Annotated in this window: 54 protein-coding genes (1 of these 54 running past the window's edge); 35 read left to right on the top strand and 19 right to left on the bottom strand. The window is 55.2% G+C overall.

Annotation, left to right across the window (positions count from 1 at the left end; translation table 11 throughout):
- Positions 1-255: 255 nt before the first annotated feature.
- Both ACOTY5_RS17595 and mdtD read left to right on the top strand, forming a co-directional pair.
- Positions 256-963 (top strand): FadR/GntR family transcriptional regulator, encoded by a 708-nt coding sequence (locus tag ACOTY5_RS17595; protein ID WP_003862405.1) that lies wholly within the window; start codon positions 256-258, stop codon positions 961-963.
- Entirely contained in the window at positions 960-2,393 is a 1,434-nt protein-coding gene (mdtD, locus tag ACOTY5_RS17600; RefSeq protein ID WP_045141786.1) for a multidrug transporter subunit MdtD, read from the top strand. Before ACOTY5_RS17595 ends, mdtD begins: the two co-directional genes overlap by 4 nt.
- Here the strand turns inward: mdtD and rbsR are convergent.
- The 7 genes from rbsR to kup all read right to left on the bottom strand — a co-directional run bounded on the left by rbsR (position 2,359) and on the right by kup (position 10,296).
- Complete coding sequence (gene rbsR, locus ACOTY5_RS17605; protein WP_003862402.1) at positions 2,359-3,351, bottom strand: ribose operon transcriptional repressor RbsR; 993 nt, start codon at positions 3,349-3,351, stop codon at positions 2,359-2,361. The two genes, mdtD and rbsR, sit on opposite strands and share 35 nt — an antisense overlap.
- A gap of 3 nt (positions 3,352-3,354) precedes the next feature.
- Complete coding sequence (rbsK, locus tag ACOTY5_RS17610) at positions 3,355-4,284, bottom strand: ribokinase (protein ID WP_033487053.1); 930 nt, start codon at positions 4,282-4,284, stop codon at positions 3,355-3,357.
- Positions 4,285-4,392: 108 nt separating this feature from the next.
- Positions 4,393-5,283: a ribose ABC transporter substrate-binding protein RbsB gene (rbsB, locus tag ACOTY5_RS17615; protein WP_003862397.1), complete on the bottom strand. Its 891-nt coding sequence runs from the start codon at positions 5,281-5,283 to the stop codon at positions 4,393-4,395.
- A gap of 27 nt (positions 5,284-5,310) precedes the next feature.
- Complete coding sequence (rbsC, locus tag ACOTY5_RS17620) at positions 5,311-6,276, bottom strand: ribose ABC transporter permease (protein WP_003862395.1); 966 nt, start codon at positions 6,274-6,276, stop codon at positions 5,311-5,313.
- Between the two features lie 4 nt (positions 6,277-6,280).
- Positions 6,281-7,786 (bottom strand): ribose ABC transporter ATP-binding protein RbsA, encoded by a 1,506-nt coding sequence (gene rbsA, locus ACOTY5_RS17625; RefSeq protein WP_017383711.1) that lies wholly within the window; start codon positions 7,784-7,786, stop codon positions 6,281-6,283.
- A 7-nt stretch (positions 7,787-7,793) separates the two neighbouring features.
- Positions 7,794-8,213 carry a D-ribose pyranase gene (rbsD, locus tag ACOTY5_RS17630; RefSeq protein WP_003862392.1) on the bottom strand — a complete coding sequence of 140 codons (420 nt, stop codon included), beginning with the start codon at positions 8,211-8,213 and terminating at the stop codon, positions 7,794-7,796.
- A 214-nt stretch (positions 8,214-8,427) separates the two neighbouring features.
- On the bottom strand, positions 8,428-10,296 hold the full coding sequence (kup, locus tag ACOTY5_RS17635; RefSeq protein ID WP_006808744.1) for a low affinity potassium transporter Kup: 1,869 nt from the start codon (positions 10,294-10,296) through the stop codon (positions 8,428-8,430).
- 222 nt (positions 10,297-10,518) lie between these two features.
- Between kup and ravA the strand changes: the two genes are divergently transcribed.
- Together ravA and viaA are read left to right on the top strand one after the other, a co-directional pair.
- Complete coding sequence (gene ravA / locus ACOTY5_RS17640; RefSeq protein WP_003862389.1) at positions 10,519-12,015, top strand: ATPase RavA; 1,497 nt, start codon at positions 10,519-10,521, stop codon at positions 12,013-12,015.
- Positions 12,009-13,460 carry an ATPase RavA stimulator ViaA gene (gene viaA, locus ACOTY5_RS17645; RefSeq protein ID WP_015570153.1) on the top strand — a complete coding sequence of 484 codons (1,452 nt, stop codon included), beginning with the start codon at positions 12,009-12,011 and terminating at the stop codon, positions 13,458-13,460. Before ravA ends, viaA begins: the two co-directional genes overlap by 7 nt.
- Here viaA and asnA read toward each other — a convergent pair whose 3' ends face one another.
- Positions 13,461-14,453, bottom strand: a complete 993-nt coding sequence (asnA, locus tag ACOTY5_RS17650) for an aspartate--ammonia ligase (protein ID WP_003862385.1) — start codon at positions 14,451-14,453, stop codon at positions 13,461-13,463. It abuts the gene before it with no gap.
- A 151-nt stretch (positions 14,454-14,604) separates the two neighbouring features.
- Here asnA and asnC point away from each other — a divergent pair, with 151 nt between their 5' ends.
- The 20 genes from asnC (at position 14,605) to phoU (ending at position 34,530) form a co-directional block, all read left to right on the top strand.
- The gene (asnC, locus tag ACOTY5_RS17655) at positions 14,605-15,063 is read left to right on the top strand and encodes a transcriptional regulator AsnC (RefSeq protein ID WP_003862383.1); all 459 of its coding nucleotides are present in this window, start codon (positions 14,605-14,607) and stop codon (positions 15,061-15,063) included.
- A 90-nt stretch (positions 15,064-15,153) separates the two neighbouring features.
- Positions 15,154-15,603, top strand: coding sequence for an FMN-binding protein MioC (gene mioC / locus ACOTY5_RS17660; RefSeq protein ID WP_045141784.1), 450 nt, complete (start codon positions 15,154-15,156; stop codon positions 15,601-15,603).
- A gap of 374 nt (positions 15,604-15,977) precedes the next feature.
- Positions 15,978-17,867, top strand: coding sequence for a tRNA uridine-5-carboxymethylaminomethyl(34) synthesis enzyme MnmG (gene mnmG, locus ACOTY5_RS17665; RefSeq protein ID WP_032668933.1), 1,890 nt, complete (start codon positions 15,978-15,980; stop codon positions 17,865-17,867).
- Positions 17,868-17,974: 107 nt separating this feature from the next.
- Positions 17,975-18,598: a 16S rRNA (guanine(527)-N(7))-methyltransferase RsmG gene (rsmG, locus tag ACOTY5_RS17670; RefSeq protein ID WP_017383708.1), complete on the top strand. Its 624-nt coding sequence runs from the start codon at positions 17,975-17,977 to the stop codon at positions 18,596-18,598.
- A gap of 615 nt (positions 18,599-19,213) precedes the next feature.
- Positions 19,214-19,594, top strand: a complete 381-nt coding sequence (atpI, locus tag ACOTY5_RS17675) for a F0F1 ATP synthase subunit I (protein WP_003862375.1) — start codon at positions 19,214-19,216, stop codon at positions 19,592-19,594.
- An 8-nt stretch (positions 19,595-19,602) separates the two neighbouring features.
- Entirely contained in the window at positions 19,603-20,418 is an 816-nt protein-coding gene (gene atpB / locus ACOTY5_RS17680) for a F0F1 ATP synthase subunit A (protein ID WP_003862373.1), read from the top strand.
- Positions 20,419-20,467: 49 nt separating this feature from the next.
- Positions 20,468-20,707 carry a F0F1 ATP synthase subunit C gene (gene atpE / locus ACOTY5_RS17685; RefSeq protein WP_000429386.1) on the top strand — a complete coding sequence of 80 codons (240 nt, stop codon included), beginning with the start codon at positions 20,468-20,470 and terminating at the stop codon, positions 20,705-20,707.
- Positions 20,708-20,755: 48 nt separating this feature from the next.
- Positions 20,756-21,226, top strand: coding sequence for a F0F1 ATP synthase subunit B (gene atpF, locus ACOTY5_RS17690; protein WP_003862370.1), 471 nt, complete (start codon positions 20,756-20,758; stop codon positions 21,224-21,226).
- 14 nt (positions 21,227-21,240) lie between these two features.
- Positions 21,241-21,774 (top strand): F0F1 ATP synthase subunit delta, encoded by a 534-nt coding sequence (gene atpH / locus ACOTY5_RS17695; RefSeq protein WP_421631984.1) that lies wholly within the window; start codon positions 21,241-21,243, stop codon positions 21,772-21,774.
- A 12-nt stretch (positions 21,775-21,786) separates the two neighbouring features.
- Complete coding sequence (gene atpA / locus ACOTY5_RS17700; RefSeq protein WP_003862367.1) at positions 21,787-23,328, top strand: F0F1 ATP synthase subunit alpha; 1,542 nt, start codon at positions 21,787-21,789, stop codon at positions 23,326-23,328.
- Positions 23,329-23,379: 51 nt separating this feature from the next.
- Positions 23,380-24,243: a F0F1 ATP synthase subunit gamma gene (gene atpG, locus ACOTY5_RS17705; protein ID WP_003862364.1), complete on the top strand. Its 864-nt coding sequence runs from the start codon at positions 23,380-23,382 to the stop codon at positions 24,241-24,243.
- A 31-nt stretch (positions 24,244-24,274) separates the two neighbouring features.
- Positions 24,275-25,657, top strand: coding sequence for a F0F1 ATP synthase subunit beta (gene atpD, locus ACOTY5_RS17710; protein WP_015570150.1), 1,383 nt, complete (start codon positions 24,275-24,277; stop codon positions 25,655-25,657).
- Between the two features lie 20 nt (positions 25,658-25,677).
- Positions 25,678-26,097: a F0F1 ATP synthase subunit epsilon gene (locus ACOTY5_RS17715; protein ID WP_006177560.1), complete on the top strand. Its 420-nt coding sequence runs from the start codon at positions 25,678-25,680 to the stop codon at positions 26,095-26,097.
- 138 nt (positions 26,098-26,235) lie between these two features.
- Positions 26,236-27,606 carry a bifunctional UDP-N-acetylglucosamine diphosphorylase/glucosamine-1-phosphate N-acetyltransferase GlmU gene (gene glmU, locus ACOTY5_RS17720; RefSeq protein WP_017383707.1) on the top strand — a complete coding sequence of 457 codons (1,371 nt, stop codon included), beginning with the start codon at positions 26,236-26,238 and terminating at the stop codon, positions 27,604-27,606.
- Between the two features lie 225 nt (positions 27,607-27,831).
- Positions 27,832-29,661, top strand: a complete 1,830-nt coding sequence (glmS, locus tag ACOTY5_RS17725) for a glutamine--fructose-6-phosphate transaminase (isomerizing) (RefSeq protein ID WP_015570148.1) — start codon at positions 27,832-27,834, stop codon at positions 29,659-29,661.
- 277 nt (positions 29,662-29,938) lie between these two features.
- On the top strand, positions 29,939-30,979 hold the full coding sequence (pstS, locus tag ACOTY5_RS17730; RefSeq protein WP_017383706.1) for a phosphate ABC transporter substrate-binding protein PstS: 1,041 nt from the start codon (positions 29,939-29,941) through the stop codon (positions 30,977-30,979).
- A 128-nt stretch (positions 30,980-31,107) separates the two neighbouring features.
- On the top strand, positions 31,108-32,067 hold the full coding sequence (gene pstC / locus ACOTY5_RS17735; RefSeq protein WP_015570141.1) for a phosphate ABC transporter permease PstC: 960 nt from the start codon (positions 31,108-31,110) through the stop codon (positions 32,065-32,067).
- Complete coding sequence (pstA, locus tag ACOTY5_RS17740; RefSeq protein WP_003861156.1) at positions 32,067-32,957, top strand: phosphate ABC transporter permease PstA; 891 nt, start codon at positions 32,067-32,069, stop codon at positions 32,955-32,957. The genes pstC and pstA overlap by 1 nt, the downstream gene beginning before the upstream one ends.
- Positions 32,958-33,004: 47 nt before the next feature.
- The gene (gene pstB, locus ACOTY5_RS17745) at positions 33,005-33,778 is read left to right on the top strand and encodes a phosphate ABC transporter ATP-binding protein PstB (protein ID WP_003861154.1); all 774 of its coding nucleotides are present in this window, start codon (positions 33,005-33,007) and stop codon (positions 33,776-33,778) included.
- Positions 33,779-33,804: 26 nt separating this feature from the next.
- On the top strand, positions 33,805-34,530 hold the full coding sequence (gene phoU / locus ACOTY5_RS17750; protein WP_003861153.1) for a phosphate signaling complex protein PhoU: 726 nt from the start codon (positions 33,805-33,807) through the stop codon (positions 34,528-34,530).
- A 44-nt stretch (positions 34,531-34,574) separates the two neighbouring features.
- Here phoU and yieH read toward each other — a convergent pair whose 3' ends face one another.
- Positions 34,575-35,240 (bottom strand): 6-phosphogluconate phosphatase, encoded by a 666-nt coding sequence (yieH, locus tag ACOTY5_RS17755; RefSeq protein WP_017383705.1) that lies wholly within the window; start codon positions 35,238-35,240, stop codon positions 34,575-34,577.
- A gap of 165 nt (positions 35,241-35,405) precedes the next feature.
- On the opposite strand from yieH, the gene adeP reads away from it, so the two are divergent.
- Entirely contained in the window at positions 35,406-36,743 is a 1,338-nt protein-coding gene (gene adeP / locus ACOTY5_RS17760; RefSeq protein WP_017383704.1) for an adenine permease AdeP, read from the top strand.
- A gap of 88 nt (positions 36,744-36,831) precedes the next feature.
- On the opposite strand, the gene ACOTY5_RS17765 is transcribed toward adeP, so the two are convergent.
- From ACOTY5_RS17765 to rpmH, 9 genes are all read right to left on the bottom strand, one after another.
- Positions 36,832-37,398 (bottom strand): NADPH-dependent FMN reductase, encoded by a 567-nt coding sequence (locus tag ACOTY5_RS17765; RefSeq protein WP_003861147.1) that lies wholly within the window; start codon positions 37,396-37,398, stop codon positions 36,832-36,834.
- Positions 37,399-37,434: 36 nt separating this feature from the next.
- Entirely contained in the window at positions 37,435-38,181 is a 747-nt protein-coding gene (locus ACOTY5_RS17770) for a 4'-phosphopantetheinyl transferase family protein (RefSeq protein ID WP_017694032.1), read from the bottom strand.
- Between the two features lie 122 nt (positions 38,182-38,303).
- Positions 38,304-39,275 carry an HTH-type transcriptional regulator YidZ gene (yidZ, locus tag ACOTY5_RS17775; protein ID WP_421631986.1) on the bottom strand — a complete coding sequence of 324 codons (972 nt, stop codon included), beginning with the start codon at positions 39,273-39,275 and terminating at the stop codon, positions 38,304-38,306.
- Positions 39,244-40,419: an MFS transporter gene (locus ACOTY5_RS17780; protein ID WP_023302811.1), complete on the bottom strand. Its 1,176-nt coding sequence runs from the start codon at positions 40,417-40,419 to the stop codon at positions 39,244-39,246. The genes yidZ and ACOTY5_RS17780 overlap by 32 nt, the downstream gene beginning before the upstream one ends.
- Before the next feature lie 111 nt (positions 40,420-40,530).
- On the bottom strand, positions 40,531-41,895 hold the full coding sequence (gene mnmE / locus ACOTY5_RS17785; RefSeq protein ID WP_015570136.1) for a tRNA uridine-5-carboxymethylaminomethyl(34) synthesis GTPase MnmE: 1,365 nt from the start codon (positions 41,893-41,895) through the stop codon (positions 40,531-40,533).
- A 72-nt stretch (positions 41,896-41,967) separates the two neighbouring features.
- Complete coding sequence (gene yidC / locus ACOTY5_RS17790; RefSeq protein WP_003861138.1) at positions 41,968-43,611, bottom strand: membrane protein insertase YidC; 1,644 nt, start codon at positions 43,609-43,611, stop codon at positions 41,968-41,970.
- 2 nt (positions 43,612-43,613) lie between these two features.
- The gene (yidD, locus tag ACOTY5_RS17795) at positions 43,614-43,871 is read right to left on the bottom strand and encodes a membrane protein insertion efficiency factor YidD (RefSeq protein WP_001307474.1); all 258 of its coding nucleotides are present in this window, start codon (positions 43,869-43,871) and stop codon (positions 43,614-43,616) included.
- Positions 43,835-44,194 (bottom strand): ribonuclease P protein component, encoded by a 360-nt coding sequence (gene rnpA / locus ACOTY5_RS17800; protein WP_006808764.1) that lies wholly within the window; start codon positions 44,192-44,194, stop codon positions 43,835-43,837. Before rnpA ends, yidD begins: the two co-directional genes overlap by 37 nt.
- Before the next feature lie 16 nt (positions 44,195-44,210).
- The gene (gene rpmH, locus ACOTY5_RS17805) at positions 44,211-44,351 is read right to left on the bottom strand and encodes a 50S ribosomal protein L34 (RefSeq protein WP_000831330.1); all 141 of its coding nucleotides are present in this window, start codon (positions 44,349-44,351) and stop codon (positions 44,211-44,213) included.
- A gap of 601 nt (positions 44,352-44,952) precedes the next feature.
- Here rpmH and dnaA point away from each other — a divergent pair.
- The 4 genes from dnaA to gyrB are packed head-to-tail and all read left to right on the top strand — an operon-like array spanning position 44,953 to position 50,965.
- Entirely contained in the window at positions 44,953-46,347 is a 1,395-nt protein-coding gene (dnaA, locus tag ACOTY5_RS17810; RefSeq protein ID WP_003861124.1) for a chromosomal replication initiator protein DnaA, read from the top strand.
- Positions 46,348-46,351: 4 nt separating this feature from the next.
- Positions 46,352-47,452 carry a DNA polymerase III subunit beta gene (gene dnaN, locus ACOTY5_RS17815; RefSeq protein ID WP_003861122.1) on the top strand — a complete coding sequence of 367 codons (1,101 nt, stop codon included), beginning with the start codon at positions 46,352-46,354 and terminating at the stop codon, positions 47,450-47,452.
- Positions 47,452-48,525: a DNA replication/repair protein RecF gene (gene recF, locus ACOTY5_RS17820; RefSeq protein WP_045141783.1), complete on the top strand. Its 1,074-nt coding sequence runs from the start codon at positions 47,452-47,454 to the stop codon at positions 48,523-48,525. The genes dnaN and recF overlap by 1 nt, the downstream gene beginning before the upstream one ends.
- A 28-nt stretch (positions 48,526-48,553) precedes the next feature.
- Positions 48,554-50,965: a DNA topoisomerase (ATP-hydrolyzing) subunit B gene (gene gyrB / locus ACOTY5_RS17825; protein WP_003861119.1), complete on the top strand. Its 2,412-nt coding sequence runs from the start codon at positions 48,554-48,556 to the stop codon at positions 50,963-50,965.
- A 33-nt stretch (positions 50,966-50,998) separates the two neighbouring features.
- Here the strand turns inward: gyrB and ACOTY5_RS17830 are convergent, their stop codons facing one another.
- A complete protein-coding gene (locus ACOTY5_RS17830; RefSeq protein WP_032668922.1) occupies positions 50,999-51,934 on the bottom strand; it encodes a LysR family transcriptional regulator in 936 nt (311 codons plus the stop codon).
- A 113-nt stretch (positions 51,935-52,047) separates the two neighbouring features.
- Here ACOTY5_RS17830 and ACOTY5_RS17835 point away from each other — a divergent pair, with 113 nt between their 5' ends.
- The 6 genes from ACOTY5_RS17835 to dgoD form a co-directional block, all read left to right on the top strand.
- Complete coding sequence (locus ACOTY5_RS17835) at positions 52,048-53,073, top strand: zinc-dependent alcohol dehydrogenase family protein (protein WP_062934160.1); 1,026 nt, start codon at positions 52,048-52,050, stop codon at positions 53,071-53,073.
- Between the two features lie 113 nt (positions 53,074-53,186).
- Positions 53,187-53,999 carry a sugar-phosphatase gene (yidA, locus tag ACOTY5_RS17840; protein ID WP_023295661.1) on the top strand — a complete coding sequence of 271 codons (813 nt, stop codon included), beginning with the start codon at positions 53,187-53,189 and terminating at the stop codon, positions 53,997-53,999.
- 226 nt (positions 54,000-54,225) lie between these two features.
- Positions 54,226-54,915 (top strand): D-galactonate utilization transcriptional regulator DgoR, encoded by a 690-nt coding sequence (gene dgoR / locus ACOTY5_RS17845; RefSeq protein ID WP_003861109.1) that lies wholly within the window; start codon positions 54,226-54,228, stop codon positions 54,913-54,915.
- Complete coding sequence (locus ACOTY5_RS17850; protein ID WP_003861107.1) at positions 54,912-55,790, top strand: 2-dehydro-3-deoxygalactonokinase; 879 nt, start codon at positions 54,912-54,914, stop codon at positions 55,788-55,790. The genes dgoR and ACOTY5_RS17850 overlap by 4 nt, the downstream gene beginning before the upstream one ends.
- Positions 55,774-56,391, top strand: coding sequence for a 2-dehydro-3-deoxy-6-phosphogalactonate aldolase (locus ACOTY5_RS17855; RefSeq protein WP_017694025.1), 618 nt, complete (start codon positions 55,774-55,776; stop codon positions 56,389-56,391). The genes ACOTY5_RS17850 and ACOTY5_RS17855 overlap by 17 nt, the downstream gene beginning before the upstream one ends.
- On the top strand, positions 56,388-57,377 hold the 5' portion of the coding sequence (dgoD, locus tag ACOTY5_RS17860) for a galactonate dehydratase (protein ID WP_003861103.1). Its footprint extends 159 nt past the window's final position; the window shows 990 of its 1,149 coding nt (coding positions 1-990); it begins with the start codon at positions 56,388-56,390; its stop codon lies beyond the right edge, outside the window. The genes ACOTY5_RS17855 and dgoD overlap by 4 nt, the downstream gene beginning before the upstream one ends.

Raw genomic sequence — 57,377 nt, forward strand, 5'->3', positions numbered from 1 at the left:
TCAGAGTCAAGCGTTTGTTTTGCTTTTCTCTGCTGACCCGGCGGCTTGCGTGCCGTTGTTCCGTGTCAGTGGAGGCGCATTATAGGGAGTTCTTCTGAAGTGACAAGAGGAAATTTAAAAAAAGTTTCTGACCGTGTTTTTTTTCACCAAAAGCGATGAGTTCAAGCTACAAATTGTTCTATTTGATGTATCTGCAACCACAATCACACCTGAGATGGCATAATTAACCGCATCAATATTTAAGGAATAAAAGCGATGCCATTAAGCGCACAACAGCTGGCAGCTCAAAAAAACCTGTCCTATGTGCTGGCAGAGAAACTGGCGCAGCTGATCTTAGCGGGTAAATATGCTCCAGGTAGCATCCTGCCCAGCGAGATGGAGCTGGGAGATCAGTTTGGCGTTAGCCGTACCGCCGTTCGCGAAGCGGTAAAAACATTAACGGCGAAAGGGATGGTGCTTCCACGCCCGCGCATTGGCACCCGCGTTATGCCTCAGGGAAACTGGAACTTTCTCGATCAGGAGTTACTCACCTGGTGGATGACCGAAGATAACTTTAATCAGGTCGTCGATCACTTTCTGGTCATGCGCAGCAGTCTTGAGCCTCAGGCCTGCCTGCTTGCCGCCACGCTCGGCACAGCCGAGCAAAAAGCGCAGCTCAATACTTTGATGGAAGAGATGGTGGATCTGAAAAAGCACTTTAACCGCGAGCGCTGGATAGCGGTCGATATGGCCTGGCATGAACATATCTATAATATGAGCGGAAATCCTTTCCTGACCTCCTTTGCTTCTTTATTCCATTCTGTGTACCACACTTACTTTACCTCTATCACGCAGGATGAGGTGGTGAAGCTGGATCTGCATCAGGCGATAGTCGATGCCATTCAGGAGAGCGACGGGCAGCGAGCCCTGAGTGCGTGCCAGGCGTTGCTGGCCGCGCCAACCCACCAGCAGGTAAATAAATGACAGAGAAAAAAGCACGCAGTATGGCCGGACTGCCGTGGATTGCAGCCATGGCGTTCTTTATGCAGGCACTGGATGCCACTATCCTCAATACCGCCCTTCCCGCCATAGCCCAAAGCCTTAACCGCTCCCCGCTGGCGATGCAATCCGCCATCATCAGCTACACCCTGACAGTGGCGATGCTTATTCCGGTCAGCGGCTGGCTGGCCGATCGTTTCGGCACACGCAAAGTGTTCATGCTGGCGGTGACGCTGTTCACGCTCGGTTCTCTGGCTTGCGCCCTCTCCACCTCTCTGACGGAACTGGTTATCTTCCGCGTTCTACAGGGGCTAGGCGGCGCGATGATGATGCCCGTCGCGCGTCTGGCGTTATTACGCGCCTATCCGCGCAGCGAACTGCTCCCGGTGCTCAACTTTGTGACTATGCCGGGGCTGGTCGGCCCGATACTTGGCCCGGTTCTCGGCGGCGTACTGGTGACCTGGGCTAGCTGGCACTGGATCTTCCTGATTAATATTCCGATTGGTGTGGCAGGGCTGATTTATGCCCGCAAATATATGCCGAACTTCACCACGCCAAGACGCAGCTTCGATATGGGTGGTTTCTTCCTGTTTGGCCTGAGCCTGGTCCTGTTCTCCAGCGGGATGGAGCTGTTTGGCGAGAAAATCGTAGCGACGTGGCTGGCGCTGGCCGTCATCCTCAGCGGTATTCTGCTGTTCCTTCTATATATACGTCATGCGCGTCGCCATCCGACACCGCTTATCTCTTTATCTCTGTTTAACACCCGAACGTTCTCCGTCGGGATCGCGGGCAATATTGCCTCGCGTCTGGGCACGGGCTGCGTACCGTTCCTGATGCCGCTGATGCTCCAGGTCGGTTTCGGCTATCCGGCCCTGATTGCTGGCTGCATGATGGCACCCACGGCGATGGGCTCGATTCTGGCAAAATCGACGGTCACGCAGGTGCTGCGCTGGTTTGGCTATCGTAAGACGCTGGTTGGCGTGACGATCTTTATCGGATTGATGATTGCGCAGTTCTCCCTGCAATCTGCGGCGTTACCAATCTGGATGCTGATCCTGCCGCTGTTTGTGCTGGGTATGGCCATGTCGACGCAGTTTACGTCGATGAACACCATCACCCTTGCGGACCTCACCGACGAGAATGCCAGCAGCGGCAACAGCGTACTGGCGGTCACTCAACAGCTGTCGATCAGCCTCGGGGTTGCCGTGAGCGCGGCGGTACTGCGGTTTTATGAAGGGTTCGAGGGAACTAATACCGTTGAGCAGTTCCACTATACCTTTATCACTATGGGCGCGCTTACCGTGGTATCGGCGGTGGTCTTTATGTTGTTAAAACCAAAAGACGGCCGGAACCTGATTAAAGAGCGTCACAAAGAGAAGGCTAAACCGAACCGCGTTCCATCAGAACAGGAGTAAGCTGCAAACGTTGCTGTTGCAGCGTGGGCTGGGCCATGCGGTGGATCAACACATCGATGGCCAGCTCGCCCAGTTCATCTTTCGGCTGATGGATGGTGGTCAGTGGGGGCGTCATGTAGCGCGCCAGTTCGATATCATCGTAACCGACGATCGCCATGTCGTCCGGAACACGTAATCCCGCCTGATACAGCGCCTGATATGCTCCGAATGCCATCGCATCGTTACCGATAAACACCGCCTGCGGACGCGGCTCTTGCGCCAGCAGTTTCTGCATTGCTTCAAATCCACCGTTAAATTCGAAATCGCCGGTGATGCGATAGCCATCAGGAATGGCAAGCCCCGCCCGTTCCATGGCCGAAAGATAGCCTTCCAGACGCAAGCGCGCCGGGGTTTTATCCAGCGGGCCGGTAATACAGGCAATGCGGGTATGACCTTTATCGATCAGATGCTGAGTCGCCATATCGCCGCCCAGCAGCGAGTTATCCTGAATCAGATCGCTGGTGCCGTCGAACGGCGCCCAGTCCATCATCACCGTGGGAATAGAAGGGTAGCGCTGGATGATCTCTTTCGAGGGTTGATGCGTTTCGGTACAGAGCAGCAGCAGCCCGTCGACGCGTTTTTGCATCAGCGTTTCCAGGTTACGGTTCATGCGCTGCTCATCGCCTTCGGTATTGCACAGCACCAGGCTGTAGCCGCGCTCGAAGCAGCTGCGCTCCACGCCGCGCACCAGTTCAGAATAAAAAGGGTTGGTACTGGCCGTGATCAGCATGCCGATGGTGCGCGTCTGGTTGAGCTTCAGGCTGCGGGCCAGCGCAGACGGCGCATAGTTGAGTTCTTTAATTGCAGCGTCAACTTTCTCCCGAATCGCCTCGCTGACGAAGCGATCGTTATTGATAACGTGGGAAACAGTCGAGGTAGAAACGCCCGCCATACGGGCGACATCTTTCATTGTGGCCAAGCGTTACCCCTGCTGACTTAAGAATTCATCAATCTCTTTACGCCATGGAACAGAAGGCTGAGCGCCTTTACGCGTCACCGCAATCGCAGCGGCGGCATGCGCGAAGCGGATCGCGTCATCCATTGCTTTTCCTTCCAGCAGCGCCGTTACCAGTGCACCGTTGAAGGTGTCTCCTGCGGCGATGGTATCAATGGCTTTGACCTTAAAGCCCGGTACGCGACGGCCTTCGCCATTGACGCTAGCCCACACCCCACGGCTGCCGAGGGTGATGATTACGGTGCCGATGCCTTTTTCATGCAGTGCAAGCGCGGCACGCGCTGCATCGTCATCATTTTCGACACGGATACCCGTCAGCTTTTCCGCTTCGGTTTCGTTCGGGGTGATGATATCCACCAGCGCCAGCAGCTCATCTGATAATACACGGGCAGGCGCAGGGTTAAGTACGACAGACGTATGATTTTCATGCGCAATTTTCGCGGCGGCCAGCACGCTTTCAACCGGTGACTCCAGCTGCATCAGCAGGGCTTCCGCTCCGGCGATGATTCCACGCTGCGCTTCGACGCGTTCAGTCGTTAACGCGGCATTAGCCCCTGCATGAATACCGATGACATTCTCACCTTCCGCATTGACGAAAATCAGCGCCACGCCGGTAGATTCCCCTGCAACCACGCTGACGGGTGCAATGTCGATGTTGTCGCTTGCCAGCTGTTTGCGTACGCGCTCGCCGGTATCGTCATCACCCGTACAGGCGATAAACGCGATATTCGCCCCGCTGCGTCCGGCGGCAACCGCCTGGTTTGCGCCCTTACCGCCGAACGCCACCTGATACTGATTGCCAGTGACGGTTTCGCCCGGAGTGGGGAACATTTCAAGGTTAAGAATGTGATCGGCATTGATACTGCCAAGGACGACGAGGTTGCCTGCGGTTTTCATGTATTGAGGTGTCCATCTGAGAGCGCCACCGGTATTACCCGGTGGCGTATGCCACACTTTTCTTTTATTTGGTGTCCCTCAGGCAGCCAGCGACTGCCTGAATCGCCTTTACTGCTTAATGACCAGTTTCAGGTCAACAGGATATTTGGCCTGAACTTTTTCGCCCTTCAGCACTTTATCGGCAGTTTGCACGCCAGTCGCGCCAATCTGCTCAGGCAGCTGAGCGATGGTCGCAGCCAGTTTGCCATCATTTACTGCTTTTTCACCATCCGGCGTGCCGTCAAATCCGACAACCATCACATCTGATTTACCCGCAGTCTGGAGCGCACGCAGCGCACCGAGCGCCATTTCGTCGTTCTGTGCGAATACCGCCTGCACATCAGGATGCGCGGTCAGCAGGTTCTGCATGACGTTCAGGCCCTTTGTACGGTCGAAGTCTGCCGGCTGGCTCGCCAGCACGTTGAATTTGTGCGCCGCTACAGCCTGCTGGAAGCCTTCACCACGTTCACGGGCTGCGGAAGTCCCGGCGATACCCTGCAACTCGATCACTTTCGCGCCTTCACCTGCTTTCTTCGCGATGTAGTCACCGGCGATTTTACCGCCCAGTACGTTATCAGACGCAATGTGGCTGACCACATCCCCTTTCGTTGCCTGACGGTCAAGGGTGATGACCGGGATCTTCGCCTGGTTTGCCATCTTCACGGCGTTACCGACCGCGTCGGAATCGGTTGGGTTGATCAGCAGGATTTTGGTACCACGAACGGTTAAGTCCTGAACGTTAGCCAGCTCTTTCGCCGGGTTGTTCTGAGAATCCAGCACCACCAGGTTGTAGCCCAGTTTATCTGCTTCTTTCTGCGCGCCATCCTTCAGGGAGACGAAGAACGGGTTGTTCAGGGTAGAGACAACCAGCGCGATGGTGTCCTTCGCCATGGCGTTAGCACTTACGGTTGCGCTCAGCGCGACAGCAGAAACCAGGGTAGCCAGTTTTTTCATGTTCATATCTAAGATGTCCTGTAGTGTCGTCAGTTACTGTTTTTTGTTGTCTACCAGTACCGCCAGCAAAATCACCACTGCCTTAACGATCATCTGGTAATAGGAGGAAACACCTAACAAATTCAAACCATTATTCAGGAAACCGAGGATCAGTGCGCCGATCAATGTCCCAACAATGCGACCTTTACCACCCGCAAGGCTCGTACCGCCCAGAACCACTGCCGCGATGGCATCCAGCTCATAGCCCGTACCCGCCGTTGGCTGCGCGGAAGAGAGGCGCGCCACTTCGATGATGCCCGCCAGAGACGCCAGCAGGCCGCACAGGGAGTAAACGATAATTTTGACTTTATTAACGCTAATACCGGACAGGCGCGTTGCCGCTTCGTTACCGCCCAGCGCATAGATATAACGACCCAGACGGGTATGGTGCAGCATGTACCATGCCGCCAGGAAGACGATAGCCATGATCCAGACCGGGGTCGGGACACCCAGCGGGCGACCGATACCGAACCAGCCAAACAGATCGGCGTTATCGGTAAAACCGGTATTAATCGGGCTGCCGTTGGTGTACACCATGGTCACACCGCGCAGCAGCAGCATCATCACCAGCGTGGCGATGAACGCCTGAACGCGACCTTTCGCCACAATCACGCCGGTTACGGCGCCAATTGCCGCACCTGCCGCCAGCGCAGCGGCAACGGCCACCAGCGCGTTGACCTCAATACCAACAATCGACGCGGCGATCGCGCCGGTGAGGGCCAGCAGGGAACCGACGGACAGATCGATACCCGAGGTCAAAATCACCAGCGTCATCCCCACCGCCATAATGGCGTTGACGGAGGTCTGCTGAAGAATGTTGAACAGGTTATTGACGGTAAAAAAGTTCGGGCTCATGGTCGAGACAATCGCGATCAGCACCAGCAGGGCAATCAGCGATTTTTGTTCCATCAGCCATGCCTTTGTGAAATAGCGGCGACCAGAAACAGCCTGGGTAGTCATCTTCTTACTCCTGATTCACGCGATTAAGCTTGCCCACAGCGGCAGCCATCAGAACTTCCTGGGTGGCCTGCTCGCGAGTGAATTCACCGCCGAGATGCCCTTCATGCATGACGATAATGCGATCGCTCATGCCTAATACCTCTGGCATCTCGGAAGAGACCAGAATGATGCTCAGACCGTCGGCCTTGAACTGGTTAATCAGCTGATATATCTCTTTCTTCGCGCCCACGTCCACGCCGCGGGTAGGTTCATCCAGGATCAACACTTTTGGGCGCGTCATCAGCCCGCGGGCAATCGCCACTTTCTGCTGATTCCCGCCGGACAACAGGCCAATCGCCTGCTCCATCGATGGGGTTTTAACGTTAAAGAGACGGATAAAATCGCTGACCGCCTGCTGCTCATCTTTGTGTTTCAGGCTGCCGCCGCTGCGGCTGAAATAGCCTAGCGCCGTCAGGGACATGTTCTCTTTCACCGACATGCCCAGCACTAAGCCGTCGCGCTTACGGTCTTCGGAAATATAGACAATGCCGTTCGCCAGGCCATCCTGCGGCGAGCGGGTGACCACCTCATGGCCGTCAAGGGTAACGTAGCCGCTGGTGCGCGGCAGTGCGCCATAGAGCACTTTCATCAGTTCGGTGCGCCCCGCGCCCATCAGGCCCGCGACGCCAAGGATCTCGCCCTTGCGCAGGGTAAAGGAGACGTCATTCACGCCCGGCCCGCAGAGATTATCCACCTTCAGGCGGATTTCTCCCGGCGCTTTCTCCAGATGCGGATACTGATCTTCGAGCTTACGTCCCACCATCATTTCAATCAGGGTATCTTCGGTCAGGGTTGCCACTTCGCGCTCGGCAATAAACTGCCCGTCGCGAAAGACGGTGACGTCGTCGCAGATCTCGAAGATCTCTTTCATGCGGTGTGAGATATAGACAATGCCGCGGCCCTGGGATTTCAGCTCACGGATCACGCGGAACAGGGATTCGGTTTCGGTATCGGTCAGGGCGTCGGTCGGTTCATCCATAATGATGACCTTCGACTCGAAGCTCAGCACCTTCGCGATTTCCACCATCTGCTGATCGCCGATGGAAAGGTCGCCCACCAGTCGGTCGCTCTTAAAGCGCAGATTCAGCTTCGCCAGCAGTTTGTCCGCTTCGGCATACATGGTTTTCCAGTCGATTTTGCCAAACCGGTTCACGAATTCACGGCCGAGGAAGATGTTCTCCGCAATGGTGAGCTGCGGGATCAGGTTCAACTCCTGGTGGATGATGCCGATGCCCGCTTCCTGAGAGGATTTCGGGCCGTTAAAGGTGGTCTCTTTACCCAGCCACAGCAGCGAACCGGCATCGCGTTGGTAGATACCGGTCAGCACTTTCATCATGGTGGATTTGCCGGCGCCGTTTTCGCCCACCAGCGCCATGACGCGCCCGGAATAGACGTTCAGCGCCGCGCCGGAGAGGGCTTTTACGCCCGGGAACGACTTATCGATCCCTTTGAGTTGCAGTAATACGTCCATGATGGCCTCAGAAGGTGACGCCAGCACAGAGAATGATATTCGCATACGGGGAGCACTCCCCGCTGCGAATCACCGCCTGACTGTCTGCGGTTTGTTGTTTGAACTGCTCGTGCGTTGTGTAACGAATTTCTATGGTGTTTCCCTGGTGCTGTTGCAGTTGCTCAATGTGGCTGAGCAACGTTTCGTGGAGTTGCGGATTATGTTGTTTGATTTCCGCCGCGAGAATGGCCGCCTCAACCTGCATCTCCGCGGTGACCACTTCCAGTACCTGCATGAACGAGGGTACACCCTGCGTTAACGCCATATCGATACGGGTTGTGCTGCGCGGAACCGGTAAGCCTGCATCGCAAACCACCAGCGTATCGGTATGCCCAAGACGGGAAATCACCGATGAGATTTCTGAGTTGAGTACTGTGCCTTTCTTCATTTTTTGCTCCACTAGCGAAACGTTTCGCTAAAAACAGTGTAGCCGCAGAAGTGTTCAGAAAACCATCATGACGTAACGGATTTGTGATCAACGTCGAAACGTTTCGCTAAGTGAAATGCAATAGAGGAAAATTGCCCGGCGGCGCTACGCTTGCACGGGCCTACGGGTCTGGTAGGCCGGGTAAGCGCAGCGCCACCCGGCATATTCAGAAGGGTTAAATCTCGACCTGCGTCCCCAGCTCAATCACGCGGTTAGGCGGGATCTCAAACTGGTCAGGCGCACGCAGGGCGTTACGTTGCAGAATGAGATACAGCTTGCCGCGCAGGCGCAGATACCATGGTCGCTTGCCGATGATCAGCGACTCATGGGACATAAAGAACGACGTCTCCATCATGCGGCAACTCAGGCCTTCCAGACCGCAGCGGTGGAACACCTCTTCCACGTTCGGCGTTTCGCGCCAGCCGTAGCTTGCCACCACGCGCCAGAAGGTTGGCGATAGCTGTTCAATCTGTACGCGACGCACGTTGTGAACGTACGGCGCATCTTCGGTACGCAGCGTCAGCAGGATCACGCGCTCGTGCAGCACTTTGTTGTGCTTGAGGTTATGCATCAGCGCAAACGGGATCACGTTCAGCGCGCGAGACATATACACCGCTGTGCCCGGCACGCGCACCGGTGGGGATTTCTCCAGCGAGGCGATCATCGCCTCCAGAGAGTTACCGTGCTCGTGCATACGACGCAGCAGGCGGAAACGTTCGCTCTTCCACGTCGTCATCACAATAAACATCACCAGACCCAGCGTCAGCGGCAGCCAGCCGCCGGAGACAATCTTGTCGAGGTTCGCAGAAAACAGCGGCACGTCGATGCAGAGGAAGCCAACCAGGATCAGCCCCACGAGGAACTTATTCCAGTGCCAGTTACGGTACGCCACGGTAGTGGAGAGAATAGAGGTCAACACCATCGTTCCGGTTACCGCGATACCGTACGCCGCCGCCAGATTACTGGAGTGCTCAAAGCTGACGATAACAATCACCACCGCGAAATAGAGCAGCCAGTTGACGAACGGAATGTAGATCTGGCCAGACTCCATCTCCGAGGTATGGATAATGCGCATTGGGGAGAGATATCCCAGACGCACGGCCTGACGCGTCAGGGAGAATACGCCGGAAATGACAGCCTGAGAGGCAATGACCGTCGCCAGCGTCGCCAGGATCAGCATCGGAACCAGCGCCCAGTCCGGTGCCAGCAGGAAGAACGGGTTTTTAATCGCTTCAGGGTGTGCAAGCAGCAGCGCGCCCTGACCGAAGTAATTCAGCACCAGTGAAGGCAAGACCACGCTAAACCAGGCGACGCGAATAGGGAGTTTCCCGAAGTGGCCCATATCCGCATACAGCGCTTCAACACCGGTAATGGACAGCACCACCGCGCCCAGCGCCACAAACGACACCACTTTATATTCAAGGAAGAAATGCACCGCCCACATTGGGTTCAGCGCGTGCAGGACATCCGGGTTGGCGATAATACTGCGTAAGCCCAGCGCCGCCAGGATCAGGAACCAGGCCAGCATAATAGGCGCGAACAGCTTACCCACCAGCCCGGTACCGTGTTTTTGTATGGCAAACAGCAACGTCAGCACGATAATAGCGAGTGGCACCACCCACGTATCAAGCTGTGGCGCGACAATCTCCAGCCCCTCTATGGCCGACATTACAGAAATCGCCGGCGTAATCACGACTTCTCCATAGAAGAAGCTGCCGCCAATCAGGCCGATGATGACCAGCACGGAGGTCATTCTTGCGGACGTATTGCGCCCGGCAAGGGACATCAGGGTCAGAATACCGCCCTCGCCCGCGTTATCAGCCCGCATTACGAAAGAGAGATACTTAAGGGAGACCACCAGGATCAGCAGCCAGAAGATGAGCGAGAGGAAACCAAATACGGCGTCACGCTCTACACCAAAACCAAACTGACCGGACAGACATTCACGAAGCGTATAAAGCGGGCTGGTGCCGATATCACCGTAGACAACCCCGATCGCCGCAAGCGTTACTGCGGGTAATGATTGCTTATTATCAGTGCTCATAGACTAGTCTTTTCGTTTGAATAACAAATGTGTGCTTAGTCCCTTGGCCCACAAAAAGCGCACAGTATGCACGATTCAATGCAAAATCGTACCCCTAAATGCAGCCGCATTAATGTAGCGCAAAGAAAATAGCGCCGCACTTCAGCCTATTACCAGGCCAGACCGAAACGTCTATACTCGCTTCAATTAGCCGCCACGACGGCGAAAGGATGCAAAACTATTATGGCTCACTCACATTTATTAGCAGAAAGAATTTCCCGCCTCAGCAGTGCGCTGGAGAAAGGCCTTTACGAGCGTAGCCACGCCATTCGCCTCTGTTTACTGGCGGCGCTGAGTGGGGAAAGCGTATTTCTGCTGGGCCCGCCGGGCATTGCCAAAAGTCTGATCGCACGCCGCCTCAAATTCGCTTTCCAGAACGCGCGCGCATTCGAGTATTTGATGACGCGCTTCTCCACGCCGGAAGAAGTTTTCGGCCCACTCTCCATTCAGGCGTTAAAAGATGAGGGACGCTATGAACGTCTGACGGCGGGCTATCTTCCGGAAGCGGAAATCGTCTTTCTTGATGAGATCTGGAAAGCCGGCCCGGCCATACTGAATACCCTGTTGACGGCAATTAACGAACGCCGCTTCCGCAACGGCGCCAGCGAAGAGAAGATCCCCATGCGCCTGCTGGTGGCCGCGTCTAACGAATTGCCCGAAGCCGACAGCAGCCTGGAAGCGCTGTATGACCGTATGCTGATCCGCCTGTGGCTGGATAAAGTCCAGGATAAATCAAACTTCCGTTCCATGCTGGTAAGCCAGCAGGATGAAAACGAAAACCCGGTGGCAGCGTCATTGCAGGTCACGGACGAGGAATACCACCAGTGGCAGGAGGAGATCGGCAAGATAAAACTGCCCGATCCCGTTTTTGAGCTGATCTTTATGCTGCGCCAGCAGCTTGATTTGCTGCCTTCCGCGCCGTACGTCTCCGATCGTCGCTGGAAAAAAGCCATTCGCCTGCTCCAGGCAAGCGCGCTGTTTAGCGGCCGCGATGCTGTCGCCCCAATCGATCTGATCCTGCTGAAAGACTGCCTGTGGCACGACGCAGAAGGGATGAATCTGATGCAACAGCAGCTGGACGTTTTGATGACCGGACACGCGTGGGGTCAACAGTCGATGCTTAATCAACTGGGCGCGATTGCCCAACGTCGCCTTCAGCTCCAGCAGCAGCAAAGTGACAAAACCGCGCTGAAGGTGAACCGTCTTGGCGGGATGTTTGCCCGTAAACCGCACTATGAACTGCCCGCCGGGCTGACTGACGCCTCGCTCACGCTTCTTCTTCAGCAACCGCTGAAGCTTCATGATATGCAGGTTGTGCACGTGACGATCGAACGCGTTGCGCTGGTTCAGTGGCTGGATAAAGGCGGTGAGATCCGCGGTAAACTCAACGGTATCGGCTTTGCACAGCCGCTGTCGATGGAAGTCGACAGCAGCCAGCACCTTGTGATCCGCGACGTCAGCCTTCAGGGATCGCGCCTGGCGCTGCCGGGCACGGCCTCCGATACTGTTCCGGAGGAGATCAAACAGCAGCTCGACGCGCTGGATAACGAATGGCATCAGCAGCACACGCGCTTCAGCGAGCAGCAGAAATGCCTCTTTATCCATAGCGACTGGTTAGGTCGCATTGAAGCCAGCTTGCAGGATGTCAGCGCGCAGATCAAACAGGCGCGTCAATGCTAACGCTGGACACGCTTAACGTCATGCTGGCGGTTAGCGAAGAAGGGTTGATCGAAGAGGTCGTCATTACCCTGCTCGCTTCACCGCAGCTGGCGGCCTTCTTTGAAAAATTCCCGAAGCTCCGAAAAGCAATGACGGACGATCTGCCCCGCTGGCGCGATAACCTGCGACAGCGGTTTAAGGAGACGGAAGTCCCGCCGGAACTGACAGAGGAAGTGGCTGGTTACCAGCAGTGCCAGCGGCTTTCAACGCCGCAGTTTATTGCCCAGCTACAGCAAACCCTGACGCTGCTTGATAACGTTCACTCCCCGTTTGCCAGCCAGGCCAGAGCGCTGGTCACGGACAACCCCAGCTTTACTCCCGCCCTGCATACGCTGTTTTTACAGCGCTGGCGTCTGAGCCTTGTGGTCCAGGCCACGGCCCTTAATCAGCAGTTGCTGGACGAAGAGCGCGAACAGTTGCTCAGTGAAGTCCAGGAGCGAATGACCCTGAGCGGCCAGTTAGAACAGGTGCTGGTGGAGAATGAAAACGCCGCCGGTCGACTCTGGGATATGAGTGCCGGCCAGTTAAAACGGGGCGATTATCAGCTGATCGTAAAGTACGGCGACTTTCTGGCACAACAGCCGGAGCTGATGAAGCTCGCAGAACAGCTCGGCCGTTCCCGGGAGGCCCGGTCGGTCCCAAAGAAAGATGCGCCGATGGAAACCTTCCGTACGCTGGTACGTGAACCCTCCACCGTACCGGAGCAGGTGGACGGGCTACAGCAAAGCGATGACATCCTGCGCCTGCTGCCTACGGAACTCAGCACGCTGGGCATGACCGAACTGGAGTATGAGTTTTATCGTCGGCTGGTGGAAAAACAGCTCATTACCTATCGACTGCATGGCGAAGCCTGGCGCGAGAAGATCAGCCAGCGTCCGGTGGTACACCAGGATTTTGATGAGCAACCGCGCGGCCCATTCATTGTTTGCGTCGATACGTCTGGATCGATGGGGGGCTTTAATGAACAGTGTGCAAAAGCGTTCTGCCTGGCTCTGATGCGCGTGGCGCTTGCCGATCGTCGTCGCTGCTACATCATGCTCTTTTCCAGCGAAGTTGTTGGGTATGAACTGACCAGCCCACAGGGGCTGGAGCAGGCGATCCGCTTTTTAAGCCAGCGCTTTCGCGGCGGCACCGATCTGGCCAGCTGTTTTCGCAGCATCATTGAGCGCATGCAGGGCGGTGACTGGTACGACGCGGATGCGGTGGTGATTTCCGATTTTATCGCCCAGCGGCTGCCGGACGACGTCGTGAATAAAGTGAAGGAGATGCAGCGCGTGCACCAGCACCGTTTCCATGCCGTGGCGATGTCTGCACATGGAAAACCCGGCATCATGCGCATCTTCGATCACATCTGGCGCTTTGATACCGGGTTGCGTAGCCGCCTGCTCAGACGCTGGCGACGTTAATTAAAGAAGAGAACCGACGCTCTCACGTACCTGCTGCGGCCAGACCCCACACTGTACCTGACCAATGTGAGAGAGTTGCAGCAGCAGCATGGTCAGACGAGACTGGCCAATCCCACCGCCGATGGTCTGCGGCATTTCACCGCGCAGCAGTGCCTGGTGCCACTCCAGTTGCAGACGATCTTCATCACCGGTCACGGCCAGCTGACGCTTCAGTGCTTCAGCATCCACGCGGATCCCCATCGAAGAGAGTTCAAACGCATCTTCCAGAACCGGGTTCCAGACCAGAATATCGCCGTTCAGACCGGCATATTCGCTTTCGCCCACGGTGCTCCAGTCATCGTAATCCGGCGCACGGACGTCGTGACGTTTACCATCAGACAATTTCCCGCCAATGCCGATTAGGAATACCGCGCCCAGCTCTTTGGCGATCGCGCGTTCACGGCCTTTGGCATCCAGATCCGGGAAACGGCTCAGCAATTCCTGACTGTGAACAAAGTGGATCGTTTCCGGCAGGAACGGTGCCAGACCAAACTCTTTGCTCACGGCCGCTTCGGTTGCTTTGATCCCGGCGTAGATCGCCTCAACAGTGGATTTCAGCGTACCGACGTGACGCTCGCCATCTCCCATTACGCGCTCCCAGTCCCACTGGTCAACGTAGACAGAGTGAATCGGGGAAAGGCGGTCTTCATCGGGGCGAAGGGCTTTCATGTGCGTGTAAAGCCCTTCGCCCGCGCTGAAGTCGTGTTGTCCCAGGGTTTGACGCTTCCACTTCGCCAGGGAATGAACCACTTCGAACTGGGCGTCTGGCAGTGTTTTCACTTTTACCTGTACCGCTTTTTCGCAACCAGACAAGTTATCCTGCGTCCCGTCACCCACGCGGCTCAGAATCGGCGCCTGAACTTCAATAAGGCCAAGCTTCTCTTCCAGCTGGCGGGAAAAATGGGATTTTACGAAACTGATCTGGCGTTGTTTTGCGATGTAAGCGGTTTTCATTATTTATACTCCTGCGTCCTGTTGATACTGATTAAGCAACAGAACAGGCGCTTAATTCAATAACCCATCAACAAAAAGCCGCCTTCACTTTTGATTCGTTAAAATAAGACGCTAGAATAGAGGGAATCATTAATCTTCATAAGAAAAACCTATGGAAAATTATCAGATCGACAATCTGGACCGCGGCATTCTGGAAGCGCTAATGGCCAACGCACGCACCGCGTATGCCGAACTGGCGAAACAATTTGGCGTCAGCCCGGGGACCATTCACGTTCGCGTCGAGAAAATGAAGCAGGCCGGGATCATCACCGGCGCACGCATTGATGTCAGCCCGAAGCAACTTGGCTACGACGTCTGCTGCTTCATTGGCATTATTCTGAAAAGCGCCAAAGATTACCCCTCCGCGCTGGAGAAACTGAACGCGCTGGATGAAGTCACCGAGGCGTACTACACCACCGGGCACTACAGCATCTTTATAAAGGTGATGTGCCGATCCATTGACGCCCTCCAGCAGGTACTTATCAACAAGATCCAAACAATCGATGAAATTCAGTCCACCGAAACCCTGATCTCCCTGCAAAACCCGATCATGCGTACTATCCGCCCGTGATCGGGCAATTTCATTCCCACATTTTCCACAGGTAGATCCCAGCTCGTTCACAGCGTACAATGGCCGCCTCTTTATCTGAGCGAGCGATCAATGGCGGACATTACTCTTATCAGCGGCAGCACCCTGGGCGGTGCGGAATATGTAGCGGAACATCTGGCTGAGAAGCTGGAAGATGCGGGCTTTTCTACACAAACGCTGCACGGACCGCTGCTGGAAGATCTCCCGACTGACGGGGTCTGGCTGCTGATCACCTCCACGCACGGCGCGGGCGATCTGCCGGATAACCTGCAACCTTTATATGACGAACTGCTGGAACAACAGCCCGATCTGTCAAACGTCCGGTTTGGCGCTGTGGGGATCGGCAGCCGTGAATATGACACTTTCTGTGGCGCCATAGAGAAAGTAGAAGCTGCGGTGACCGCCTGCGGAGCAAAACAGCTGGGTGAAACGCTGAAGATCAACATCCTCGCTCATGACATTCCCGAAGATCCAGCCGAGATCTGGCTCGCGGAATGGAAAAATTTACTCAAAAACGATTAAAGATCGTGCGATCAGATGTGGATAACTCTGGTTAAAAGCTCGTATTAAGCCGTAGTTATCCAAAGAACAACGTTGGTTTAGTTTTTGACCTGTGTATAAAGTGGCGATCTGATCCCAGCTTATACGGTCCAGGATCACCGATCATTCACAGCAAACGATCCTTCCTAACTGCATGATCTTATTTATGGGATCGGACTTATCCACAAAGGTCTGCGATCCTAATAAGAGATCACAATAGAACAGATCTCTAAATAAAAAGATCTTCTTTTTAATAGCCCAGGATCCCAATGCTTTCTCGAAAGACTAAAGTTGAGTAGAATCCACGGCCCGGGCTTCAATCCATTTTCATACCGCTTTACGCGAGGCAGACCACCATGTTTTATCAGGATCCTTTTGACGTCATCATCATTGGCGGGGGTCACGCAGGCACTGAGGCCGCAATGGCCGCAGCGCGAATGGGTCAGCAGACCCTGCTTTTGACACACAATATCGACACGCTGGGACAAATGTCCTGTAATCCGGCGATTGGCGGCATTGGGAAAGGACACCTGGTAAAAGAAGTGGATGCACTTGGCGGCCTGATGGCGAAAGCGATCGATCATGCGGGCATCCAGTTTAGGATACTAAACGCGAGTAAAGGTCCGGCTGTTCGCGCCACCCGTGCACAGGCAGACCGCGTGCTTTACCGTCAGGCTGTGCGCACCGCGCTGGAAAACCAACCGAACCTGATGATCTTCCAGCAGGCGGTAGAAGATCTTATCGTGGAGAACGATCGTGTTGTTGGCGCTGTGACCCAGATGGGTCTCAAGTTCCGCGCAAAAGCGGTGGTGCTGACGGTCGGGACATTCCTGGACGGTAAAATCCATATTGGTCTGGACAACTACAGCGGTGGCCGTGCTGGCGATCCACCGTCGATTCCGTTATCTCGTCGTCTGCGTGAGCTGCCGCTGCGCGTAAGCCGCCTGAAAACCGGTACGCCGCCGCGTATTGATGCGCGCACCATTGATTTCAGCGTGCTGGCACAGCAGCACGGCGATAACCCGATGCCGGTGTTCTCGTTCATGGGCAATGCGGCGCAACATCCGCAGCAGGTGCCGTGCTACATCACGCACACCAATGAAAAAACCCATGACGTGATCCGCAATAACCTCGATCGCAGCCCAATGTATGCTGGCGTGATCGAAGGGATCGGCCCGCGCTACTGCCCGTCGATCGAAGACAAGGTGATGCGCTTTGCCGATCGTAACCAGCACCAGATCTTCCTGGAGCCGGAAGGGCTGACCTCAAATGAAATTTACCCGAACGGCATCTCCACCAGCCTGCCGTTCGATGTACAGATGCAAATTGTTCGCTCAATGCAGGGCATGGAGAACGCAAGAATCGTTCGCCCTGGCTACGCTATTGAGTACGATTTCTTCGATCCGCGTGACCTGAAGCCAACCCTGGAAAGCAAATTCATCCAGGGTCTGTTCTTCGCGGGCCAGATTAACGGTACTACCGGCTACGAAGAAGCCGCAGCGCAAGGTCTGCTGGCCGGTCTGAACGCCGCTCGCTTCTCTGCCGAGAAAGAGGGCTGGGCACCGGCGCGTTCTCAGGCTTACCTGGGCGTTCTGGTCGACGATCTCTGCACGCTGGGGACCAAAGAACCGTACCGCATGTTTACTTCTCGTGCGGAATATCGCCTGATGCTGCGCGAAGACAATGCCGATCTGCGTCTGACTGAGGTGGGCCGTGAATTGGGTCTGGTGGATGACGAACGCTGGGCGCGCTTCAACGAGAAGCTGGAGCGTATCGAACAGGAACGTCAGCGCCTGAAAACCACCTGGGTGAATCCGCAGGCGGAAACCGCTGCCGAAGTAAACGCTCACTTAACAGCACCGCTGTCGCGCGAAGCCAGCGGGGAAGATCTGCTGCGTCGTCCTGAAGTCACTTACGAGAATCTGGTCAAACTGACCGCGTTCGCGCCGGGCCTTGAAGACGCGGAAGCGGCTGAACAGGTCGAGATCCAGGTGAAATACGAAGGCTACATCGCGCGTCAGCAGGATGAGATCGAAAAACAGCAGCGCAACGAAAACACGCTGCTGCCGGAAATGCTGGACTATCGTCAGGTGACGGGCCTTTCCAACGAAGTGATCGCTAAGCTGAACGATCACAAACCTGTGTCGATTGGCCAGGCCTCACGTATCTCCGGCGTCACACCTGCCGCGATTTCGATTCTGCTGGTGTGGCTGAAAAAGCAGGGTATGCTGCGCCGCAGCGCGTAATGCTCTGAAAATTGCCCGGTGGCGCTGCGCTTACCGGGCCTACTGAACCCGTAGGGCGGGTTAGCGAAGCGCCACCCGCCACTTAAGTTTCTCAACAGGTATCCACCGTGCTCAATAAACTCTCTCGTCTGCTGGAACAGGCAGGTATTTCGCTCACCGATCACCAGAAAAATCAGCTGGTGGCCTATGTCGATATGCTGAACAAATGGAATAAAGCGTACAACCTCACCTCCGTACGCGATCCCAACGAGATGCTGATTCGCCATATTCTCGATAGCATCGTCGTGGCGCCGTATCTGAACGGGGAACGTTTTATCGACGTGGGCACCGGCCCGGGCTTGCCGGGCGTTCCGTTGTCTATTGTTCGACCGGAGAGTCAATTCACGCTGCTGGACAGCCTGGGTAAGCGCGTACGCTTTTTACGCCAGGTCCAGCATGAGCTGAAGCTGGAAAACATCACGCCCGTGCAGAGCAGGGTAGAGGAGTTCCCGGCTGAGCCACCGTTTGACGGCGTTATCAGCCGCGCATTTGCGTCACTCAATGACATGGTGAGCTGGTGCAAACACCTGCCGGCGGAGAAGGGGCGTTTTTATGCGCTGAAAGGGCAACTTCCGGGGGACGAAATCGAGCTGCTTCCGGACGGTTTTGCTGTCGAATCCATTGAGAAACTTCAGATCCCTCAGCTCGAAGGTGAGCGTCATCTGGTGATAATTAAGCCAAACACTTTTTAAAAATTAATAAAAAATGTGGAATTTGTGCTGTTCTGATCGTGTTAAAAAGCAGCACATCCCGTCTGTTTTGGCCGTTGTTAATTTAACCTTGTTGTTACCATGGGTTTTCTTATGGTTAACCTGAAGTGAGTTGTTCACTCTGAGGATAATCAACCATGAAAATATCAGCCTGCTAAAAGTGGGTAAAGGCAACAAGAATGGAATGTTAAATATTTATTAAGAATGTCAATAAAAGGTGTTTGTTGTATACGGCTCTGTTTTAAAAATAGTTGCGATTTTTTTGCTTTAATTTCATACAGATGAAATAAATCGTTTTACGTCTTTGATAAATACCACTTTATCGCAAATGTGTATTTTGTGATCTCGTGCACGCTTTATCACCAACGTTTCCGCGCTGTTTGCAGTTTTGCCTGAAGGTCGGCACTTAGGTTAAAAGTTGAAAAATAGGACTGGGGAAAAATATTTAAACATTTATTCACCTTTTCGCTACTTAATGTTTGAAATCACGGGTACGCACCGTATAATTTGACCGCTTTTTGATGCTTGACTCTGAGCCTTAAAGGACGTTTTATACGACACGCGGCATACCTCGAAGGGAGCAGGAGTAAAAACGTGATGTCTGTGTCGCTCTTGAGTAGAAACGTTGCTCGTAAGCTTCTGTTCATTCAGTTTCTGGCTGTGATAGCAAGTGGACTGCTGTTTAGCCTCAAAGACCCCTTCTGGGGCATCTCCGCCGCGTGCGGAGGTTTGGCGGTGGTTCTGCCAAACGTGTTGTTTATGATTTTTGCCTGGCGTCATCAGGCGCATACACCCGCCAAAGGCCGCGTGGCCTGGTCCTTCGCTCTCGGCGAAGTGTGTAAGGTGTTGCTGACCTTTGCTCTACTGGTGATGGCGCTGGCGGTTTTGAAAGTGGTATTCATGCCGCTGATAGCAACGTGGGTTTTGGTGCTGGTGGTACAAGTTCTGGCTCCAGCTGTAATCAATAACAAAGGGTAAAAGGCATCATGGCTTCAGAAAATATGACGCCGCAGGATTACATAGGTCACCATCTGAATAACCTTCAGCTGGACCTGCGTACATTCTCGCTGGTGGATCCACATAACCCCCCGGCCACCTTCTGGACGATCAACATCGACTCCATGTTCTTCTCGGTGGTTTTGGGTCTTCTGTTCCTGGCCATGTTCCGCAGCGTTGCTAAAAAGGCGACCAGCGGTGTTCCAGGGAAATTCCAGACGTTCATCGAGATGATCATCGGCTTCGTCCATGGCAGCGTGAAAGACATGTACCATGGTAAGAGCAAACTGATTGCTCCGCTGGCCCTGACCGTGTTCGTTTGGGTCTTCCTGATGAACCTGATGGACCTCCTGCCTATCGATTTCTTACCTTGGATCGGTGAGCACGTACTCGGCCTGCCTGCACTGCGCGTGGTTCCGTCTGCCGACGTGAACATCACCCTGTCGATGGCGCTGGGCGTATTTATCCTCATTCTGTTCTACAGCATCAAAATGAAAGGCGTAAGCGGCTTTGTGAAAGAGCTTACCTTGCAGCCGTTCAACCACTGGGCGTTTATTCCGGTCAACCTGATCCTGGAAGGCGTTAGCCTGCTGTCCAAACCTGTTTCACTGGGTCTGCGACTGTTCGGCAACATGTATGCGGGTGAGCTGATTTTCATTCTGATCGCGGGTCTTCTGCCGTGGTGGTCACAGTGGATTCTTAATGTGCCATGGGCCATTTTCCACATCCTGATCATTACGCTGCAAGCCTTTATCTTCATGGTTCTGACGATCGTCTATCTGTCGATGGCGTCTGAAGAGCACTGATTTTTTACCAACACTACTACGTTTTAATTGAAACAAACTGGAGACTGTCATGGAAAACCTGAATATGGATCTGCTGTACATGGCTGCCGCTGTGATGATGGGTCTGGCGGCTATCGGTGCTGCGATCGGTATCGGCATCCTCGGGGGCAAATTCCTGGAAGGCGCAGCGCGTCAACCTGATCTGATTCCTCTGCTGCGTACTCAGTTCTTTATCGTTATGGGTCTGGTGGATGCAATCCCAATGATCGCTGTAGGTCTGGGTCTGTACGTGATGTTTGCTGTCGCGTAGTAGTTGTTTTAAAACCCCAAGCCACAGAAATTTAAGAGGTATTGTGCTGTGAACATGAACGCAACAATCCTCGGCCAGGCCATCGCGTTTATTCTCTTTGTCTGGTTCTGCATGAAGTATGTATGGCCGCCTTTAATGGCTGCCATCGAAAAACGTCAGAAAGAAATTGCTGACGGTCTGGCTTCCGCAGAACGCGCTAAGAAAGATTTGGACCTTGCACAGGCCAACGCGACAGACCAGCTGAAAAAAGCGAAAGCTGAAGCTCAGGTAATCATTGAACAGGCTAACAAACGCCGTTCTCAGATCCTGGACGAAGCCAAAGCTGAAGCAGAACAGGAACGTACTAAGATCGTGACACAGGCTCAGGCTGAAATTGAAGCTGAGCGTAAACGTGCTCGTGAAGAACTGCGTAAGCAGGTTGCGATTCTGGCTGTTGCTGGCGCCGAGAAGATCATCGAACGTTCCGTGGATGAAGCTGCTAACAGCGACATCGTGGACAAACTTGTCGCTGAACTGTAAGGAGGGAGGGGCTGATGTCTGAATTTGTTACGGTAGCTCGCCCCTACGCCAAAGCAGCTTTTGACTTTGCTGTCGAACACCAAAATGTCGATCGCTGGCAGAATATGCTGGCGTTTGCCGCTGAGGTGACGAAAAACGAACAAATGGCCGAGTTGCTTTCTGGTGCGTTAGCGCCTGAAACCCTCGCCGCGTCGTTTATCGCCGTGTGCGGAGAGCAACTGGATGCCAACGGCCAGAACCTGATTAAGGTGATGGCGGAAAGTGGTCGTCTCCGTGTGCTCCCGGATGTTCTCGAGCAGTTTGAGCACTTACGTGCCCTTAGTGAAGCTACCGCTGAAGTTGAAGTAACTTCTGCGACTGAACTGAGTAACGAACAGCTTGCGAAAATCACCGCCGCGATGGAAAAACGTCTGTCACGCAAAGTTAAGCTGAATTGCAAAATCGATAAGTCTGTAATGGCAGGCGTAATCATCCGCTCGGGTGATATGGTCATTGATGGCAGCGTACGCGGCCGTCTTGAGCGCCTTGCAGACGTCTTGCAGTCTTAAGGGGACTGGAGCATGCAACTGAATTCCACCGAAATCAGCGAACTGATCAAGCAGCGCATTGCTCAGTTCAATGTTGTGAGTGAAGCTCACAACGAAGGTACTATTGTTTCTGTAAGTGACGGTGTTATCCGCATCCACGGCCTGGCCGATTGTATGCAGGGTGAGATGATTTCCCTGCCGGGTAACCGTTACGCTATCGCACTGAACCTGGAGCGCGACTCCGTAGGTGCCGTTGTGATGGGTCCATACGCTGACCTTGCCGAAGGCATGAAGGTTAAGTGTACTGGCCGTATTCTGGAAGTACCGGTTGGCCGTGGCCTGCTGGGTCGCGTTGTTAACACCCTGGGTGCGCCAATCGACGGTAAAGGTCCGGTTGAGCACGATGGCTTCTCCCCAATCGAAGTTATCGCACCAGGCGTTATCGACCGTCAGTCCGTTGATCAGCCAGTGCAGACGGGTTATAAGTCCGTTGACGCCATGATCCCAATCGGTCGTGGTCAGCGTGAACTGATCATCGGTGACCGTCAGACCGGTAAAACCGCGATGGCAATCGACGCCATCATCAACCAGCGTGATTCCGGCATCAAATGTGTGTACGTGGCTATCGGCCAGAAAGCGTCCACCATTTCCAACGTGGTTCGTAAACTGGAAGAGCACGGCGCACTGTCTAACACCATCGTTGTGGTAGCAACCGCGTCTGAATCTGCTGCACTGCAATACCTGGCGCCATACGCCGGTTGCGCAATGGGCGAATACTTCCGTGACCGCGGTGAAGATGCGCTGATCGTATACGATGACCTGTCTAAACAGGCCGTTGCTTATCGTCAGGTTTCCCTGCTGCTCCGTCGTCCACCAGGACGTGAAGCATTCCCGGGCGACGTATTCTACCTCCACTCTCGTCTGCTGGAGCGTGCTTCCCGCGTTAACGCGGAATACGTCGAGAACTTCACCAAAGGTGAAGTGAAGGGTAAAACAGGTTCTCTGACCGCTCTGCCGATCATTGAAACCCAGGCGGGTGACGTTTCTGCGTTCGTTCCGACCAACGTAATCTCCATTACCGATGGTCAGATCTTCCTGGAAACCAACCTGTTTAACTCCGGTATTCGTCCGGCGGTTAACCCGGGTATCTCCGTATCCCGTGTGGGTGGTGCTGCTCAGACCAAGATCATCAAGAAACTGTCCGGTGGTATCCGTACCGCGCTGGCACAGTATCGTGAACTGGCTGCGTTCTCTCAGTTCGCATCCGATCTGGACGAAGCAACCCGTAAACAGCTGAGCCACGGTCAGAAAGTGACCGAGCTGCTGAAGCAGAAACAGTACGCGCCAATGTCTGTTGCTCAGCAGGGCCTGGTACTGTTCGCGGCTGAACGCGGTTACCTCGAAGATGTGGAACTGGCGAAAATCGGTAGCTTCGAAGCCGCTCTGCTGGCTTACGTCGACCGTGATCACGCTCCGCTGATGCAAGAGATCAACCAGACCGGTGGCTATAACGACGAAATCGAAGGCAAGCTGAAAGCTATCCTCGATTCCTTCAAAGCAACCCAATCCTGGTAATCGTCCGGCGGCTTGTCTCAGGACAAGCCGTCTGGCATTGAGGAGAAGCTCATGGCCGGCGCAAAAGAGATACGTAGTAAGATCGCAAGCGTCCAGAACACGCAAAAGATCACTAAAGCGATGGAGATGGTCGCCGCTTCCAAAATGCGTAAATCGCAGGATCGCATGGCGGCCAGCCGTCCTTATGCAGAGACCATGCGCAAAGTGATTGGTCACCTTGCGAACGGTAATCTGGAATATAAGCACCCTTACCTGGAAGAACGCGACGTTAAGCGCGTGGGCTACCTGGTGGTGTCGACTGACCGTGGTCTGTGTGGCGGCTTGAACATTAACCTGTTCAAAAAACTGCTGGCGGATATGAAAGGCTGGTCCGATAAAGGCGTTCAGTGCGATCTGGCACTGATTGGCTCTAAAGGCGTCTCTTTCTTTAACTCCGTTGGCGGCAACATTGTCGCTCAGGTGACCGGTATGGGTGATAACCCGTCCCTGTCCGAACTGATCGGCCCGGTTAAAGTGATGTTGCAGGCCTACGATGAAGGCCGTCTGGACAGACTGTACGTTGTCAGCAACAAATTTATTAACACCATGTCTCAGGTGCCTACGCTCACTCAGATGCTGCCGTTACCGGCATCAGAAGATGACGAGCTGAAACAGAAAGCCTGGGATTACCTGTATGAACCCGATCCGAAACCGCTGCTGGATACCCTGCTGCGTCGTTACGTTGAATCTCAGGTTTATCAGGGCGTTGTAGAAAACCTGGCCAGCGAGCAGGCCGCACGAATGGTGGCGATGAAAGCCGCGACCGATAATGGCGGCAGCCTGATTAAAGAGCTGCAGTTGGTTTACAACAAAGCTCGTCAGGCCAGCATTACTCAGGAACTCACCGAGATCGTCTCGGGGGCCGCCGCGGTTTAACCAGGTTTACGAATTACGTAGAGGATTCAAGATGGCTACTGGAAAGATTGTCCAGGTAATCGGCGCCGTGGTGGACGTCGAGTTCCCTCAGGACGCCGTACCACGCGTGTACGACGCGCTTGAGGTACAGAATGGTAACGAGAGCCTGGTGCTGGAAGTTCAGCAGCAGCTCGGCGGCGGTATCGTGCGTACCATCGCCATGGGTTCTTCCGACGGTCTGCGTCGTGGTCTGGAAGTAAAAGACCTTGAGCACCCGATCGAAGTCCCGGTAGGTAAAGCAACACTGGGTCGTATCATGAACGTATTGGGTCAGCCAATCGACATGAAAGGCGACATCGGTGAAGAAGAGCGTTGGGCTATCCACCGCGCGGCGCCTTCCTACGAAGAGCTGTCCAGCTCTCAGGAACTGCTGGAAACCGGCATCAAAGTTATCGACCTGATGTGTCCGTTCGCGAAGGGCGGTAAAGTCGGTCTGTTCGGTGGTGCGGGTGTAGGTAAAACCGTAAACATGATGGAGCTGATCCGTAACATCGCGATCGAGCACTCCGGTTACTCCGTGTTTGCGGGCGTGGGTGAACGTACTCGTGAGGGTAACGACTTCTACCACGAAATGACCGACTCCAACGTTCTGGATAAAGTATCCCTGGTTTACGGCCAGATGAACGAGCCACCAGGAAACCGTCTGCGCGTTGCGCTGACCGGCCTGACGATGGCTGAGAAGTTCCGTGACGAAGGTCGTGACGTTCTGCTGTTCGTTGATAACATCTACCGTTACACCCTGGCCGGTACTGAAGTATCTGCACTGCTGGGTCGTATGCCTTCAGCGGTAGGTTATCAGCCTACGCTTGCGGAAGAGATGGGTGTTCTTCAGGAACGTATCACCTCTACCAAAACCGGTTCTATCACCTCCGTTCAGGCGGTATACGTACCTGCGGATGACTTGACTGACCCATCCCCAGCCACCACCTTTGCTCACTTAGATGCAACCGTGGTACTGAGCCGTCAGATCGCGTCTCTGGGTATCTACCCGGCCGTTGACCCGCTGGACTCCACCAGCCGTCAGCTGGATCCACTGGTTGTTGGCCAGGAGCACTACGACACCGCGCGTGGCGTACAGTCCCTGCTGCAACGTTATCAGGAACTGAAAGACATCATCGCCATCCTGGGTATGGATGAACTGTCTGAAGAAGACAAACTGGTGGTAGCACGTGCGCGTAAGATCCAGCGCTTCCTCTCCCAGCCGTTCTTCGTTGCGGAAGTATTCACCGGTGCACCTGGTAAATACGTTTCCCTGAAAGACACCATCCGTGGCTTTAAAGGCATCATGGAAGGCGAATACGATCACCTGCCAGAGCAGGCGTTCTACATGGTTGGTTCCATCGAAGAAGCCGTGGAAAAAGCCAAAAAACTTTAACGCCTTAATCGGAGGGTGATATGGCAATGACTTACCACCTGGACGTCGTCAGCGCAGAGCAACAAATGTTCTCTGGTCTGGTCGAGAAAATCCAGGTAACGGGTAGTGAAGGTGAACTGGGTATTTTCCCGGGTCACGCACCGCTGCTCACCGCCATTAAGCCTGGTATGATCCGCATCGTTAAACAGTTCGGTCATGAAGAGTTTATCTATCTGTCCGGCGGCATTCTTGAAGTGCAGCCAGGCAGTGTGACCGTTCTGGCCGATACCGCTATTCGTGGCCAGGATCTCGACGAAGCGCGAGCCCTGGAATCGAAGCGTAAGGCTGAAGAGCACATTAGCAGCTCTCATGGTGACGTGGATTACGCTCAGGCGTCTGCGGAGCTGGCCAAAGCGATCGCGAAACTGCGCGTTATCGAGTTGACCAAAAAAGCGATGTAACACCGGCTTGAAAAGCACAAAAGCCAGTCTGGATCCCAGGCTGGCTTTTTTTTTCGGCCTTAATTCATGATGAAAAAGATGTAGAATTTTAAGCATCAAACGTTTTTACTTCTCACACAAACTACCGTCAGGATGCGTATGTTAAACAGTGCGATGAGCGTGGTGATCCTTGCCGCAGGCAAAGGTACCCGCATGTATTCCGATCTGCCTAAGGTGCTCCACACGCTGGCAGGAAAGCCAATGGTTCAGCATGTTATTGATGCAGCGAATGAATTAGGCGCCAGCCAGGTGCATCTGGTTTATGGACATGGCGGCGACCTGCTGAAAAAAACGCTGCGTGATGACAATCTCAACTGGGTGCTACAGGCAGAACAGTTGGGTACAGGCCATGCGATGCAGCAGGCTGCACCCTTCTTCTCTGATGATGAAGATATCCTGATGCTCTACGGCGACGTCCCGCTGATCTCCGTTGAAACCCTCACTCGCCTACGTGAAGCCAAACCGCAGGGCGGCATCGGTTTGTTGACCGTCGTGCTGGACGATCCAACCGGCTATGGCCGCATTACGCGTGAAAACGGCAAGGTAACCGGGATTGTTGAGCATAAAGATGCCACTGACGAACAGCGCCAGATTCAGGAGATCAACACCGGCATCCTGATTGCGAACGGTGCGGATATGAAGCGCTGGCTGTCCAGACTCAACAATAACAACGCGCAGGGTGAATACTACATCACCGACATCATTGCGATGGCTTACCAGGAAGGGCGTGAGATTGCCGCCGTTCACCCGGCTCGCATCAGCGAAACGGACGGGGTAAACAACCGTCTCCAGCTTTCTCGCCTGGAGCGTATTTACCAGTCCGAGCAGGCAGAAAAGCTGTTGCTCGCGGGCGTTATGCTGCGCGATCCGGCGCGTTTCGATCTGCGTGGCACGCTGACCCACGGGCGCGACGTTGAAATAGATACTAACGTTATCCTGGAAGGTAACGTCACGCTGGGCAACCGCGTCAAAATCGGCACTGGCTGCGTGATTAAAAACAGCGTGATCGGTGACGACTGCGAAATCAGCCCGTACAGCGTGGTGGAAGATGCCCATCTTGAGGCGGCATGTACCATCGGCCCGTTTGCGCGTCTGCGCCCGGGCGCTGAGCTGCTGGAAGGCGCTCACGTAGGTAACTTTGTGGAAATGAAAAAAGCGCGTCTGGGTAAGGGCTCGAAAGCCGGTCATCTGACCTATCTGGGCGATGCGGAAATTGGCGACAACGTAAACATCGGTGCTGGAACCATCACCTGTAACTATGACGGTGCCAATAAGTTTAAAACCATCATCGGTGATGATGTGTTTGTAGGCTCCGATACCCAGCTGGTGGCGCCTGTCACCGTGGGCAAAGGCGTGACCATTGCCGCCGGGACAACCGTTACGCGCGATGTGGCCGAGAACGAGCTGGTGTTAAGCCGTGTGCCGCAGGTCAGCAAGCAGGGCTGGAAACGCCCGGTGAAGAAGAAGTAACAACAAGGCGGGTGGCGCTATGCTAACCCGCCCTACGATTGAGTAGGCCTGATAAGGCGTAGCCGACATCAGGCAAACCCGGGAGAGGAGATAAATATATATCTCCCCCCACAAGCAGTACCCATAAAAATAACCCCACTCTCTACAAGGCTCGGGGCGCCCGGAAAGGGCAAATACAGGTCAGCGACAACGCATGGCATAACGCCATAATCAGGAAATCTAACTATGTGTGGAATTGTTGGCGCAGTTGCGCAGCGTGATATTGCTGAAATCCTTCTCGAAGGTTTACGTCGTCTGGAATACCGTGGTTACGACTCAGCCGGTCTGGCTGTGGTCGATGCAGAAGGTCATATGACCCGTCTGCGTCGTCTCGGTAAAGTGCAGATGCTGGCCCAGGCTGCGGAAGAACATCCGCTGCACGGTGGCACCGGTATTGCACATACCCGCTGGGCGACCCACGGTGAGCCATCTGAAGGCAACGCACACCCGCATGTGTCTGAACACATTGTGGTGGTGCATAACGGCATTATCGAAAACCACGAACCGCTGCGTGAAGAACTGAAAGCGCGCGGCTATACCTTCGTCTCTGAAACCGACACCGAAGTGATTGCTCACCTGGTGCACTGGGAGCTGGCAAAGGGCGGTACACTGCGTGATGCGGTGCTGCGCGCTATCCCTCAGCTGCGTGGTGCTTACGGTACGGTGATCATGGATTCCCGCGACCCGTCCACGCTGCTGGCCGCGCGTTCCGGTAGTCCGATGGTGATTGGTCTGGGCATGGGTGAAAACTTTATCGCTTCCGACCAGCTGGCGCTGCTGCCGGTTACCCGTCGCTTTATCTTCCTGGAAGAGGGAGACATTGCCGAGGTGACACGTCGCAGCGTGACCGTATTCGACACGAAAGGCGAGCAGGTTAAGCGTCAGGAGATCGAATCAAACCTGCAATACGACGCGGGCGACAAAGGTGCTTACCGTCACTACATGCAGAAAGAGATCTACGAACAGCCAAACGCCATTAAAAACACCCTGACCGGGCGCATCAGCCACGGCGAAGTGGATCTGAGCGAGCTGGGCGCCAATGCCAACGAACTGCTGGGCAAAGTCGAGCACATTCAGATCGTGGCCTGCGGTACCTCTTATAACTCCGGTATGGTCTCGCGCTACTGGTTTGAATCCCTGGCGGGCGTGCCGTGTGATGTGGAAATCGCGTCTGAGTTCCGCTACCGCAAATCTGCGGTGCGTCGTAACAGCCTGATGATCACCCTTTCTCAGTCTGGCGAAACGGCTGATACCCTGGCGGCGCTGCGTCTGTCTAAAGAGTTGGGTTACCTGGGCTCGCTGGCCATCTGTAACGTGCCGGGCTCTTCGCTGGTACGTGAATCCGATCTGGCGCTGATGACCAAAGCCGGTACTGAAATTGGCGTGGCTTCCACCAAGGCGTTTACCACTCAGTTAACCGTTCTGCTGATGCTGGTGGCGAAACTGGCGCGTCTGAAAGGTCTGGATGCCTCCGTTGAACACGACATTGTGCATGGCCTTCAGGCGCTGCCGAGCCGTATCGAGCAGATGCTGTCTCAGGACAAACGCATTGAGGCGCTGGCGGAAGATTTCTCTGACAAACATCACTCCCTGTTCCTGGGGCGTGGCGATCAGTATCCGATTGCGCTGGAAGGCGCACTGAAGCTGAAAGAGATCTCTTACATTCACGCTGAAGCTTACGCGGCAGGTGAACTGAAACATGGCCCGCTGGCGCTGATCGACGCGGATATGCCGGTTATCGTGGTGGCACCGAACAACGAACTGCTGGAAAAACTGAAATCAAACATCGAAGAAGTGCGCGCCCGTGGTGGTGTTCTGTACGTCTTTGCGGATAAAGACGCCGGTTTCGCCAGCAGCGACAACATGCACATCATCGAGATGCCGCATGTGGAAGAGGTGATTGCGCCGATCTTCTATACCGTTCCGCTGCAACTGCTGGCTTATCACGTCGCGCTGATCAAAGGCACCGACGTTGACCAGCCGCGAAATCTGGCGAAGTCTGTTACCGTAGAATAACTCCTTCAGACTCCACCTTCGGGTGGAGTTTTTTTTATGACAACCTGTCATTTTCAGCTATTTTTTCAGTGTCACATAAAGAAAATATTACTGAAATCCTGCCGTCACGTTCCCATTTAAGTGGATGATAATTAAAGATCTTTTTGGTTTTCTTTAAGTGAAACTTTCTTTGTCATAAAACTGTCATATTTCGTACATTTATCTGTCACCTGTTTGTCCTATTTTGCTCATCGTAGCCACTTAAACAATGATTTACGAAATCCTTGCAGGAGACATTATGAAAGTTATGCGTACCACTGTCGCAACTGTTGTCGCCGCGACCTTATCAATGAGCGCTTTCTCTGCCTTTGCAGCAGCAAGCCTGACTGGCGCTGGTGCAACCTTCCCTGCGCCGGTGTATGCCAAATGGGCGGATACCTACCAGAAAGAGACCGGTAACAAGGTCAACTATCAGGGTATCGGCTCCTCCGGTGGCGTAAAACAAATTACCGCGAATACCGTTGATTTCGGCGCATCCGACGCTCCGCTGTCTGATGAGAAACTGAATCAGGAAGGCCTGTTCCAGTTCCCGACCGTGATCGGCGGCGTTGTGCTGGCTGTTAACATCCCTGGCCTGAAATCAGGCGAGCTGGTGCTGGACGGCAAAACCCTGGGTGACATCTACCTGGGCAAAATCAAAAAATGGGATGACGAAGCCATCACTAAGCTGAACCCGGGCGTTAAGCTGCCTTCGCAGAATATCGCGGTGGTTCGTCGTGCTGACGGCTCTGGTACCTCTTTCGTGTTCACCAGCTACCTGGCGAAAGTGAACGAAGAGTGGAAATCTAAAGTCGGTTCCGGCTCTACCGTTAACTGGCCAACCGGTCTGGGCGGTAAAGGCAACGACGGTATCGCAGCCTTCGTACAGCGTCTGCCAGGCTCCATCGGTTACGTAGAATACGCTTACGCTAAGCAGAACAACCTGGCTTACACCAAACTGGTTTCTGCCGACGGCAAACCGGTTAGCCCGACCGAAGAGAACTTCGCCAACGCCGCGAAAGGCGCTGACTGGAGCAAATCCTTCGCGCAGGACCTGACCAACCAGAAAGGCGACGATGCATGGCCTATCACGTCTACCACCTTCATTCTGGTCCACAAAGAGCAGAAGAAGCCTGAGCAGGGTGCTGAAGTGCTGAAGTTCTTCGACTGGGCATATAAAAATGGCGGCAAACAGGCTAACGATCTGGATTACGCCAGCCTGCCAGACAGCGTGGTTGAGCAGATCCGTGCTGCATGGAAAACCAACGTGAAAGACAGCAGCGGTAAAGCGCTGTACTAACAGGATATATTTAACGAAGATGGCGGGTGGCGCTGCGCTTACCCGCCCTACGGTTTACTCTGTAGGCCCGGTAAGCGTCAGCGCCGCCGGGCATATTCGTAAAAACGTCTCAAACAGAAGAGTAATTTATGGCTGCAACCAAGCCTGCATTTAACCCTCCGGGTAAAAAAGGTGACATGATTTTCAGCGCGCTGGTGAAACTGGCTGCGCTGATTGTGCTATTGCTGCTGGGCGGCATTATCGTGTCCCTGATTTTCTCCTCCTGGCCGAGCATTCAAAAATTTGGTTTCGCCTTCCTGTGGACCAAAGAGTGGGATGCGCCGAACGATATTTACGGTGCGCTGGTGCCGATTTACGGCACGCTGGTGACCTCTTTTATCGCCCTGCTGATTGCGGTTCCGGTGAGCTTTGGTATTGCCCTGTTCCTGACGGAACTGGCGCCAGGCTGGCTGCGACGTCCGCTGGGTATCGCCATTGAACTGCTGGCGGCCATCCCAAGTATCGTTTACGGCATGTGGGGCCTGTTTATCTTCGCGCCGCTGTTTGCGACGTACTTCCAGGAGCCGGTCGGTAACGTTCTCTCTGCCATTCCGTTTGTGGGGGCGCTGTTCTCCGGCCCGGCATTCGGTATCGGCATTCTGGCGGCAGGTGTGATCCTCGCCATCATGATTATTCCGTACATTGCGGCGGTCATGCGCGATGTCTTCGAACAAACCCCGGTGATGATGAAAGAGTCCGCCTACGGTATCGGCTGCACCACCTGGGAAGTTATCTGGCGCATCGTCCTTCCGTTCACCAAAAACGGGGTGATTGGCGGCATTATGCTGGGCTTAGGCCGCGCGCTGGGTGAAACCATGGCGGTCACCTTTATCATCGGCAACACCTACCAGCTCGACAGCGCCTCGCTTTATATGCCGGGGAACAGTATTACCTCTGCGCTGGCGAACGAATTTGCCGAAGCAGAATCCGGGCTGCACGTCGCCGCGCTGATGGAACTGGGTCTGATCCTGTTTGTTATCACCTTTATTGTGCTGGCTATCTCCAAGCTGATGATTATGCGTCTGGCTAAAAACGAGGGGGCACGCTAATGGCGACTCTCGACATGCAAAACACCGCTCAGCTTGCGGAATCCCGTCGCAAAATGCAGTCAAAGCGCCGGATTAAAAACCGCATTGCGTTGACGCTTTCCATGGCGACGATGGCGTTCGGCCTGTTCTGGCTGATCTGGATCCTGATGTCCACCATCACCCGGGGTATTGATGGAATGTCCCTGGCGCTGTTCACCGAGATGACGCCGCCGCCGAACACGGCGGGTGGTGGTCTGGCAAACGCCCTGGCGGGCAGCGGCCTGTTGATCCTGTGGGCGACCGTTTTCGGTACGCCGTTGGGCATCATGGCGGGTATCTATCTGGCGGAATATGGCCGCAAGTCCTGGATCGCTGAAGTCATCCGCTTCATTAACGACATTCTGCTTTCTGCCCCGTCGATTGTCGTGGGTCTGTTTGTTTACACCATCGTGGTGGCGCAAATGGAACACTTCTCCGGCTGGGCGGGTGTGATTGCGCTGGCGCTGTTGCAGGTGCCTATCGTTATTCGTACCACTGAAAACATGCTGAAACTGGTGCCGGACAGCCTGCGTGAAGCGGCTTACGCGCTGGGTACGCCTAAATGGAAGATGATTTCGGCTATCACCCTGAAAGCGTCCGTCTCGGGGATCATGACCGGTATCCTGCTGGCTATCGCCCGTATCGCCGGTGAAACCGCACCGCTGCTGTTTACCGCCCTCTCCAATCAGTTCTGGAGCACGGACATGATGCAGCCGATCGCCAACCTGCCGGTGACGATCTTTAAATTTGCGATGAGCCCATTCGCGGAATGGCAGCAGCTGGCCTGGGCCGGGGTGCTGATCATCACCCTTTGCGTACTGTTGCTGAACATTCTGGCGCGCGTCATTTTCGCGAAGAAGAAACACGGTTAAATTTTTACGGCGCGGCACATCGCGGCGCCGAATGAGGAAATGAGTCAATGAGTATGGTTGATACTGCCCCGGGTAAGATTCAGGTTCGTGATTTGAACTTCTACTACGGCAAATTCCATGCCCTGAAGAATATCAACCTGGATATCGCAAAGAACCAGGTAACGGCATTCATCGGTCCGTCCGGCTGTGGCAAATCCACGCTGCTGCGCACCTTTAACAAAATGTATTCGCTCTATCCGGAGCAGCGCGCAGAAGGTGAAATTCTGCTGGACGGTGACAACATCCTGACCAATACCCAGGATATCGCCCTGCTGCGTGCGAAAGTGGGGATGGTATTCCAGAAACCCACGCCGTTCCCGATGTCGATCTATGACAACATCGCCTTTGGTGTGCGTCTGTTTGAGAAGCTCTCCCGTGCGGATATGGACGAGCGCGTGCAGTGGGCATTGACCAAGGCCGCATTATGGAACGAAACCAAAGATAAACTTCACCAGAGTGGGTACTCTCTCTCCGGTGGTCAGCAGCAGCGTCTGTGCATTGCGCGCGGTATCGCCATTCGCCCGGAAGTCTTGCTGCTGGATGAGCCGTGCTCAGCCCTGGACCCGATCTCAACCGGGCGTATCGAAGAGCTGATCACCGAGCTGAAGCAGGATTACACCGTGGTGATCGTGACCCACAACATGCAGCAGGCTGCACGTTGTTCTGACCACACGGCGTTTATGTACCTGGGCGAGTTGATTGAGTTCAGCGATACGGACGCGCTGTTCACTCGTCCGGCGAAGAAACAAACCGAAGATTATATTACTGGCCGCTACGGTTGATTTGCCTTAGTGCATGTGGAGAAACCATGGACAACCTCAATCTTAATAAACACATTTCCGGCCAGTTTAACGCAGAACTGGAAAGCATTCGCACCCAGGTGATGACCATGGGCGGCATGGTCGAGCAGCAGCTTTCTGACGCGATCACGGCGATGCACAACCAGGACAGCGAGCTGGCTAAGCGCGTTATTGAAGGCGACCACAACGTCAATATGATGGAAGTCGCCATCGACGAAGCCTGCGTGCGCATCATTGCGAAGCGTCAGCCGACGGCGAGCGACCTGCGTCTGGTGATGGCGATCATCAAAACCATCGCCGAGCTGGAGCGTATCGGTGACGTGGCGGATAAAATCTGCCGTACCGCGCTGGAGAAATTCTCCCAGCAGCACCAGCCGCTGCTGGTGAGCCTGGAGTCTCTCGGTCGCCACACCGTGCAGATGCTGCACGACGTGCTGGACGCTTTCGCGCGCATGGATCTGGACGAAGCGGTCCGTATCTACCGTGAAGACAAGAAAGTTGACCAGGAATACGAAGGCATTGTGCGTCAGCTGATGACCTACATGATGGAAGATTCACGTACCATTCCAAGCGTACTGACCGCGCTGTTCTGCGCGCGCTCCATCGAGCGTATCGGTGACCGTTGCCAGAACATTTGTGAATACATTTTCTATTTCGTGAAGGGGCAGGATTTCCGACACGTGGGCGGCGACGAGCTGGACAAGCTGCTGGCGGGTAAAGATCCGAAAGAGTGATATGTGTGGCGGGTGGCGCTAACGCTTACCCGCCCTACGTTAATTCAACGCGTAATATCCCACCCGCGCGCCTTCCACAACGCTGGCAGTTGCGCCAGATCGGTAAAGGTTGTCACTTTTGGATGGTCGATCGGCTTGTTGTGCGGATCGGCGCAGAAGTAAAACACCTCCATCCCCGCATCAATCCCTGACTGCGCGCCGGCAGATGAGTCATCCACCAGAATGCAGTTCTCCACGTTGACGTTCATCGCCTTCGCCGCGTGGAACATCAGCGCCGGATCGGGCTTCCAGCGCTGGATATCGTAGCCGCTGAACAGTTTTTCCGGGAAGTGGTGCAACATCTCCAGCTTGCCGAGCGAGTGCTGCATTTTGCTGACCGGTCCGTTAGAGACTACGCAGATCGGCACCGTCATCGCATCCAGCAGCGCGTTAGCGCCGGCGATAACTTCCAGCTCGGCGTCGAAGAGGCGTGCGACCTCGGCGCGGTACACCGGTTCCAGATCCGCTTTCACCAGATCCACCCCGTGCTCTTCGTTAATGATGTCGATGATCTCGTACAGCTTCACGCCCTTAAAGCGTTTAAACACCTCTTCGAGATCGAGCGTAATACCAAATTCCTGGAACATGGCGACATACGCGCGGGAACAAATGACCTCACTGTCGACCAGCGTACCGTCACAGTCGAAAAATACCGCTTCAATTCCGGACATGCCTTTCCCTTTTAACAAGTTTAACGTTTTCGTACGGCAGTTCACCGGGACGCAATCGTTGCCGTATAAGCAAAATCAATGAAAAAAGTATCCCGTAACCGCCACTATTGTCGCATTTTGGTATAGGATAGCGACGAATTTTCCCTCCTTGTTCGGAAATTGATGATGAGTCAACAACACACTACCCAGACATCTGGTCAGGGGCTGCTTGAGCGCGTGTTCAAACTGCGCGAGCACGGCACAACGGCACGCACCGAAGTAATCGCCGGTTTTACTACCTTCCTGACGATGGTCTATATCGTTTTCGTTAACCCGCAAATTCTGGGCGTAGCTGGCATGGACACCAGCGCCGTCTTTGTAACCACCTGTCTGATCGCGGCCCTTGGCAGCATCCTGATGGGCGTTTTCGCTAATCTGCCCGTGGCGCTGGCCCCGGCAATGGGTCTGAATGCGTTCTTTGCGTTCGTGGTGGTTCAGGCGATGGGCCTGCCGTGGCAGGTTGGGATGGGCGCTATTTTCTGGGGCGCGGTCGGCCTGCTGCTGCTGACCATCTTCCGCGTGCGCTACTGGATGATTGCGAACATTCCCGTGAGCCTGCGCGTGGGCATCACCAGCGGTATCGGTCTGTTCATCGGCATGATGGGGCTGAAAAACGCTGGCGTTATCGTGGCGAACCCGGAAACGCTGGTGAGCATTGGTAACCTGACCTCTCACAGCGTGCTGCTGGGCGTGCTGGGCTTCTTTATCATCGCGATCCTGGCATCGCGCAACATCCATGCTGCGGTGCTGGTCTCTATCATTGTGACCACGCTGCTGGGCTGGATGCTGGGTGACGTGCATTACAACGGTATCGTCTCTGCGCCACCGAGCGTCTCTACCGTGATTGGCCACGTTGATCTGGCGGGCTCGCTGAACCTGGGACTGGCCGGGGTGATTTTCTCCTTCATGCTGGTCAACCTGTTTGACTCCTCCGGTACGCTGATTGGCGTGACCGACAAAGCGGGTCTGGCAGATGAAAAAGGCAAATTCCCGCGCATGAAGCAGGCGCTGTATGTGGATAGCATCTCTTCCGTTGCTGGCTCTTTCATCGGTACCTCGTCTGTTACCGCTTACATTGAATCCTCTTCCGGTGTGTCCGTGGGCGGCCGTACCGGCCTGACGGCGGTAGTTGTGGGTCTGCTGTTCCTGCTGGTGATCTTCCTCTCTCCGCTGGCGGGGATGGTGCCACCATACGCGGCAGCCGGCGCGCTGATCTACGTCGGCGTGCTGATGACCTCAAGCCTGGCGCGCGTGAAGTGGGAAGATCTGACGGAAGCCGTTCCGGCATTTATTACCGCGGTGATGATGCCGTTCAGCTTCTCGATCACCGAAGGTATCGCGCTGGGCTTTATCTCTTACTGCGTGATGAAGATCGGTACCGGCCGCTTCCGCGAACTTAGCCCGTGCGTGATTATTGTGGCGCTGCTGTTTGTGCTGAAGATTGTGTTTATTGATGCACACTAAGATGCTGGTGGTGTCAGGTGGCGCTTCGCTTACCTGACCTACTGACGAGTGTAGGCCCGGTAAGCGCTAGCGCCACCGGGCTTTTTTATCAGGCCTTCACCCGCTTAATATAATCCCCAAACGCGGTCAGTTGGCCAGAGAGATGGTCACGCGTACTCTGATCCACCACTTCACCCGTCTGCGGGTCGACCTTGTTCTGAATCACGCCGCCCATAAATTCCGGCTTGTTCATCACCATCGCATCCAGGAACACCAGGATCTGACGCAGGTGATACTGGCAGCGCGCGCCGCCGATGGCGCCCATTGAGCTGGTCTGGATCAGCACAGGTTTACCAGACAGCGGCTGCTCCGGTAAACGGGACAGCCAGTCAATGGCGTTCTTCAAACCACCCGGCACCGAGTAGTTATACTCAGGCGTCACAATCACCACGCCGTCAGCCTGACGGATTTGCTCGGCTATCGCTTCCACACTCTGCGGGAACCCTTCTTCCTGCTGAACGTCAGCATCATAAAGCGGGATGTCGCCAATGGACGGCAGGGCACTGATCTCCATTCCCGCAGGCGCCAGCTGCGGCAGCGTACGGGCAACCATCCCGTTAAAAGAACCTTTGCGCAGGCTTCCCAGTAACGTAACAACTTTCAACGTATCAGACATGATTACTCCTGTTTCATCATGATGATCCTGGACGGATCAGCTATGGGTGTATGCTTTTTCTGCCGGTAAACTGGTTAATCGCATCAGGCGCGCGGCGGGCTCGTTGGCGCGCTCAGGTACATCCGGAAGACTACGCCAACCGCGAGTGCTGTCAAACTCCCAGATTTTCAGCCGTTCGATGGCGGGGGTCACCGCAACGGACCAGATCAGTACGTCCTCAGCGTCGCAGAGTGCCTCTACCAGCGAGGCTTTTGTCGCGCGCAGGCGTCCGGAGCCGGGGAGCAGCTGCAACAGGCTGGCGTCGTCTGACGCCGCGCCGCTCAGTTTGCGGATGCTCTGGCGAAGGGTAATGAGCTGCGCTCTGGCTTCAACGGGGTCGTTCTGGTTACGTATCCACAGCTTTTCATTGCTGGAGAGCGGGTATTCATCGAGCGCGTTAGCACCATGGAAGCTGCGCGTGACGCGTTGTAGCTCCATATCCAGGCCGCAATCACCTTCCGTCGTCAGCGCGACGCCAACAATGTTGCCGGTGTACGCAATGGAAAAATGGGGGAGTGCCGGGTCCGCAAAAACCGGGCGACCTTCTGGCTGGGTGAGTATGTCCGGTAATTCGCTGGTGCCGTAGAGCATAAAAAGCAGTTCTGCGAGGAGCGCTCTGGAAGCTAAAAACCGCGTCCTGCGGTGTTCAGGTAGTTTGAGCGCCTCACTGTGACAGGCTGAAGAAAGTCTGGCCGATACGAGATGCCCTTCCGTTAATGTTCCTCGTGCAAAGTGCGTAGCCATTTTTCGCTCCTTGATAATGGTCGTAGTCGGTTAAACGGTTACATGATTATCGCTTAACTCAGCTTCTGTTTTAATCAGTAAATGGAAATAAGAGAAGCCTGAGCACCGAACTTTACATTATCTTAGGCAAAAACCTGACCTGGTGCGGTATACAGCGCTTTGATCGTCTCGCGCAGCCAGAGGATTTTCGGATTATGGCTGTTCCGTTTATGCCAGATCAGCGTGAAGGGGACGGTGAGCTTTTCTGCCTGCGCCTCATCGATGGGAATGGGCAGACAGACCAGATTACGCTGGTGGAGTTGATTGTAGTGATGGCAGTAGTGCGGCGCAGTGGCAATGTAGTTGTGATCCGGCTGAGCCGCCATAAACATCGACTGTTCAAAACCGGGCAAACTCATGGCGATGTTACGCTCCCGACCCATCTCTCTTAGCACCTCGTCGAGCGCCCAGGTGTCGCTGCGTTCCCAGAAGATGCTGATATACGGGTAGCGCAGAAACGTCTCCAGATCCCACGCTTCCTGGAGCGCGGGATGATCCTCGCGCAAATACACGCACGGACGGTCACTGAACAGGATTTCGTAGTCGATAAACCACGGCATCAGCTTTAGCAGTTCGCGCGAGCGAGGGTGCGTTTCACGCCCGGTGAAGCCCAGATCCACTTCTCCGCGCGTAATGGCGTCCAGCGAATCGTAATCCCATTGGCGCAGCTTCACCGTCGCCTGTGGGTAGCGTTCATTCACCTGCTCCAGCAGGGTATTAAAGCGGATCAGCATCAGCGGTGTTTCGGCGGCGAGCACAAACTTAAGCCCGCCAGGAGAGCTATGGTGGAATTTATCGAGGATCTGGTTGCCAATCTGCATCCAGTCGGCCAAATCCTGTTCCAGACTCACCGTCAGCGGCGTGGGCAATAGCCCTAAAGGCGTTTTCACAAACAGCGGATCGTCGAACCAGTCGCGCAACTTCGCCAGCGATTTACTCACCGCGGACGGCGTCACGTTCATCCGCTTCGCGGCTTTGGTGACGCTGCGCTCCTGCAACAAAAGTTGCAGGCAAAGTAAAAGATTAAGATCGAGACTGCTGATGGGCTTCTTCATAGTGCGCCGCGGGCTGGATGACCATAAGTAAGGTAATGCAGAGTATGCTACAGCCAATCAGAACCCCGATCAGCATATTCAGCGCGTTAAGGCCGATCACCGCCGCCAGCCAAATCCACAGTGACGAACCGCAGACCTGCGCAATGCCCAGCACCGAGCTTGCCACGCCTGCCCGCAATGAAAAAGGGCCAAGTGCCTGACTCATCGCCACACCAAAGCCGACGGAGAATCCGGCGCAGATCAGAGTAATGCCCACCAGCATTACAGCGTGTGAGGTGGCGGTCGCCAGGATCACGCCTGCGGCGAGGAACAGCGTCTGTGAGGTGAGCATCAGCGTGCGCTGGCGGAAGATGTTGAGCGCAAAGGGCGTGGAGAATGAAACCGCCATGCTCACCATCGCGGTTAGCGCCATCACCGTCGAATACTCACCGCGATCGAAGCCCATCGTCTCCATCAGCAACACCGGGGAAACGTTTACATAGGTGAGGATCACCGCCACGCTAAGCGTGGTGATTGCCAGCCGACTCAGGAAAAAGCGATTCATCAGCTTTTCAGCCGGATGGAGGGTTGCGGTGTGATATGGCTGTTGCGAACCGGGATGGGTCTCTTTCAGCACCGTCACGGACAGGATAAAGACGATGGCGCCCATTGCGGCCATGGTCCAGAAAAGACTCTGCCACGGAAATTTAAGCATAATCAGGTAGCCTACAACCGGTGCCAGCACCGGGATGATGCAGGTAATGCCGTTCAGCATCGACAGCACTTTAGCGCGGCGCTGGGCGCTTAAGGTATCGCGAAGAATAGCAAACGCCACCACGTAACAGCCACCCGCGCCAATGCCCTGGATAAAACGGCCTGACAGGAACATTGTGCTTTCCTGAGCTACTGAAGACAGTACTGATGCCAGCGCAAAGATAACTGCACCCGTAATGGCGACGGGCTGACGGCCTGCTTTATCCGCGATTTTCCCGGCAAATACCATCGACGACGCCATTCCCGCGAGGTAGGCCGAAAACGCGATGTGCAGTTGCGCCTCGCTGGCGCCCAGATCGCGGGCAATATGCGGTAGCCCCACCAGATACATATCAATGCCGGACGGATACAGCAGAACCAGCGCAAAACTACAGAACAGAAAACGAGCCATAAATCCCCCATAGATGCAGGCAAGCAGGATAGGGGGCGTGGAGGGATTAAGCGAGTTGCCATTTGGACAATGGTGATTTCCCTGGAGGAAATCACCCTGTATTAACGGGAATTACTTACCAATGCAGAAGCTCGAGAAAATCCGTCCCAGCAGATCGTCCGACGTAAACTCCCCGGTGATCTCGCTCAGGTTCTGCTGCGCCAGACGCAGCTCTTCCGCCAGCAGTTCACCGGCCCACGCGCCGATCAGCTGGGCTTTACCCTGCTCAAGGTGGCGAGCCGCCTCTTCCAGCGCCTGCAAGTGACGACGACGTGCCAGGAAGCCGCCCTCCATACTGGTGTCGAAGCCCATGCTCTGTTTGAGATGGCTACGCAGGGCTTCCACGCCTTCACCGGTACGGGCCGACAGGCGAATAAGTGAGTGACCATTCACATCGCTGATGCCCAGCGTTTCGCCGGTAACGTCGGCCTTGTTGCGCACCACGGTGATCGGCAGTTTAGCCGGGAGACGGGCGATAAAGTCTGGCCAGATTTCAGCCGGGTCAACGGCGTCGGTTGTGGTGCCGTCCACCATAAACAGCACGCGGTCGGCCTGCTCAATCTCCTGCCAGGCGCGTTCGATACCGATACGCTCGACTTCATCGCTCGCATCGCGCAGGCCAGCGGTGTCGATGATGTGCAGCGGCATGCCGTCGATATGGATATGCTCGCGCAGGACATCGCGGGTGGTGCCGGCTATGTCGGTCACGATCGCCGCTTCACGGCCCGCCAGGGCGTTCAGCAGGCTCGATTTTCCGGCATTGGGGCGACCAGCAATCACCACCTTCATTCCTTCACGCAGCAGGCTGCCCTGGCGCGCTTCGGCGCGAACGGCATCGAGATCGTTCATCACCTGGTTGAGCTGAGCTTCAATTTTACCGTCTGAGAGAAAGTCGATCTCCTCGTCCGGGAAGTCGATAGCCGCTTCGACATAGATTCGCAGGTGAGTAAGTGCTTCCACAAGGTGATTCACGCGTGCGGAAAATGCCCCCTGCAACGAGTTCAGCGCGGAGCGGGCTGCCTGTTCGGAACTGGCGTCGATCAGGTCGGCAATCGCCTCGGCCTGCGCCAGGTCGAGCTTATCGTTGAGGAAAGCACGTTCGGAGAACTCACCCGGCTTTGCAATGCGCAGGCCAGGCAGGGTCAGAATACGTTTTAACAGCAGGTCGAGGATCACCGGGCCGCCGTGACCCTGAAGCTCCAGCACATCTTCGCCGGTAAAGGAGTTTGGGCCGGGGAACCACAGCGCGATGCCCTGGTCCAGCGGTGTGCCGTCGGCATCCTTAAACGGCAGATAATCAGCGTAGCGCGGCTTTGGCAGTTTACCCAGCACCGCTTCGGCCACCTCACGCGCCTTCAGGCCGGAGATGCGCAGAATGCCTACACCACCGCGTCCCGGTGGGGTTGCCTGGGCGACGATAGTGTCGTTATGGCTCATGGTTGCTCTCGTTCAATACAAATAAAAAAGGCGGTCAATCGACCGCCCTTATTTTAGCGTTAAGTTACCGAATCAGGACTTTTTCTTTTCGCGGCTATGCAGGCCACGTTTTTCCAGACCACGGTAAATCAGCTGCTGCTGGATGATGGTCACCAGGTTGCTGACGATATAGTACAGCACCAGACCTGACGGGAACCACAGGAAGAACACGGTGAAGATGACCGGCATAAAGGTCATGATCTTCTGCTGCATCGGGTCGGTCACGGTGGTCGGCGACATCTTCTGAATGAAGAACATCGTCACGCCCATCAGGATCGGCAGGATGTAGTACGGGTCCTGTGCGGACAGGTCATGGATCCACAGGGCGAACGGCGCGTGGCGCAGCTCAACGGAACCCATCAGCATATAGTACAGCGCAAGGAAGATTGGCATCTGAATCAGCAGCGGGAAGCAACCACCCAGTGGGTTTACTTTCTCTGCTTTATACAGGGCCATCATCTCCTGGCTCTGACGCTGTTTGTCATCGCCCAGACGCTCACGCATAGCCTGAATCTTCGGCTGTAGCATACGCATCTTCGCCATGGAGGTGTACTGCGCTTTAGTCAGCGGGTACATGATGCCACGAACGATAAAGGTGATAACGATGATGGAGAAGCCCCAGTTACCCAGGAAGCTGTGGATGAACTTCAGCAGCTTAAACAGCGGCTGAGAGATGAACCACAACCAACCGTAATCGACGGTCAGATCCAGGTGCGGCGCAACGGCAGCCATTTTGTCCTGGATTTCCGGGCCGACCCACAGGGTGCTTGCCAGTTTACCGGTTTGACCCGGCTGCACCAGAACCGGCTGAGATTTGTAGCCGATGGCTGCAATACCGTTGCCGAGGTTCGCGGTGTAGAAGTTGTTCGTACCGTCGTTATTCGGTACCCACGCCGTCGCGAAATACTGTTGCAGCATTGCGACCCAACCGCCTTTAGAGCTGACGTTCAGGTTTTCGTTATCGGCAATGGTGTCGAATTTGTATTTCTCGTACTTGGTATCTGGCGTGGAGTAAGCCGCGCCACGGAAGGTATGCAGCGCAAAGTTGCTGCTTCCGGTGTCACGGTGAGACGGCAGATTGATGGACTGCTTCAGCTGACCAAAGGTAGAGATTTCCAGCGGTTTCGCACCGGCGTTCTGTACGCTGTAGCCCACGTTCACCGCATACTCACCGCGTTTCAGGGTGAAGGTTTTGGTGAAGGTGTTGCCTGCCGCGTCGGTGTAGGTCATCGGGATAACCAGTTCGTTCTGACCATCAGCCAGCACAAACGTGTCATTCTCGACGTTATACAGTGGACGCGCACCGTTAGCCGGGTTATCCGGGCCATCACGACCGGTCAGGCCGCTCTGCGCCTGGTAGATAAATTCAGGCGTGGTTTCCAGTAACTGGAACGGTTCGGTAGACTTCAGCTCTTTCGGGTAGGTCAACAGCAGCGCCTGCTCAACATCACCACCACGGGTGTTGATAGTCAGCTCAAGCACATCGGTCTTAACCGTAATCTGTTTCCCCTGGCCACTGGCCGGTACGCCCTGGTCGGCGGCGCTACCCGCTGCGGTGGTCGTGGTCTGCGTGGTCTGCTGCTGGGGTTGAGGATTTTTATCCTGCTCCCATGCCTGCCAGATCATGAAAGACACGAACAACAAAGCGATGATAAGAAGATTGCGTTGCGAATCCATCGTTAGTGTTCTCTGGTATCAAAAGGTCCTGGAGGGACGGGGTCGTCTCCACCTGGGTGTAAAGGGTGGCATTTTAATACGCGTTTCACCGTCAACCAACTGCCTTTTATCACTCCAAACCTGCGCAATGCCTCAATTCCGTAGCTTGAGCATGTTGGCGTGAAACGGCAGTGTGGCCCGAGTAGCGGACTAATCAGGCGTTGATAGACCCGAATGAGGGCTATCAGGACCCGCGAGCCAGGCGACAGTGGCGGCGCCATAATTTTTCCAACGCTTCCGAGAGAGCACGGTTATCGAGGTCGGCAACCCCTTTTTTAGCCACCACCACGAAATCCATTGAAGGCAGTTCGTGCTGACGTAAACGGAAGCTTTCACGCGTCAGACGTTTAATCCGGTTGCGTTCATGCGCACGCTTAACGTTTTTCTTGGCGACTGTGAGACCGATGCGGGGATGCCCCAGCGAATTTTGGCGGCCGAGGATGGTGATTTGCGGCGTGCCAGCCCGTAATGGCTGCTGGAAGACGAAAGTGAAATGAGTGGGAGTTAACAAACGTAACTCCCTGGGAAATGCGAGCTTAACCACTCAGGGGTTAGCTTTATTACTTGGAAACGGTCAGACGAGCGCGGCCTTTAGCACGACGACGTGCCAGAACCTGACGACCATTTTTAGTAGCCATACGAGCACGGAAGCCGTGAGAACGGTTGCGCTTCAGTACAGACGGTTGAAAAGTGCGTTTCATGGCGATTTCTACCTAAACTTGAAAAAATTCATGACTTTTGCGGATGCCCGACCGAGTTTCGAATGACGGACGCCGAAGCCGTGGGTGATTAAAGAGGCCGGATTGTAATAATTGTACACTCCGGAGTCAATTCTCTTTCCTTAAATCCCTGTGTATTTCCGCACGTTTTCGCGTGGAAAATGAGCAGCGGACGACGCAGGAAGATGAGCATCACGCGCCGGGTCGAGGATTATACGGGCTCAACGATAAAGCGCAAGGATCGTCCCGGATCTTCGTTAGATCATTTAAGCCAAAAATTGTCTGTGCTCATTAAATTTTCCAATATGCGGCCTAAATCGCGAGGCACTCGCGTCAGGATCGTTTACACTTACCCGATTCCGGATCTTCCTGTGGATAAATCGGGAAGAATCTGTGAGAAACAGAAGATCTCTGGCTCAGTTTAGGCTATGATCCGCGGTCCCGATCGGGATCCAGCGATCCAGGCCGGGTATAACCGCAGATAGCGGTTCGCACATCACCCTTTTGCACAGGGTCATGTCGATGTGCGCCAACAATCATGAATATTCAATAGTTTTCTTTTATTGTTCGAGTGGAGTCCGCCGTGTCACTTTCGCTTTGGCAGCAGTGTCTTGCCCGATTGCAGGATGAGTTACCAGCCACAGAATTCAGTATGTGGATCCGCCCGTTGCAGGCGGAACTGAGCGATAACACGCTGGCTTTGTATGCGCCAAACCGTTTCGTGCTCGATTGGGTAAGGGATAAATACCTTAATAACATCAATGGACTGCTGAACGATTTCTGCGGGTCAGATGCCCCACAGCTGCGTTTTGAAGTGGGCACAAAGCCGGTCACCCAAACCGTTCGTGAAGTTGTCAATGTGGCAGCCCCTGCACAGGCGGCGCCCGCGCCAGCGCCTCGCGTTGCACCGGCTCGTCAGGGCTGGGATAACGTTCCGGCCCCCGCTGAGCCTACCTACCGCTCTAACGTTAACGTGAAACACACGTTCGATAACTTCGTTGAAGGTAAGTCGAACCAGCTGGCGCGCGCGGCGGCTCGCCAGGTAGCCGATAACCCCGGTGGCGCTTACAACCCGCTGTTTCTGTATGGCGGCACGGGTCTCGGTAAAACGCACCTGCTGCATGCGGTGGGTAACGGCATTATGGCGCGTAAGCCCAATGCGAAAGTGGTGTATATGCACTCCGAACGCTTCGTTCAGGACATGGTAAAAGCCCTGCAAAACAATGCGATCGAAGAGTTTAAACGCTACTACCGTTCCGTTGATGCGCTGCTGATCGATGACATTCAGTTCTTTGCCAATAAAGAACGATCGCAGGAAGAGTTTTTCCATACCTTTAACGCCCTGCTGGAAGGCAATCAGCAGATCATTCTGACCTCGGATCGTTATCCAAAAGAGATCAACGGCGTTGAAGATCGTCTCAAATCCCGCTTCGGCTGGGGCCTGACCGTGGCGATCGAGCCGCCGGAGCTGGAAACCCGCGTCGCGATCCTGATGAAAAAAGCCGACGAGAACGACATTCGCCTGCCGGGTGAAGTGGCGTTCTTCATTGCCAAGCGTCTGCGTTCCAACGTGCGTGAACTGGAAGGGGCGCTGAATCGCGTTATCGCCAACGCCAACTTCACCGGTCGGGCGATCACCATCGATTTTGTGCGTGAAGCGCTGCGCGATTTATTGGCTTTGCAGGAAAAACTGGTCACTATCGACAATATTCAGAAGACGGTGGCTGAGTACTACAAGATCAAAGTGGCAGATTTACTGTCTAAACGTCGTTCCCGCTCGGTGGCGCGTCCGCGTCAGATGGCGATGGCGCTGGCAAAAGAGCTAACCAACCACAGCCTGCCGGAAATCGGTGATGCGTTTGGTGGCCGTGACCATACGACCGTGCTGCACGCTTGTCGCAAGATCGAGCAGTTACGCGAAGAAAGCCACGACATAAAAGAAGATTTTTCCAATTTAATCAGAACATTATCATCGTGACGCTATGAAATTTACCGTTGAACGTGAACATTTATTAAAACCGCTGCAACAGGTGAGTGGCCCATTAGGCGGCCGCCCTACGCTGCCTATTCTTGGAAACCTGCTGCTTCAGGTCGCGGACGGTACGCTGTCGCTGACCGGCACAGATCTGGAAATGGAAATGATCGCGCGCGTTACGCTGACTCAGCCGCACGACGCGGGCGCGACCACGGTTCCGGCACGTAAATTCTTTGATATTTGCCGTGGGCTGCCGGAAGGCGCTGAAATCGCAGTGCAGCTGGAGGGCGACCGCATGCTGGTGCGCTCTGGCCGCAGCCGTTTCTCCCTCTCCACGTTGCCCGCTGCGGACTTCCCGAACCTGGATGACTGGCAGAGCGAAGTTGAATTTACCCTGCCGCAGGCGACGATGAAGCGTCTGATCGAAGCCACGCAGTTCTCCATGGCGCATCAGGACGTTCGTTACTACTTAAACGGCATGCTGTTCGAAACCGAAGGTGAAGAGCTGCGCACCGTGGCGACCGACGGTCACCGTCTGGCGGTCTGTTCCATGCCGATTGGCGATTCACTGCCAAACCATTCGGTGATCGTACCGCGTAAAGGCGTAATTGAACTGATGCGCATGCTCGACGGCGGCGACACGCCGCTGCGCGTGCAGATTGGCAGCAACAATATTCGTGCCCACGTGGGCGATTTTGTCTTTACGTCGAAGCTGGTAGACGGTCGTTTCCCGGATTATCGCCGCGTATTGCCGAAGAACCCGGACAAAACGCTGGAAGCGGGCTGCGATATCCTCAAGCAGGCGTTTGCCCGCGCGGCCATTCTCTCGAACGAGAAATTCCGCGGCGTACGTCTGTACGTGAGTGAAAACCAGATCAAAATCACCGCCAACAACCCGGAGCAGGAAGAGGCAGAAGAGATTCTGGACGTCACCTACGCCGGGGCTGAGATGGAAATCGGCTTCAACGTCAGCTATGTGCTGGATGTGCTGAATGCACTGAAATGCGAGAACGTTCGCATCCTGCTGACCGACTCCGTTTCGAGCGTACAGATTGAAGATGCGGCCAGCCAAAGCGCGGCTTATGTTGTCATGCCAATGAGACTGTAATGTCGCTCACCCGTCTGTTGATCCGCGACTTTCGCAATATCGAAAGCGCGGATCTCGCTTTATCCCCTGGCTTTAACTTCCTGGTTGGCGCGAACGGCAGCGGCAAAACCAGCGTGCTGGAAGCCATCTATACGCTCGGCCATGGCCGGGCGTTTCGCAGTTTGCAGATTGGTCGCGTGATTCGCCACGAGCAGGACTCTTTTGTTCTGCACGGGCGTTTGCAGGGCGCAGAGCGGGAAACCGCCATCGGCCTGACCAAAGACAAGCAGGGCGACAGCAAGGTGCGCATTGACGGCACCGATGGCCACAAGGTGGCGGAGCTGGCGTTGCTGATGCCGATGCAGCTGATTACGCCCGAGGGGTTTACTTTACTCAACGGCGGCCCCAAATACAGAAGAGCGTTCCTCGACTGGGGATGCTTTCACAATGAAGCCGGTTTCTTTAACGCCTGGAGCAACCTGAAGCGTCTGCTTAAACAGCGTAACGCCGCATTGCGCCAGGTCACGCGCTACGCCCAGCTGCGTCCGTGGGACATGGAACTCATTCCTCTTGCGGAACAAATCAGCCGCTGGCGTGCCGAATACAGCGCAGGTATCGCCGAAGACATGGCCGACACCTGCAAACAGTTTTTACCCGAGTTCTCTCTCACCTTCTCTTTCCAGCGTGGCTGGGAAAAAGAGACGGAATATGCCGAGGTGTTAGAGAGAAGCTTCGAGCGCGATCGCATGTTGACCTACACTGCGCACGGCCCGCACAAGGCGGATTTCCGCATTCGTGCCGACGGTGCGCCGGTGGAAGACACGCTGTCGCGCGGGCAGCTGAAGCTCCTGATGTGCGCGCTGCGCCTGGCGCAGGGGGAATTCCTCACCCGCGAAAGTGGGCGACGCTGCCTGTACCTGATAGATGATTTTGCCTCGGAACTTGACGACGCGCGGCGCGGGCTGCTTGCCAGCCGCTTAAAAGCCACGCAGTCGCAGGTTTTCGTCAGCGCCATTAGCGCTGAACACGTTATGGACATGTCGGACGAAAATTCGAAGATGTTTACCGTGGAAAAGGGTAAAATAACGGATTAACCCAAGTTGAAATGAGCGAGAAACGTTGATGTCGAATTCTTATGACTCCTCCAGTATCAAAGTCCTGAAAGGGCTGGATGCGGTGCGTAAGCGCCCGGGTATGTATATCGGCGACACGGATGACGGCACCGGTCTGCACCACATGGTATTCGAGGTGGTAGATAACGCTATCGACGAAGCGCTCGCGGGTCACTGTAAAGACATCGTGGTCACGATCCATGCGGACAACTCCGTGTCCGTTACCGATGACGGTCGTGGTATCCCAACCGGTATTCACCCGGAAGAGGGCGTATCTGCTGCGGAAGTCATCATGACCGTTCTGCACGCAGGCGGGAAGTTCGATGATAACTCCTATAAAGTTTCCGGCGGTCTGCACGGCGTAGGCGTATCCGTAGTAAACGCCCTGTCGCAGAAGCTGGAGCTGGTTATCCAGCGCGAAGGCAAAATTCACCGTCAGATCTACCAGCATGGCGTGCCTGAAGCGCCGCTGGCCGTCACGGGCGATACCGAGAAAACCGGTACCATGGTGCGTTTCTGGCCGAGCCTCGAAACCTTCACCAACGTCACCGAATTCGAGTACGACATTCTGGCGAAACGCCTGCGTGAACTGTCGTTCCTGAACTCCGGCGTGTCGATTCGTCTGCGCGACAAACGCGACAACAAAGAAGACCACTTCCATTACGAAGGTGGTATCAAGGCGTTCGTTGAGTATCTGAACAAGAACAAAACGCCAATTCACCCGAATATCTTCTACTTCTCTACTGAAAAAGACGGTATCGGCGTGGAAGTGGCCTTGCAGTGGAACGACGGTTTCCAGGAAAACATCTACTGCTTCACCAACAACATTCCACAACGCGATGGCGGTACGCACCTGGCGGGCTTCCGCGCGGCGATGACCCGAACCCTGAACGCCTACATGGACAAAGAAGGCTACAGCAAAAAAGCGAAAGTCAGCGCCACCGGTGACGATGCACGTGAAGGCCTGATTGCCGTGGTCTCCGTGAAGGTGCCGGATCCGAAGTTCTCCTCACAGACCAAAGACAAGCTGGTCTCTTCTGAGGTGAAATCGGCGGTTGAACAGCAGATGAACGAACTGCTGAGCGAATACCTGCTGGAAAACCCGTCCGACGCGAAAATCGTGGTGGGTAAAATTATCGATGCGGCGCGTGCCCGTGAAGCGGCGCGTAAAGCGCGTGAAATGACCCGTCGTAAAGGCGCGCTGGACCTGGCAGGCCTGCCGGGCAAACTGGCTGACTGTCAGGAACGCGACCCGGCGCTGTCTGAACTGTACCTTGTGGAAGGGGACTCCGCGGGCGGTTCTGCGAAGCAGGGCCGTAACCGCAAGAACCAGGCGATTCTGCCGCTGAAGGGTAAAATCCTTAACGTTGAGAAAGCGCGCTTCGACAAGATGCTCTCTTCTCAGGAAGTGGCGACGCTCATCACCGCGCTCGGCTGCGGCATTGGTCGCGACGAGTACAACCCGGACAAACTGCGCTATCACAGCATCATCATCATGACCGATGCGGACGTCGACGGCTCGCACATTCGTACGCTGCTGTTGACCTTCTTCTATCGTCAGATGCCGGAAATCGTTGAGCGCGGCCACGTCTACATTGCCCAGCCGCCGCTGTACAAAGTGAAGAAAGGCAAGCAGGAACAGTACATTAAAGATGACGACGCGATGGATCAGTACCAAATCGCGATCGCCCTTGATGGTGCGACCCTGCACGCAAATTCCAGCGCGCCAGCGCTGGCCGGTGAGCCGCTGGAGCGTCTGGTCTCCGAGTTCAACGCCACGCAGAAAATGATTGGCCGTATGGAGCGTCGCTATCCGAAAGCGCTGCTGAAAGAGCTGATTTACCAGCCGACCCTGACCGAAGCCGATCTGAGCAACGAGCAGACCGTCACCCGCTGGGTGAACACCCTGGTGAGCGAGCTGAACGAGAAAGAGCAGCATGGCAGCCAGTGGAAGTTCGACGTCCAGCAGAACGCTGAGCAGCAGTTCGAGCCGATCGTCCGCGTGCGTACCCACGGCGTCGATACCGACTACCCGCTGGAGCACGAATTTGTGACCGGTCCGGAATACCGCCGTATCTGCACCCTCGGCGAGAAGCTGCGCGGTCTGATCGAAGACGATGCGTTTATCGAACGTGGCGAACGTCGTCAGCCGGTAGCCAGCTTCGAACAGGCGCTGGAGTGGCTGGTAAAAGAGTCCCGTCGTGGTCTCTCTATTCAGCGTTATAAAGGCCTGGGCGAAATGAACCCGGATCAGCTGTGGGAAACCACCATGGATCCGGAAAGCCGTCGCATGTTGCGTGTCACCGTTAAAGACGCAATCGCAGCGGATCAGCTGTTCACGACCCTGATGGGCGATGCGGTTGAACCACGTCGCGCCTTCATCGAAGAGAACGCCCTGAAGGCGGCGAATATCGATATTTAATCGTCGCTTTACGACAGCATAACTGGCCGCGCTTCAGCGCGGCTTTTTTATGGACGCAGGAAACTCCAGCGACATCACTGCCGGTAAACGTTTGACCAGCATATCTATGGCAATTCTTACCCTTAGCGGCAGGTGTGGCGTCTGCTGCCAGACGGCATGAACGTCGAAGCGTACATCCGGGGCCTGCTTTAAGAGCGGGACAAGATCTCCCTGCTGAATTTCTTTAATGACCATCCAGCAGGGTAACCATGCAAGGCCGTGGCCGGCCAGCGCCGCGTCGCAGATCGCCTGCAAATCATCCATATTGAGCGATGAGCGGGGAATAAACGTGCGCGACGTGCCATCGTAATCCATCAGCTGCCAGGGTAGGACTCTGCCCGCACGCGTGTAGTTAATGGCCGTATGCTGGCGTAAATCATCAACGGTTTGCGGCTGGCCATTCTTAAGCAGATAATCCGGCGCGGCGCACAGCACCATCCGGTGCTCCCCCAGCCTTCTGGCGACCAGCACGCTGCTGTCAGCCAGAGCGCCATTGCGCACCGCCATATCAAACCCTTCTTCCACGAGATCCACGACGCGGTCGCTGAAGGACATTTCAAGCTCAAGCCCGGGATGCTCCTGCGCCAGCTCTATTAGCAGCGGGGCGATACACTGGCGACCAAACAGCACCGGCACGGCAACACGCAGCCGACCGTTGACCTGATGTTTTCCGGTTTCAAGCTGCGATTCAGCGCCACGGATCTCCTCCAGCGCGCGCAGGCAGCGTTCATAAAAAAGCGCGCCGTTATCGGTCAGCCTCTGACTGCGGGTGGTCCGATGAAACAGACGAACCCCCAGCCTCTCTTCAAGACGAGCAATGCTTTTTCCTACCGCCGAGCGCGACAAATGCAGACGGACGGCGGCCTGGGCAAAACTTCCTGCCTCAACGGAGGCAACGAAAACGGGAATATCTTTCAGCGTATCGGTCATGGACGGATTGTGTCAATTTGGTCATCAATGAAGGGAAAACTTATCGCCACTGGCGACGCTGAGTCAACGGTAGACTGTCAGAACTGAAAATCATCTGATGACAGGAGAAAAAAATGACTGAAACAATGCAACGCTGGTCAATGGATGCCCTTGGTCGTGAAAGCCTCAGGCTCGTTCAGGAGCCTGTTCCACAGCCAGGCCCGGGGGAGGTTCGCGTAAGGGTTAAAGCCGTTGCGCTCAACTACCGGGATAAAATGGTGATTGAAGGCACGATGCCGATTCCGCTTTCCTTCCCGTTTACTCCAGCATCTGACATGGCAGGCGTGGTGGACAGCATCGGCGAAGGCGTTACGCGTTTCAAGCCCGGCGCACGCGTCATCTCAACCTTCTTCCCGGAATGGATCGACGGCAAGCCGCAGGTAGACGCGCGCGATTTGCCCTATAAAACGTCCGGTGGATACTTCCAGGGCATGCTGGCCGAATATGTGATTGTGAGTGAAAACGCGCTGGTGGCGTCCCCGGAAAGCCTGGATGACGCTGAGGCCAGCACGCTTCCTTGCGCGGGGCTTACCGCATGGTTCGCGCTGGTGGAGCGCGGTCATTTACGCGCCGGGCAATCGGTGCTGGTACAAGGGACGGGCGGTGTGGCGCTATTCGCTTTGCAGATAGCAAAAGCGCACGGCGCAGAAGTTATTGTTACGTCGGGGAGTGATGAAAAACTGGCGCGGGCCAAAAAGCTGGGGGCCAGCCAGGGCATCAACCGACTGAAAGGCGACTGGGCTGAAAATACGCTGGCACTGACGCAGGATCGCGGCATCGACCATATTATCGAAACGGTGGGTGGGGAGAACCTGAGACATTCCCTGCGCGCCGTTGCCGTTCATGGGCGGATATCGGTCATTGGCGTGCTGGCCGGGACAGAAATTTCTCTGCCTGCAAGCGAGCTGTTGCTGAAATCTCCCGTCATTCAGGGGATTGGGGTTGGACATCGCCGGGCGCTGGAAGATTTTGTCCGTGCTGTTGATATCACGGAGTTAAAACCGGTGATTGAGCATCGCTACCGCTTTGACGAGCTGGAACAGGCGCTTGAACATCTGGATCGCGGTGCGTTTGGCAAAATCGTTCTCACCCGCGAGTGAGTTCCCGTTCCCGGGATAAACGTAAAAGGGGCTTTTTGTTGCGCAAGGTAGCTCTATTTTTGTGTGCTTAATCGCGTTAGCATGAGGTAGCACTCATTTATCCCGGGGACCCCATGGCCATCAAACTCATTGCAATCGATATGGACGGCACGCTGCTGCTGCCAGACCACACTATCTCTCCTGCCGTTAAAAATGCGATCGCCGCCGCACGCGAAAAAGGCGTGAACGTGGTGCTCACCACCGGACGCCCGTATGCCGGGGTGCACAGCTACCTGAAAGAGCTGCACATGAACCAGCCTGGCGATTACTGCATCACCTATAACGGCGCGCTGGTGCAAAAGGCAGCCGATGGCAGCACGGTGGCGCAAACTGCACTGAGCTATGATGACTACCGTTTCCTGGAAAAACTCTCCCGCGACGTGGGCTCTCACTTCCACGCGCTCGATCGCAATACGCTTTACACCGCCAACCGCGATATCAGCTACTACACGGTGCACGAGTCCTACGTTGCAACCATTCCACTGGTGTTCTGCGAAGCGGAGAAAATGGACCCGGCGACCCAGTTCCTGAAAGTGATGATGATTGATGAACCTGCGGTTCTCGACAAAGCCATCTCACGCATTCCGGCTGAGGTAAAAGAGAAATACACCGTGCTGAAAAGTGCGCCGTACTTCCTCGAAATCCTTGATAAACGCGTCAATAAAGGCACAGGCGTCAAATCGCTTGCCGATGCGCTGGGCATCAAGCCTGAGGAGATCATGGCGCTGGGCGACCAGGAAAACGATATTGCGATGATCGAATATGCGGGCATGGGCGTGGCGATGGATAACGCCATCCCGTCGGTAAAAGAAGTGGCGAACTTCGTGACTAAATCTAACCTGGAAGACGGCGTTGCCTGGGCGATCGAGAAATTCGTTCTGTCGTAACAAGTGCTTTGAAAGATTAGCCCCGGTTATTAACCGGGGCTTTTTTTGGCCCTGAATTTATCAAATTGTTCTTTTTGTGATCTAGATTGTAGTACAACATTAACTGATTGTACTACATTGTCACCACGGCAAAGACGAAAGGCCTCACGTTTGTACTGCAAAAGTGAGGCGAAATTCAGCGGTCGCGGTAAAGTAGTGATGGACTTACAGAGCACAAGGACTCTCCATGACACTCAATAAAACCGATCGCATTGTCATCACGCTGGGCACTCAGATTGTGGGTGGCAAATACGTTCCCGGTTCGCCGCTGCCAGCAGAGGCGGAACTGTGCGAGGAGTTTGAAACCTCGCGCAACATCATTCGGGAAGTGTTCCGCTCACTGATGGCGAAGCGGCTGATTGAAATGAAGCGCTATCGCGGCGCGTTTGTGGCGCCGCGTAACCAGTGGAACTACCTCGATACCGATGTTCTGCAATGGGTGCTGGAAAACGACTACGACCCACGGCTCATCGGCGCGATGAGCGAAGTCCGAAATCTGGTGGAACCGGCCATCGCCCGCTGGGCGGCAGAGCGCGCAACGTCAGGTGACCTGGCACAGATTGAGTCGGCTTTAAACGACATGATCGCCAATAACCAGAATCGGGAGGCGTTCAACGAAGCGGACATTCGTTACCACGAAGCGGTATTGCAGTCGGTGCATAACCCGGTTTTACAGCAGCTTAGCGTGGCGATCAGCTCGCTACAGCGAGCAGTATTTGAACGTACCTGGATGGGCGATGAGGCCAACATGCCGAAAACGCTTCAGGAACATAAAGCGCTGTTCGATGCGATACGGCATCAGGACGGCGATGCGGCAGAGCAGGCGGCGCTGACCATGATCGCCAGCTCGACACGAAGGCTGAAGGAAATCACATGACATCACGCTACATCGCAATTGACTGGGGATCGACCAATCTGCGCGCCTGGCTCTACCAGGGTGAGCAGTGCCTGGAAAGCAGGCAATCAGAAGCAGGTGTGACGCGCCTGAACGGTAAATCCCCCGCAGCGGTGTTAGCAGAAGTGACACAAAACTGGCGCGACGGTACTACGCCAGTGGTGATGGCCGGAATGGTCGGCAGTAACGTGGGGTGGAAGGTCGCGCCTTACCTGTCAGTTCCGGTGCATTTCACCGCCGTTGGCGAGCAGTTAACGTCCGTTGGCGATAATGTCTGGATTATTCCCGGTTTATGCGTCTCTCGCGACGATAACCATAATGTGATGCGCGGCGAAGAGACGCAGCTGCTCGGGGCGCGCACCCTTTCTCCTTCTTCTGTCTACGTCATGCCCGGGACGCACTGCAAATGGGTCCAGGCGGATGCTGAGCAAATTCATGATTTCCGCACCGTGATGACCGGCGAACTGCACCACTTGCTGCTTAAGCATTCGCTGGTGGGGGCCGGTTTGCCGGAGCAGACCCCTTCGCCGGAAGCGTTTGCCGCCGGGCTTGAGCGCGGGATCGCATCCCCTGCCGTTTTGCCGCAACTTTTTGAGGTTCGCGCCTCGCACGTGCTGGGAAATCTTCCGCGCGAACAGGTCAGCGAATTTCTGTCCGGCCTGCTGATTGGCGCAGAAGTCGCCACTCTGAGCGACGCGTTCGCCGGGCAGCAGGCCATCACGCTCGTCGCGGGTTCATCGCTGACGTCTCGTTACCGCCAGGCGTTCCACGCTATCGGACGGGATGTTGCTGCGGTGGAAGGCGACACGGCATTTCAGGCAGGCATAAGGAGCATCGCTCATGCAGTGGCAAACTGAACTTCCCCTGATCGCGATTTTGCGCGGTATCACGCCCGGTGAGGCCTTAGCGCACGTTGGCGCGGTGATCGACGCCGGGTTCGACGCGGTGGAAATCCCGCTCAACTCCCCGGAGTGGGAAAAAAGCATTCCGGCAGTTGTGAAGGCGTTTGGTGATAAGGCGCTGATTGGCGCTGGCACCGTATTACAGCCGGAGCAGGTGGATGAACTGGCGAAGATGGGCTGCAAGCTTATCGTCACACCAAATATCAACCCCGAGGTGATCCGCCGGGCGGTGGATTACGGCATGACCGTCTGCCCGGGTTGCGCCACGGCCACAGAAGCCTTTGCCGCCCTCGATGCGGGCGCACAGTCTCTCAAAATTTTCCCGTCGTCGGCCTTTGGTCCGGATTACATCAAAGCGCTGAAAGCGGTCTTACCCGCCAGCGTGCCGGTCTTTGCCGTGGGCGGCGTCACGCCGGAAAACCTGGGCCAGTGGATGAGCGCGGGCTGTGTGGGCGCGGGGCTGGGCAGCGATCTCTATCGTGCCGGTCAGCCCGTTGAGCGTACCGCACAGCAGGCGGCAGCATTTGTGAAAGCGTATCGAGAGGCAGTGCAATGAAAATAACCAAACTCACCACGTACCGTTTACCCCCGCGTTGGATGTTCCTGAAAATCGAAACCGACGAAGGCGTGGTTGGCTGGGGCGAGCCGGTGATTGAAGGCCGTGCGCGCACCGTTGAAGCCGCGGTTCACGAGCTGGGCGAATACCTGATTGGCCAGGATCCGGCGCGCATCAACGACCTGTGGCAGGTGATGTACCGCGCGGGCTTCTACCGCGGGGGGCCGATTCTGATGAGCGCCATCGCCGGTATTGATCAGGCGCTGTGGGATATCAAAGGCAAAGTGCTCAATGCCCCGGTCTGGCAATTAATGGGCGGCCTGGTGCGCGACAAAATCAAAGCCTACAGCTGGGTGGGCGGTGACCGCCCTGCGGAAGTGATCGACGGTATCCGGCAACTGCGCAACATCGGTTTTGACACCTTCAAACTCAACGGCTGCGAAGAGATGGGCGTTATCGACAACTCGCGCGCGGTTGACCGGGCGGTGAATACCGTGGCGCAAATCCGTGAAGCCTTCGGCAACGAGATTGAGTTTGGTCTGGATTTCCACGGCCGCGTCAGCGCGCCAATGGCCAAAGTGCTGATTAAAGAGCTGGAGCCGTATCGCCCGCTGTTTATCGAAGAGCCGGTGCTGGCCGAGCAGGCGGAATACTATCCGAAACTGGCTGAACAGACGCACATTCCCATCGCGGCGGGGGAACGCATGTTCTCGCGCTTCGAGTTTAAACGCGTGCTGGAAGCGGGCGGCATTGCGATCCTGCAACCGGACCTCTCCCACGCGGGCGGCATCACCGAATGCTACAAAATTGCCGGAATGGCAGAAGCCTACGATGTGGCGCTGGCGCCGCATTGTCCGCTTGGGCCGATTGCGCTGGCGGCCTGCCTGCACGTCGACTTCGTCTCCCGCAATGCGGTGTTCCAGGAACAAAGCATGGGCATTCACTATAACAAGGGCGCGGAGCTGCTCGACTTTGTGAAAAACAAA

It is taken from the genome of Enterobacter cloacae complex sp. SHL018, assembly GCF_049237905.1.
In the GTDB taxonomy this organism is placed as follows: Bacteria; Pseudomonadota; Gammaproteobacteria; order Enterobacterales; family Enterobacteriaceae; genus Enterobacter; species Enterobacter hormaechei_C.

Excerpts from the sequence above, each read along its gene's own strand:
- ACOTY5_RS17595 (WP_003862405.1), top strand. The coding sequence starts at position 256 with ATGCCATTAAGCGCACAACAGCTGGCAGCTCAAAAAAACCTGTCCTAT.
- mdtD (WP_045141786.1), top strand. The coding sequence starts at position 960 with ATGACAGAGAAAAAAGCACGCAGTATGGCCGGACTGCCGTGGATTGCA.
- rbsK (WP_033487053.1), bottom strand. The coding sequence starts at position 4,284 with ATGAAAACCGCAGGCAACCTCGTCGTCCTTGGCAGTATCAATGCCGAT.
- rbsB (WP_003862397.1), bottom strand. The coding sequence starts at position 5,283 with ATGAACATGAAAAAACTGGCTACCCTGGTTTCTGCTGTCGCGCTGAGC.
- rbsC (WP_003862395.1), bottom strand. The coding sequence starts at position 6,276 with ATGACTACCCAGGCTGTTTCTGGTCGCCGCTATTTCACAAAGGCATGG.
- rbsA (WP_017383711.1), bottom strand. The coding sequence starts at position 7,786 with ATGGACGTATTACTGCAACTCAAAGGGATCGATAAGTCGTTCCCGGGC.
- rbsD (WP_003862392.1), bottom strand. The coding sequence starts at position 8,213 with ATGAAGAAAGGCACAGTACTCAACTCAGAAATCTCATCGGTGATTTCC.
- kup (WP_006808744.1), bottom strand. The coding sequence starts at position 10,296 with ATGAGCACTGATAATAAGCAATCATTACCCGCAGTAACGCTTGCGGCG.
- ravA (WP_003862389.1), top strand. The coding sequence starts at position 10,519 with ATGGCTCACTCACATTTATTAGCAGAAAGAATTTCCCGCCTCAGCAGT.
- viaA (WP_015570153.1), top strand. The coding sequence starts at position 12,009 with ATGCTAACGCTGGACACGCTTAACGTCATGCTGGCGGTTAGCGAAGAA.
- asnA (WP_003862385.1), bottom strand. The coding sequence starts at position 14,453 with ATGAAAACCGCTTACATCGCAAAACAACGCCAGATCAGTTTCGTAAAA.
- asnC (WP_003862383.1), top strand. The coding sequence starts at position 14,605 with ATGGAAAATTATCAGATCGACAATCTGGACCGCGGCATTCTGGAAGCG.
- mioC (WP_045141784.1), top strand. The coding sequence starts at position 15,154 with ATGGCGGACATTACTCTTATCAGCGGCAGCACCCTGGGCGGTGCGGAA.
- mnmG (WP_032668933.1), top strand. The coding sequence starts at position 15,978 with ATGTTTTATCAGGATCCTTTTGACGTCATCATCATTGGCGGGGGTCAC.
- atpI (WP_003862375.1), top strand. The coding sequence starts at position 19,214 with ATGTCTGTGTCGCTCTTGAGTAGAAACGTTGCTCGTAAGCTTCTGTTC.
- atpB (WP_003862373.1), top strand. The coding sequence starts at position 19,603 with ATGGCTTCAGAAAATATGACGCCGCAGGATTACATAGGTCACCATCTG.
- atpE (WP_000429386.1), top strand. The coding sequence starts at position 20,468 with ATGGAAAACCTGAATATGGATCTGCTGTACATGGCTGCCGCTGTGATG.
- atpH (WP_421631984.1), top strand. The coding sequence starts at position 21,241 with ATGTCTGAATTTGTTACGGTAGCTCGCCCCTACGCCAAAGCAGCTTTT.
- atpA (WP_003862367.1), top strand. The coding sequence starts at position 21,787 with ATGCAACTGAATTCCACCGAAATCAGCGAACTGATCAAGCAGCGCATT.
- atpG (WP_003862364.1), top strand. The coding sequence starts at position 23,380 with ATGGCCGGCGCAAAAGAGATACGTAGTAAGATCGCAAGCGTCCAGAAC.
- atpD (WP_015570150.1), top strand. The coding sequence starts at position 24,275 with ATGGCTACTGGAAAGATTGTCCAGGTAATCGGCGCCGTGGTGGACGTC.
- ACOTY5_RS17715 (WP_006177560.1), top strand. The coding sequence starts at position 25,678 with ATGGCAATGACTTACCACCTGGACGTCGTCAGCGCAGAGCAACAAATG.
- glmU (WP_017383707.1), top strand. The coding sequence starts at position 26,236 with ATGTTAAACAGTGCGATGAGCGTGGTGATCCTTGCCGCAGGCAAAGGT.
- glmS (WP_015570148.1), top strand. The coding sequence starts at position 27,832 with ATGTGTGGAATTGTTGGCGCAGTTGCGCAGCGTGATATTGCTGAAATC.
- pstS (WP_017383706.1), top strand. The coding sequence starts at position 29,939 with ATGAAAGTTATGCGTACCACTGTCGCAACTGTTGTCGCCGCGACCTTA.
- pstC (WP_015570141.1), top strand. The coding sequence starts at position 31,108 with ATGGCTGCAACCAAGCCTGCATTTAACCCTCCGGGTAAAAAAGGTGAC.
- pstA (WP_003861156.1), top strand. The coding sequence starts at position 32,067 with ATGGCGACTCTCGACATGCAAAACACCGCTCAGCTTGCGGAATCCCGT.
- pstB (WP_003861154.1), top strand. The coding sequence starts at position 33,005 with ATGAGTATGGTTGATACTGCCCCGGGTAAGATTCAGGTTCGTGATTTG.
- phoU (WP_003861153.1), top strand. The coding sequence starts at position 33,805 with ATGGACAACCTCAATCTTAATAAACACATTTCCGGCCAGTTTAACGCA.
- yieH (WP_017383705.1), bottom strand. The coding sequence starts at position 35,240 with ATGTCCGGAATTGAAGCGGTATTTTTCGACTGTGACGGTACGCTGGTC.
- adeP (WP_017383704.1), top strand. The coding sequence starts at position 35,406 with ATGAGTCAACAACACACTACCCAGACATCTGGTCAGGGGCTGCTTGAG.
- ACOTY5_RS17765 (WP_003861147.1), bottom strand. The coding sequence starts at position 37,398 with ATGTCTGATACGTTGAAAGTTGTTACGTTACTGGGAAGCCTGCGCAAA.
- ACOTY5_RS17770 (WP_017694032.1), bottom strand. The coding sequence starts at position 38,181 with ATGGCTACGCACTTTGCACGAGGAACATTAACGGAAGGGCATCTCGTA.
- yidZ (WP_421631986.1), bottom strand. The coding sequence starts at position 39,275 with ATGAAGAAGCCCATCAGCAGTCTCGATCTTAATCTTTTACTTTGCCTG.
- ACOTY5_RS17780 (WP_023302811.1), bottom strand. The coding sequence starts at position 40,419 with ATGGCTCGTTTTCTGTTCTGTAGTTTTGCGCTGGTTCTGCTGTATCCG.
- mnmE (WP_015570136.1), bottom strand. The coding sequence starts at position 41,895 with ATGAGCCATAACGACACTATCGTCGCCCAGGCAACCCCACCGGGACGC.
- yidC (WP_003861138.1), bottom strand. The coding sequence starts at position 43,611 with ATGGATTCGCAACGCAATCTTCTTATCATCGCTTTGTTGTTCGTGTCT.
- yidD (WP_001307474.1), bottom strand. The coding sequence starts at position 43,871 with ATGGCGCCGCCACTGTCGCCTGGCTCGCGGGTCCTGATAGCCCTCATT.
- rpmH (WP_000831330.1), bottom strand. The coding sequence starts at position 44,351 with ATGAAACGCACTTTTCAACCGTCTGTACTGAAGCGCAACCGTTCTCAC.
- dnaN (WP_003861122.1), top strand. The coding sequence starts at position 46,352 with ATGAAATTTACCGTTGAACGTGAACATTTATTAAAACCGCTGCAACAG.
- recF (WP_045141783.1), top strand. The coding sequence starts at position 47,452 with ATGTCGCTCACCCGTCTGTTGATCCGCGACTTTCGCAATATCGAAAGC.
- gyrB (WP_003861119.1), top strand. The coding sequence starts at position 48,554 with ATGTCGAATTCTTATGACTCCTCCAGTATCAAAGTCCTGAAAGGGCTG.
- ACOTY5_RS17830 (WP_032668922.1), bottom strand. The coding sequence starts at position 51,934 with ATGACCGATACGCTGAAAGATATTCCCGTTTTCGTTGCCTCCGTTGAG.
- ACOTY5_RS17835 (WP_062934160.1), top strand. The coding sequence starts at position 52,048 with ATGACTGAAACAATGCAACGCTGGTCAATGGATGCCCTTGGTCGTGAA.
- yidA (WP_023295661.1), top strand. The coding sequence starts at position 53,187 with ATGGCCATCAAACTCATTGCAATCGATATGGACGGCACGCTGCTGCTG.
- dgoR (WP_003861109.1), top strand. The coding sequence starts at position 54,226 with ATGACACTCAATAAAACCGATCGCATTGTCATCACGCTGGGCACTCAG.
- ACOTY5_RS17850 (WP_003861107.1), top strand. The coding sequence starts at position 54,912 with ATGACATCACGCTACATCGCAATTGACTGGGGATCGACCAATCTGCGC.
- ACOTY5_RS17855 (WP_017694025.1), top strand. The coding sequence starts at position 55,774 with ATGCAGTGGCAAACTGAACTTCCCCTGATCGCGATTTTGCGCGGTATC.